Here is a 55974-nt window from a genome sequence, read left to right as displayed (position 1 = left end):
GCGTCGTCAGCGGCGGTTCCGGTGGCACGGGGGCCGGCGGCAGCGGCGGGCAGACCGGCGGCAGCGGCGGGCAGACCGGTGGCGCTGCGGGCACCGGCGGCGTTGCGGGCTCGGCTGGCAGCGGCGGCGCGACCGGCGGGACGGGTGGCACGACGACCGGCGGGACGGGTGGCACGACGACCGGCGGGACGGGTGGCACGACGACCGGCGGCAGTGGTGGCACGACCACGGGCGGTGCGGGCGGCACCACCGGCGGCACGGGTGGCACGACGACGGGCGGCACCGGCGGCACGGCGACGGGTGGCACCGGCGGCACTACCGGAGACACCACTCCGCCGACGGTGACGTCGACCACCCCGGCTCCGAACACCAAGAGCGTCACCAAGAACTCGACCATCGTCGTGACCTTCAGCGAACCGATGCAGGTCGCCTCGATCACCGCGTCGACCTCCGGCACCAGCTGCAGCGGGGCCATTCAGGTGTCCGCCGACGATTTCTCCTCGTGTGTTGCGATGAGCGGTAACCCGGTGGCGAGCGGCGGCAACAGCGCGTTCACCCTCACGCCTGCCAGCAATCTGCTCAGCCTCGGCAACTACAAGGTGCGCGTGACGACGGCCGCCAAGGACGCATCGGGCAACGCCCTCGCAGCCGTGTATTCGACCCCGACGGCGTTCACGGTGCGCTACTTCCACACCATCACCATCGACGGCAACAATGACTTCCTGGCGGGCGAGACCTTCGCGACGTCGTCGGCGGGTTACACGGCCTACGTCGCGTGGGACGACAACTACGTCTACATCGGCATGAAGGGCGCCGACGTTCAGGCCGCGAGCGCGACGAAGTGGTTCTTTGCGTACTTCTCCGGCTCACCCGGCAGCACTGCGGGAGTGACCTACAACACCCAGCAACCGACCCTGCCGTTCAGCTCACGCTGGCACGCCCGCTGGAGGACCAACAACACCTTCACCGACGCACAGGCCTGGAGCGGCTCGGCATGGGCCGCCGCCAGCTGGAACTTCACGGGCGACGTCTATCAGACCGGCACCTTCATCGAGATGCGGATCCCGCAGCTGGACATCGGCTCGCCGAGCATCTTGTCGCTGCACCTCGGCATGCTCAACGAGCAGGGAGGTAGCGAGGCAACCTACGCGGCGGTGCCCTCGACCTCGTTCAGCGACGGCTACGATCCGAACTACGCGAAGTACCTGGAGCTCGACTTCTCGGCGTCGGTCATGCCCAACGCTTCACCGGTCAAACCCTGAGCGGTGGCGGTGGCCGTCGCGGTCGACCGCCTGCCGGACGCCCGGGTTCAGCGTGGGATCAACCACACCAACGTCGCGCCGAAACCACCGCGACCGGGCGGCGCATTGCCGAAGCGCTCGACGAGGGGGTGCTTGCTCAGAACCTCGCGTACCCGCGCGCGCTGAAACCCCGTGCCCTTGCCGTGAATCAGCCGCACTTCGACGAAACCCTTTTCTTGGGCGGCCTCCAGGTACGAGACCACGACGTCCGGGATGTCCCGCGGCTGAAAACCATGCAGGTCGATGCTGTCTTCGATCTCGAGGACGGCGACCTGCTCCTCGTCGGCTGCGCGCTGTTCCGACATCACCCGCTGCCCGCGGCTACTTCTTCGCCCGGGTGCGCCGTGCAGCCACCTTCTTCTCGGCGGGTTCGTCCGCGCGAGCCTTGACCGGTGGTTTTGGCGCGTCCGCTCCGTCGACGTTGGCTACACGCTCTTGCGCCTCCGCCAGGCTCCGCTTGAGCGCCTCGAAGAGATCGATGATCTGCGCACGCGGGGCCTCGGGGGCGACGGTGATCTCCTGCCCTGCCACCTTCTTTTCGACCGCAGCCTTGACCCGATCTTCGTACGTGTCCTTGTACTTTTCAGGGGCAAAACCCGCGCTCGTGAGCTGTTCGATCAGCTTCTCAGCGAGCTCGTGTTCGATCTCGCTGAAGGTGAAACGCGCGCCCGTATCGATCTCGCCGAAGTCCCGCACCTCGTTCTGATAGTAGAGCTGGTGCAGCACGAGGCCGTCCTTGGCGTAAGGGCGGATCAGGACGAGCTGCTCTTTGCCCCGCGCGGCCCAGCGCCCGACGGCAACGACGCCCTTCTTCCGCATACACTCGCCGAGCAGCTGATAGGGTTTGTCACCGCCCTTGTCGGGACCCAGGTAGTAACTCTTCTCGACCTGCACGAAGTCCACGCTGGCGAGCGGCACGAACTCCGTGATCTCGAGGGACGCGCTGCGCTCCGACTCGAGCGCCTTGATCTCCTCGTCGCTGAAGCGCACGTATTGCCCGCGGGAGTACTCGTAGCCCTTCACCGTGCTCTCGCGATCCACGACCTCGTTGTCGACCGGGCACAGGTACTGCTGCTTCAGGCGACTGCCGCACTTTTCGTGCAGCATGTTGAAGCGGACCTGCTCGCTCGAAGCGGAGGTGTAGAGCTTGACCGGGATGGCGACCAAACCGAACGAAATGGTGCCTGACGAAATGGCTCGGGCGGGCATGGGAACCAGCATGGTATCGGGCTGATCCTGCCGTAAGGAAACATCTTGCAAAGTCCGGCCTCGGGGTGAACAGAGGTGCAGCAGGCTCTCGACCGGTTATGCTGGGCGCCGTGCGCTCGAAGCCGATCCGGAACTATCGCGACAAGCGCGACCCGGTCGGGACGCCGGAGCCGTTCGCTCCCTCGCAACCGGCACCCGCCGCGACCCTGCTGGGCCGCTTCGTCGTGCACCGACACTCCGCGACGCGTGAACACTACGATCTGCGGCTGGAAATCGGCGGTGCGCTGAAGAGTTTTGCGGTGCCGAAGGGCCCCAGCCTCGATCCCGACGAGAAACGTCTGGCGGTCAACACCGAGGATCACCCGCTCGAATACCTCGACTTCGAGGACGTGATCCCCGACGGAAACTACGGCGCCGGCCCCATGATCGTCTGGGATCGGGGGCGCGTGCGTTACCTCGAGGGGAGCGCGGAGGAGGGTATCTTGCGCGGCAAGATCGACTTCGAGCTCTCGGGGTTCAAGCTCGGTGGTCGCTTTGCCTTGGTCCACACCGGCGCTCGGCGCGGTCCGACGGAGCAGAACCAGTGGCTCTTGATCAAGAAGGCCGACGCTCGCGCCGATGCCAGCGTCGACGTGCTCGCGGCGGATCCGCGCAGCGTCATCTCCGGCCTCACTGTGGAGGAGCTCAGCCGGCTGTCGGAGCTCAAGGCGGAGCTCAGCGAGACCGCCGCCCAGCTCGGCGCCCCCGTGGCGGACCTCGATGCGCGCACCCTCACCCCCATGGCCTGCGCGCTCGAAGGCGCCTCGCTCGACGACCCCCAGCGTTTGTACGAGCTGAAGCTCGATGGTGCCCGCATCGTGGCGGCACGCCACGGCGGCGGTGTGGTGTTGCGCTACCGCAACGGCCGGATCTGCACCCAGACGTTCCCGGAAATCGCCCGAGCCGTGGCCAAGCTCCCCGCCGATCGCTGTGTGCTCGACGGAGAAATCGTCGCGTTCGACGAGCAAGGCCGGCCCCGCTTCCAACGCTTGCAGCCGCGGCTCGTCACGGTGCGCCCAGAGGAGCTCGCTCGCGTCGCCGCCGAAGTGCCCGTCGCCTATCTGGTGTTCGACGTGCTCGCGCTCGGCGACCGCTCACTCACGCGGCTGCCGCTGCTCTCCAGAAAAGCCATCCTGGCCCAGCTGGTGCGCGGAAAGGGACTGGTGCGGGCCCTCGATCACCTGCAAGGACACGGCCGCGTGCTCTACGATTTCTGCCGGGCCGAGGGCCTCGAGGGTGTGGTCAGCAAACGCGCCGATTCGCCTTATAGAGAAGGGCCGAGCCGCTCCACCGATTGGGTCAAGCTCAAGTGTGAGCGGGACGACGAGTTCGTCGTCGTTGGTTGGGATGAAGGCCGGGGCGCGCGCAAGGCGCTCGGCGCCCTCCGCCTGGCCAGCTACGAAGGGGACGAGCTGGTGCTCCGCGGCAAGGTGGGGAGTGGGCTGGATCGGGCCGTGCTGAACGCGCTCGATGCTCGGCTGCGCGCTGCCGAGATCCCCGAGTGTGCTGCGCGTGGGGAGCTCGCTCCCGGTCGCGGCCCCGTGCACCACGTGAGGCCCGAGGTCGTGGTCAGCGTGCGCTTCATCGGTTGGACCGATGACGGTCACCTGCGCGAACCCGTGTTCCGCGGCCTGCGCGACGACCTCCCGCCGGCCGCGTGCTCCGCTGCGCCGCCGGGGGGTGAGCGCCTCGACCCGGCCAGCTTGCCCGAAGCCGTGGCGACCTCCGCCCGCGTGGCGCTCACCAATCGCGACAAGGTGTTCTGGCCCGACCAGGGTTACACGAAGGGTCACTTGCTCGACTACTACGCCAGCGTGGCGCCTGCGCTCTTGCCGTTCTTGGCGGAGCGGCCGGTCATCTTGGTGCGGTACCCGGACGGGATAAACGGCAAGAACTTCTACCAGTGGCGGCCACCGGAGGCCGCACCGGACTGGCTCCGCGCGCTCGAGCTGCGTGACGACGAGGACCGAGAAGCGCGCGGCGACAAGAGTGTGTTCCTCGTCGATTCGCTGGACGCGCTGCTCTACATCGTGAACCTCGGCTGCATTCCCCTGCACGTGCTGGCGAGCCGCGCCGGGGACCTCGACTGCGGAGATTTTTTCACCATCGATTTCGACATCGGCGACGGCAGCTTTCGCGATGCCATCGTGCTCATGCTCGCCCTCGAGCAGCTGCTCAGCGAGGCGGGCCTGCGCGGATTTCCGAAGACGAGCGGCCAGACGGGGCTCCACGTGCTGGTCCCAGTGGGGCCCCATGTGCCATTCGCCGTGACCAAGGGACTGGCTGAGCTGTTCGGCAGGCTGCTCGAGGCCGCTCATCCGAAGCTCGCGACCACCGAGCGACGGGTGGACAAGCGCGGGCCGCGGGTCTTCATCGACATCGGACAGACCGGTCGCTCCCGCGCCATCGTGGCGCCCTATTCGGTGCGCGCGGTGCCCGGGGCTACCGTGTCCACGCCGTTGTCCTGGGAAGAGGTGAACCTCGCGCTCGACCCGCGCCGCTTCGACATCGTCACGGTGCCTGCCCGGCTCGCCGAGCGCGGGGACCCCCTCGCGGAGCTCTCGAGTGAACGCCCGGACGTGGGACTCGCGCTCGAACGGCTGGGGCAGCGGCTCGGGCAGAGTTGAAGCGCGCGTTTCGGCCGCCGCATTGAGCGCCGCAAGCTCCGGACGGATCGAGCTTTTTTCACCGCCGGGCGAATCCATCGAGCAGCCGCCCGGCTCGTACCGCCCGTCGGAGACCAACGCGTGCTTCTTGTCAGCGTCTTTCTAGCAATATTCGTGGGCATTGCCCTCGGGCTCCTGGGCGGCGGCGGCTCGATCCTCACGCTGCCCATCCTGCGCTACGTGCTCGACATCGAAGCCCACCAAGCGGTGGCAATGTCGCTGCTGGTGGTCGGCACCACGAGTCTCGCGGCTCTGATCCCCCACGCGCGCAGCGGCCGGATCCGCTGGCGCATTGCGTTCTTCTTTGGTGTGGCCGGCATGGCCGGCGCGTTTCTGGCTGGGCGCGTGGCCAAGTTCGTGCCCTCCGGGCCGCTGCTCGCGCTGTTTGCGCTGGTGATGCTCACGACGGCGGTGGCGATGCTGCGCGGTCCGAACCGGGTGCGCGCGGTGACCGTAGCGAGTCGGCCCGTGGCCAAGATCTTGGCAGAGGGTTTCGCCGTCGGCGTCGTGACCGGCCTCGTGGGGGCGGGCGGAGGATTTCTGGTGGTGCCAGCCCTGGTGCTGCTCGGCGGTCTCGCCATGGATGAAGCGGTCGGTACGTCGCTGGTCGTCATCAGCATGAAGTCGTTCGCGGGCTTGGCTGGATTTTTGGGCCACACGACGATTGACTGGACCGTGGCGGCCTGGGTCACCGCGGCGGCGGTGGTTGGTAGCGTCGTCGGCGGCGCTCTCGTTGGGCGCGTTCGGCCCTCGCTCCTGCGCGAGAGCTTCGGCTGGCTCGTGGTCGCCATGGCGCTCTTCATCGCGACTCGCGAGGTGCCACGAATGCTCGGCTCCGAGTTGTCCGCGCTCGCTGCGCTCGCCCTCGCGCTCCTGGGTTCGTCGATGGCGCTCCTGGTCACCAAGATTCTTCAACGTGGCGGCGCGCGTCAGCGCGAGCGCTCGAGCACGGTTTGAGCTTTGAAGGACCCGTCAGTCGGGTTCGAGCTCGAACCCCGCGCCCGCGCTCTCGAGCATGGGTAGAGCCCGCGCGTGCGCCGGTCGTGGCGCCTTCTGCACTTTGGGTCGAATATCGCTCGGGCGGGCGTGCCAGGCGCGGACGAGCTCGGAGTCCATCAGATGGGTCGGGCTGACGTTACCCAGCGCGTTCAGCATGACCGCGCGCAGGTGCGGGTTCTCGCGCTCCAGCTCGGTGAGAAGCGCCCCCATCTTCTCCCGCTTGAGGCCCGGCTGTGAGCCACACAAATTGCACGGGAGGATGGGAAAACGCCGCTCGGCGGCGTGTTCGATGATGTCCGCCTCGGTGCACTCGACCAGCGGCCGCACCACCTCGAAGCGGCCGTCGTCCGTGCGGTACTTGGGTGGCAGCGTCTGCAACTTCCCCGCGTAGAAGAGGTTCAGAAGAAACGTCTCGAGGGCGTCTTCGCGATGATGACCGAGGGCGATCTTGTTGCAGCCCAGGCGCTCCGCAGCCGAATACAGGATGCCGCGTCGCAGGCGCGAGCACAGCGAACAGTAAGTGTCGGTCGGCCCGAGTTTGTCCGTGACGATGGAGTAGGTGTCTTCACGCAAGATCTCGAACGGGAGCCCTGTGGATTCGAGGAACGCCACCAGTGTTCGTCCGTCGTACCCGGGTTGGACCTGGTCGAGGTGCACCGCCACGAGCTCGAGCTGGGGCGCTCCTCGACGCCACGTGTCGAGCAGGTCGAGCAGGGTGAGGCTGTCCTTCCCGCCACTCACGGCGACCAAGACCTTGTCGCCGTCCGCGAACAGCTCATGGTGGCGGATCGTGCGCCTCATCTGACGCTCGAGGCGGGCCGTGTGGGGACTCTTCACAATAGGCATCTTTCGACCTCATCGACACTTCCGGCCTGCATGGCGCATTCGAACTGACTACGCGAGACCTTGTTTGGGCAGCGGGCAAACTCCGGTGAGCCCGCCGCTCGCCCGAACGCACTCAGTTTGAGTCGATCGACCTCGTCGTCCGTGACACCGCGGTGCTCCTGTCGCACGAGCAGCTCGGTGTAGTGCCCAAGGAGCTGCTTGCACTCATCGGGATTCAGTGGTTTTCCGCAAGCGACGAGCGGACAAACGAGCGCCCAAGCCAGCGCGTGGAAAGCCAGGTCCTGGGTCTTCAATGGATCAATCGGCGAACGTACCGCTCCGTGTACTCGAGCCTCAGTCGAAGCACTCTTCGACGACCTGCTTGCTGCTCTTTGCGCTGCGGACGCAGGCCATCGCTCTTTCGGTCAAGCGGCGCCCGACGCACTCCTTGAGCATCGAGTCTCGCACGCTCTTTTTCGTGGCGACGACCTCTTCCTCGACGCTCACCTTGTCGGCTCCGTTCTTCTTTTCGAGCTCGAGGCGGGCCACGCGCTCGACGATCTCTTCGCACTCCGCCTCGCTGGCCGGGTGCCCACAGCCCGTGACGAGAACGCACGCCAGGAGGCAAGCCAGACAGGCGGGGGGCAGTCGGGTCGGCATCGGGCTTTTTGCTTATCGCGACCTGGCCTCTTTTCAAAGCCGGGTCAGAAATCTGGACGAGTGTGCAGGTCTTGCTAGGCTTGAGCCAGATGTCACGAACGCGCGTGGCCGCGGAACAAGCCGTGAGCCCGGAGCTTTTGCTCCGCAAGGCCACGCTCGCGCGGACTTCGGGGCTCCGCGCCAAGTATGCCCGCCGCGCGCTCGATCACGGAGGTCGGATCAACCGCACCACCCGCGCGATGCTCTTCCGGCAGCTGTATCTGTCCCAGATGGAAGCTCGGCGCTTCGACGAGGCGCTGGAGGTGGCGCAGCAGATCATCGCGCTCGACGTGATGCCCGACGTCGCGCGTCAGGATGCGGCTCGGGCGTGTCTCGGACTTGGCGATTTGGACGGGGCGGTTGCCCACCTGAGACTGGCCAGTCGAGTCAGCCCGCCGTCACGCCGGGCGTTTCACCTTTGGACCCTGGGCAGCGTGCTGTTCTTGTCTGGCCGCTATCGAGACGCCATGGGGGCGCTGTCCCGCGCATTGCGTTGGGGGACGACGGATCGGCCGCTGTACCAGGCGCAATTTGCGCTCGCGCGCCTGGCAGCGGGTGAGCCCAGCGCGCCCGAGGAAGTGAAGCTGCTCCGGGATCGGCTCGCCGATGCACCGTGTGGGCAGGGTTACGGTCAGTTCGTCCTGGGAGAGCTGGCGTTCCACGATCAGGACTACGAGGCCGCCCGGCAGTATCTGCGGGGTTTCGTCCGACGGTCGACCGGGGGCAGGGTGGCCCTGGCCGTCGCCCTGACCGGGGAGATCAGCCGCGCGCGCCGGCTTCTGGCCCGGATCCCCAGGAAAAAATCCCAATCTTCTGGCTGAGCACGCCCGAGCGATCGGCGGGCTCCACAGTCAGCGATCCGCGCACTACACTACGCAGACTTCCGACGATGCCGCGCCTTCGCTGGACTCCTTTCTCCCTGACGCTCCTCGCAATGCTGGCCTGGTCGCTCGCGGCCCAGGCCGCTGACAACGCGTGTGTCGTGGCTGGCGCACAGGCTGCCGGTGGAGGTGACGCGTTCACGCGCGCGCTGGCCAAGGGCCCCGGATATGCCGCGCTCGCCGCGCTCGTGGGCGGGCTGTTGGTGAGCTTGACCCCATGTGTGTATCCGATGGTGGCGGTGACGGTCAGTGTGTTTGGTGCGCGGGAGGCCAAGAGCCGCGCTCAGGGCGTGGCGCTGTCCTTGGCATTCGTGCTCGGGATCGTCGCGATGTTCGTGCCGCTGGGCGTGGTGGCCGGTCTCACCGGCGGCATCTTCGGCGCCGTGCTCCAGAGCAAGTGGGTAATTGTCGGCATCAGCGCGCTGTTCTTGGCGATGGCGGCCAGCATGTTCGGTGCCTTCGAGTTCACGTTGCCCTCGGCGCTCACCAACAAACTGGCGACCGTTGGAGGAATTGGGCTCAAAGGTGCGTTCGTTCTCGGCATCGCGTGTGGCGTGATCGCTGCGCCGTGCACCGGCCCGGTGCTCACCGGCATCCTCACCTGGATCGCCAAGACCCAGAGCGCTGCCCTCGGCGCCGGTGCGATGGCGGCATTTGCCCTCGGGCTCGGCGCGCCGTTCTTTCTGGTTGGAGCATTTGCCGTGCAATTGCCCAAGAGCGGCCGCTGGATGGTGCACGTCAAGTCGCTGCTCGGCATCGTGCTGATGGTGGTCGCGTTTTGGTTCCTGGCGACAGTGTTCCCGGCAATCGGGAAGCTCGTGCTGCCGACCACGACGTTCCTGGTCGTCGCGGCGGTGGCAGTGCTGCTCGGCATCGTGCTCGGGGCCGTGCACCGTTCGTTCGAGGAACCCGGCGCGGGCGTCAAGGCGCGAAAGGCCATCGGCATTGCACTGGCAAGCGTCGGTGCGTTTGCGTTCGTTGCTGGCGCGGCAAAGCCGTCTCGCACGTTGGCGTGGGAGAAGATCAGCGTGGCGGAAGCCAAGTCGAAGGCGCTCACCGAGAATCGCCCGCTGCTCCTGGATTTCACCGCGGCGTGGTGTGGTGCGTGCAAGGAGCTCGACAAACACACCTTCAGCGAAGCGAGTGTAGCGGCCGAGGCAGGGCGCTTCGTTGCCGTGAAGGTCGATGCCACCGACGACGAGGATCCACGAGTCGCCGCGACGCTCAAGGAACACAAGGTCGTCGGCCTGCCGACGGTCCTAGTCTACGACTCTCGAGGCGGTGAGGCGGTGCGCTGCACGGACTTCGTGTCTGCGCAGCCGTTCCTCGATGCCATCAAGTCGGTGAACTAGCCTCCCTCTCGCAGCAGTGTTTCCGCTGCGCGGAAGCGCACAAAGTCGAGACTGGACGCCCGGCGCGCGAGGCCGGGCGCGGTCAATTCGCGCTCAGGGCTCGAAGTCGCCGGGCGGCTTGGGCGGGGGGTTGTCCGCCGGGGGTTTGTCCGCCGGGGGTTTGTCCGCCTTCTTGTCGCCCTTCTTGTCGCCCTTCTTGTCGCCCTTCTTGTCGCCCTTCTTGTCGGGCTCGGGCTCGGGCGGCGGCGGCTCCTCGGGCGGCGGCGGCGGCTGGTCGAATTGGCCAGTGTCGGTCTGCGCGGCGTCGGCCACCTTCTTGGCGACCGTCTTGGCGGCCTCTCCGACCTCGTCAGCCCGCGCCTGCATCAGCGGGATGAGCTTCTTTGCGTCGTCGAGGTTCTTCCGCACCTCGGACTTCTTCTTCGGGCCCCCGATGCGGAAGGCGTTGTCGACGTTCGCCTCGAGCGCGAGGATCTGTCCGCTCAGCTGCTCCAGCAGCTTCTTCGCCTTCTTCATCCGCACGTGGAGCTTCGCCGCGCTCTTGGCGGCGCTCTCCATCGCGTTGACCAGGCCCTTGTCGTCGCCCTCGAGCTCCTTGCCCTTGACGGACATGGTCGCGCTCGCGTCGTCGTCGCCGTCGAGCCCCTTGACCTCTAGCTTGAGGCCCGTGCCGGCCGTCGCGAGCGCTTCGGTGCGCTTGCCGAGCTTCTTGCCGAGCAAAGTTGCCGAGATGCTCTCGTCGAACTTGGCTTTCTGGGCGAGGTCCGCGCGGATTTGTTTCTCCGTCGCCGGTGCCTTCGCGAGGTCGACCTGAAGGTCGTAGATGTTGGAGAAGACCTCGTCGAAGGTCGCGTCTCCGCTCTGATACTTCTGCCCCTGAGACACGGCCGACGGGCCCGGGCTGCCGAGTATCGAGCAGGCGTTCTGGCTCAGCACGACGGTGGTTGCCGCGGCTGGGACAACGATGGTGCTCAAGCCGAGGGTGAAGGTGCGGGTAAAGCTTCGGACTTTTGTGATCACGGACATGAAAGCGTTGCTCCCCAGAGCTCGTGGGTATTGCCCCTTCGGACCAAGAATAACGAGAGGGCCTTTTCTCCCTGGACCATTACTACGCCTTGGCCTGCGTTGGCTTCCTCTGCAGACAGGTTGATCGGATCTCCTACCGGAACCAAGTCAAAACCCAGGGTTTGAATCCTGACCTGCCGGCGCCCTGCGGCCCCTTCGGTCCACTGGAGCAACCAGCGGTCGTTGGGGAGGCCCTCGATGGCGGGGGAAATTGCGTCCGCGCCCAGGCCGCCGGGGGGGGTGGCGAAGCTCTGGGCACTCGTGGGGGTGGAGCCCGGTGGGGCGGTGCCGACCTGCAGCGTCCAGTACGAGTCGTCGGTCGGGCGCCCGGCGAAGGCCACGATCACCCCACGGTCGCTGGCTGCGATGGCCGGCGTGCCGACCTGAGGTTTCGAGCCCACCTCGGTGAGAGCCGATTTCTTGTCGCCCATTTCGTCGATCAGCCCGACGAGCACGGCTCCACCCTGGCCGCCGCGTCGGACCGTGACCGCGTACCCGCCGCTGACGAGCGCTGCGACACGGGGATCCGTGACCTTGTCACTCGGGCTGGGCCAAATCGTGGTGGGGTCGCCGGCGCCTTGGCGTTTGGCTAGTCCCTGGTCGGTCCAGCCGAGGATCAACCTGGAGCGCGAGTCCAGCGAACGGGGTGAGCGAAATCCGCTCTCCTCTTCGTCGATCGTGAAGGTCAGGTTGCCGCCTCGTGCCAGCGGGACGACTGCGGCGATGTCGTGCGCGGTCTTCTGCCGGAACGGACGCTCGACTGCCAAGCTGGAGGGGTCGATCGTGATGCCCTCCGCTTCGCGCCCCGATGACGCATAACCCACCGCGAACTTGGAACCACTCGAGAGCGCGGCGGTCACCGGTGCGATCGAGGGCATGATGGCGGGGGCAAGCCGGGCGGCGGGTTTGTCGAGCTTGCAGGGGACGATTCGCGTCTTGTCGCCGCCTCCGGCTGGTGCGGAGCTGGTAGCGGACGCCCTGGGAGCGGCGACGTCCTTGGAGCCCCGCAGGACCACGAACAGCACGGCGATGCCGACGACGGCGAGGAGCCCTGCGAGCCCCAGCACCGCGACCCAAACCAGGGGGCTCTTTGCTGGCGCTCGGTACACCGCGGTGGCGGGCGGCCCGGGCGAGTAGGCGCTCTCCTTCATCCGCGCGGGCGCTCTTGCGCCAGCGCGCACCTCCGCGTCGAGATCTTCGCTCCAGGACGGCAGCGGCTTGCTCTCGGGCGAGGCCAGCGGCGCCAACGCAGCCTGCGGGTTGGTTGGTGCTTCTACCGACACGGGCGCCGGCTCCTCGCTGGGCGGCATCATCTGGATCTGCGGGCTCGGTGGCGCCTGCATGATTGCTTCGGGGAGCGCCTGTTCGTTGAACGCCGGCGGCGGTGTGGGCACGCCGCGTGGGGGTGGCGGTACGGCTCCCGGCGGCCTCAGAGTGGCGGTCGCGGTGCCAAGCGCACTTTCGACCAGAGTAGGCTGCGCAGGGCGTGGCGCCGGCGGCGGCGGCGGCGGCGTAGGTGCCACGTTCATGCGTCCCGTTGGCGGCGCGGTCGGGACGCGCGCTCCAGCCTTGGGGCGTTTGCCCAGGAGCTTCGCCGCTGCTTCTCGCGTCTGGTACGCCTGGTACCGATCGACGGGTGGCGGTGGAGGATCGTTTCGCAACGGATCGTTGCCGGGAGCCACAGCGGCCTCGAGCTTGTCCTTCGGGAGAGTGTTGGCGAGCTCCGCGACCTGGCAGGCCGGAAGCCACTGGGTCCAGTGCGCCCGCCAGACGAGCGTGTAGTGGGGCAGCGTGCCGGTCGAGAGGGAGGATAACAACTCCCACTCGTCGACGATGCTCACCACGCCGTCGGCGTCGGCCCAGTGCCAGCTCTCGGCCTCGTCCTCGCTCACTGGCAGCGGTTTCCCATTTTCCGAGTGCGCCAGCAATTCCGTAGCGCCACCTCGCTGCTTCGAACGCCAATTTCATCGCTGGGCGCCCGGATCTGCGCTCGGTGCCTGCCGCAGAGTCAGCTTGGGTTCGCGGACTCCGACCTCGTGCCAACTGCGGCAATGCACGCCACGGCGACGACCTCGGCCCCGGCCGCGCGCAGCACGTGGATGCACTCTCGCGCGGTCGATCCAGTCGTCAGCACGTCATCGACCAGCACAACCGCTCGGGCACGCAAGAGGATCCGAGGATTGGCGGCGAACGCGCCGAGAAGGTTCTGGCGGCGTTCGGGGCCGGAGAGGCGCGCTTGCTGAGCCGTTTCCCGGGTGCGATGCAGCGCGCGCGCCGTCGAAGCCCGGTTACATCGCCCGGCGAGCACACGCGCGAGCAATACCGCCTGATCGTAGCCCCGCTCCGCGAGTCGCGAGCGATGCAGCGGGATGGGCACGAAGAGCGTGTCGGGGTCGCGGGCACTGGCGTTCAAGCTGTCGCTTGCAAGCAAGCCGCCGAGCGCCCCGGCAAAGTCCGGCCTGTCTTCGTACTTGTAGCGCCCGATTGCCCGATCGAGTGGCGCTTGGTAGGCGGCGCCCGCGAGCACCGGTACCGCTTCGATCTCGCGCTCGGCCGCGGGTTGGAGCTGCGCCCGGCAGCCGGCGCACACTCCGCGCCACCGGGGCGCCTCGCAGATCGGGCACTCACGCGGGGCGAGCACGTCGAGGAACGAGGCGACCGCGAGCTTCATGCGCTGCACGCGCGGCCCATCGGCGACTCCCGCGCCCGAGTTGCCGGTTGGGGCTAGACTCGACCCGAGCAGTCTTGCGATCAGACCGCGATCGTCATGGGCGGCGAAATCGCTGAGCGAAAGCGCACGAGTCGAGGCTAGAGGGCGCTCAAAAAGCGCCGGTGATCCCGAGCCACGCGCCGCGCATCGGACCGGCCGGCGTCGGCGGTGCCGAACGGAGGTCGTCGATCCGAGTGCGGCCGGCGAGGGTCATGGCCAGCCCGCCGCCGAAACACAGCGCACCCGCGGCGTACATCGGGACGAGCACCGCCGTCTTGTCCAGCTTGCTCGGCGCCCTGCCACCCGAAATGAGGATTGCCGTCGCACCCGCCACCCCAAGATCCCGACCGCCATCAGCAGTGTGCCGGTCGTGCCGAGGCCTTCAGAGCCCGTCTTGACCTTGAGTCGCCGGGGATCGCCGCGCATTTCGAGGAGCATGGCCTCGTTGCCGATGTCCACTCCTTCGACCTCGATGCGAAAAGTGCCCGGAGGGAGCTCGAAAGCCAGCGGAGTCTTGCCGAGCTTGATGAACGCACTGTCGGCCGGCGCCTCGACCGCGGTCGGGGACATGCGCGCAACGAACACGTTCACGGCCAGACCCTCCGACGTGACCTCGACGGTTGCTCCCGGGCCGAAGGGCGCAGCGCGGGTCGGCGTTGCCGCAGCCGTCACGGGAACACCGGGACCCTGAGCGAACGACGGCAGCGCAACGCTGAACGACAGGCCGAAGCTGAGCAGCGCCCTCAGCCGAGGCCGAGCAGCTTGTTCATCGAGAGCTCGTCCGCCGGAGTGAAAGGGTACTGGTCGAACGCGCTGCTCGTTACCCACTTGAACGAGTGTACGTTGAGCTCCTTGGGTTCGCCAGACGCGATGCGGCACTCGTAGAGGTAGAGGTCCACCGTGTAGTGCTCGTAGGGGTGGCTCACGAAGCTGATGAGCTGACCAGGCTGCACGTCGACTCCCAGTCGGTGCTTGACCTCGCGTCGCAGCGCGTCGGCGTCGGTCTCGCCGTCCTCGACACGGCCGCCCGGAAACTCCCAGAGCAACGGCAGCACGGCGCTCGGCCTGCGCTGCGTGATCAGATAGTTGCCGTCCCGCTCGATTACCGCCGCCACGACACGGATCGTGCGCGGCGCGGACATCGGCCGCTCATTCTGCTCAGAAGTCGACACGGAAGAGTTGCTGCCCCATCAGCAAGACGTCGCCACGCTGAACCTGCTGTTCTTGGCCAAGACGCACGAAGGTACCGTTAGAGCTGCCCACGTCGGTGAGGTACATCTTGCCGTCGGCGCCGCGCGCGACGCGGCAGTGCAGGCCCGAGACGTAGCCGTCTTCGGAGAACAGGATGTCTCCGCGCTCGCGACCCAGGTGTACGCCGCGCTCGGGGATCGGGAAGGCGTTGCCCGACGTGTCGCGTCCGATGACCAACGACAGCCGCCCAATGTAGCCTTTTGCGGGGCTTCCGAAGCGTTCCACACCGTCCGGCGAGGAGGTCGCGGGTTTCAGCTCTTCGAGCCGCACGATCTCCTGTCCGATTCGGAAGATGTCGTTGTACTCGAGGGCCCACGGCTCGTTCGGCTTCACCTTGAGGTACACGCCGTTCAAGCTGTTTTCGTCCTTCACGAAGAGCTGATTGTTGCGCCGCGTGAAGGTCGCGTGCCGCGGTGAGAGGTAGCTGTCACCGGCGAAGATGGAGCCGGTGTCGCGTCCGACGGAAACGGTCGGAGCGTCGGGGAGGTTGTACGTACCGGCCTCCGTGCCGTCCGCTCGGAGCGCGGTGAAAATCACACTGGGCCCAGCGCCGCCTCCGGCCGCCGCGGGCGCGACGGGCGCAGGTGCGGGGACGGAGCCGCTGAGTGCACCCACGTTGTAACCACAGGATGCGCAGAAGCGGTTGTTCGGCGGGTTCTTGTGGCCGCACTGCGGGCAGGTGACGATGGGGCCTGCCGCGGCGGCAGTCGGCGCGGGTGCGGGCGAAGCGCTGGGGCTGGGGACCGATTGCGGCCGTGGAATTGCCGCTGGCGCAGGGGCCGGAGCGGGCGCGGGCGCCGGAGCGGGCGCGGGCGCCGGCGTGGCAACCCGCGGCGGTTGCGCCGCGACGCCGTGCGGCGGTGTCTGCGGAGAGAACGGCTTCGGCGCAACACCGCGCGGAAGCTCCGCACCACAACCGAGGCAGAACTTGTAGTGGTCCTGATTTTCCTTGCTGCACTTCGGACAGGTGATCACTGAGAGCTCCCCGGGGCGCTCGCGACGCAATCTTCTGCGCCGCGTTTTTCCTGGTAACTGCGCGATTATCCACGCCCATCGATGGGGGTCAAGGACCGTGCTCCCGGGAGCGCTGTCGGGGCTTCACCCCGTGGAAATTGGGCGATCAGGGGGTCAAATGGGCCAGGGCCTCCCGCAGCAAGTCTGCCAGCGGCTCCCGCCCGACCCGCTCGGCGAGCGCTCGGATGGCGCGCTCTGCTTCTCCTGGTCGGTACCCCATGTTGGTCAGTGCGGTCTGGAGGCGCCGCGCGTCCTCGTTCGAGGTTGCGGGGCGCGCGGGGTCCCCGGCCTTTGCCAGGCCGAGCTTCGGGAGTTTCTCGCGAAGCTCGAGCACCAGCCGTTCGGCCGTCTTCTTGCCAATCCCTGGGACGCGCGTGAGCCGCGCCACGTCTTCGGCCTCGACCGCCGACGAGAGCTCGTCGACCGGCAGTGCGCTGAGCACCCCCAGGGCGGTCTTGGGTCCAACGTTCGGGACGCCAATCAGGAGTCGGAAGACACGGCGCTCGTCCTCGCTCGCGAAGCCATAAAGATCGAAGGCGTCCTCGCGCACGTGACTGTGGATCCAGAGCACCACCTGATCGGGCCCTTTGCCCTGGGCACGTCCCCGGGCACCGATCGGCGTGCTGACCTCGTAACCGACGCCCCCAACGTCGACCAAGAGCTCACCGCTCGCGTCATCGAGCACGACAGTCCCGGCTAACCGACCGATCATCTTCTTCCGTCAATTGTTCTGCGCGCCCTGAGCGATCCAGCGCCGCACGAGGTCGCGATCTTCCTCGCACAACACGCCTCCCGACTGTGGCATGCGGTCGCCACACTTGGCTCCGGACTTTGATTTTGGCTGGGGTGTGCAGGTGAGGCCTGCCGTATTCTGACAGCCATCCATCTTGAGCATCAGAAAGCTGTGCTCGGGGTCGGACGGCTCGACCAGCTTGATTTCCGGCGCGGTCTGAGACGCCACGCCGGAGATCCCGTCGATGATCTTCTGGAACAGGCCGGCGTCCACCACGGTGGTCGTGTCACTGAGCTTGGGACCGAGATAGAGCTTGGCTGCGCTCTTGGTCGCCGATCCGTGGCACACACTGGACAGCCCGCAAGAGCGCCGGAAGACCGGCATCACCTCGGTCTCGAAGCTCACGCTGGGCGTGGTCAGATCGATGCTGGCGTAGTCGATGGGACACGTCGGGCTCTTGCACTTTGGCTCCGTGGCGTCGTCGTCGCCACACGACGCGGCCGCAACCAGGATGACCGGCGCAACCACCGACCACACACTCCGAACCCAACGCATCCCACTCACTCGCGCGAAACCTAGACCAAGGTGTGGGGCCGGGCCACCCGGACCTATGCGGACGCGGTGAGCCGTGCTACGGACGCGCCGTGCGTTGGACCGTTGTTTGCTGCCTGGTGCCGCTTTTTGTCGCGCTTTGCCCAGCGTGTGGCGGTTCGTCCAGCGAGACTCCGTTTCCCCTGGAGCCCGATCTCTCGCACCTCGACGCCGGGCCGCCCGACACCGTTCGTTACATCGTCTACCAGGGCAAGGGCGCCAAGCCGACAGCTCCGGAAGAGTCCGAGCCCACCGAAGATTCGGGAGAGGCACCCCGGCCGGCGCCGCCTGCTCACTGACTCCGAGCCGCGGGCGATTCCGCCCCGGCTTCGGTCGGCGAAAATCAGAAGCTGCCGCTCAATGCGAGACCGGTGAAACCCCGGCCGACGACCGGAGAGACCTGGGGCAACGGGCGCTTTGTCGCTGCCAGCGCTGTCGTCGGCGCACTTCCGGAAGGCTTCGACAAGAAGTACCAAACGAGACCGCCTGCAGTGACGGCGATGCCTCCGACCGTGACGACGCCCCAGAGGTTCTGACGTTTGCGCGCGTCGTTGCCTTCTTCCGCCAGGGACTGAGGGCATTTGCGACCCGGTCCACACTTGTCCTCCACGTCGCTGACATCGCCAGCGGCCTTGAGGTAAAGCAAGCCACCCACGATCGTGATGACACCACCCGCGCCCGCGACGATGAGCGGAGTCAGAGACTTCTTCCCTCCACCATCCGTCTCCGGCGCTGACCCCACGGGTCCGTCGGTTTTGGGTTCGGTGGGTCCGCCGCCCGCCGCGGGCCCGGGCGTTGCCGCCTCCTTGGCGAGCTTGTCGTTCAGCCCCTCGATCCGGCGCGCGATCTGATCGCGCTGCGGTGAGCTGGGTTGGCGCGCGAGGTAGGCCTCCAGCGAGACGACGGCGTGTCGCTTCTGGTTGTTGAGCTCGTACGCGCGCGCCAGATTCAGGAGCAGCGCGTGCGCGGTACAGTCCCGCCGATAGGCGTCCTCCCAGTACGAGATGGCGCGGTTGTAGTCGCCCTCCTCGAAGGAACCCTGACCGGCTTGGAACGCACCCTTGGCCCCGGCGACGTCACCCTCGGTCGGGGTCTTCTCGCACGGCGGAATCGGGGTCGGCTCGGACTCGGCGCCGGCGGCGACTGGGGCCAGCAATGAAATGGCGGCGGCGAGCAGGAGTGGACGGGACGCGTGCATGGGGGAGCAGGCCTACGAATTGACCTGTCGGATAGCATAGTGGCACCTAGGGCAAGACCTCAATCTTCGTGAGCAACGGCAGACGCCCGTCAGCTTTCTCCGCGGCCTTCCCACGACCCGGCTTGTGCCGCGCCCGCATTCGGGGTCAAGTTTGCGCCCGTGGGAAGGGTGAAACTGAGACTCTTGGGCTGGGGAAGCGGCGTCCTGACGGTGCTGGCACTGCTCGTGCCTGCCCCGGAGGGTGCCCGGGCGCAGGCTGGGAAGGCGCTCTCGGCGCGCAAGCTGGACCTGATCCGCGAGCGTCTGGAGAAGGGGCAAGCGCTGTTCGTTGCCAAGGACTACGCGGGTGCCGCCAAGGTGTTCGAGGCAGGGTACTCCGAGCAGCCTTATGCGGCGTTTCTGTTCAACGCCGGCGTCTGTTACCAGAAGCTGGGGGACGTCGATCACGCGCTGGAGAAGTTTCGCGGCTACCTGAGCATCGACCCCAACGCTCCGGACGCCGACAAGGTGAAGGCGCGCATTGCTCAGCTAGAAGCGGCGAAGGGGATCCCGCCGACGCCGCCTCCTGACACGGATGGCGGGCTCGAGGACGGAGGCGAAGAAGGCGGCGCCGACGCGGCGGTCACCCCGCCCGTCGTACCTGGACCGCTCGACTCCGACACGGCGGACTCGATGAAGTCGTTGGCGCTGATCGAGACCGAGCCAGCTGGAGCTCCCATCAAGCTCTACACTCGGACTCGGGATTCGGCGCCGCCTTATCGACTTGGCGGCCAGAACCCGGACTGGCGCGAAGTGACCAAGGCTCAGTCGCCCGCCAACCTCACCCTCGAGGTCGGCACGTACCACGTCGTGGTCGAGCCCTATCTCGACTTCAAATCCTGCGACGCAGAGGTCGAGGTCAAGCGAGCAAAGTTCTTCCACTTCCGCGCGAACCTCTCGCAGGGCGAGTTCATGAGCTTCTTGCGGGTATCGGCCAACGTGATCGGGGCCTATGCCTTCATCGACGACGATCGCCGTGCCCGCTCACCGTGGGGCACGACACCTCACGGCGAGCTGGTCGCGAGCGGGGACCACATGCTGCTGGTGGAGGCGCCGGGCTTCGAGCCGTTTCACAAGCCGATTCGCTTGGGCCGCGGCGAGCAAAAGGAGCTGGAGGTCACGCTGGCGCGGGTCAGCTACGGCTACCTGCGCATCGATGGCAACGCGCCGGAGCTGAAGATACAGGTCGATGAAAAAGCCGCCGGCGTCTGGCGCGCCGGAGAGGTGCCTCTCGCGGTGAAGGCCGACGCCGGGCAGCACAAGATCACGATCAACGCCAGCGGCTACAAGACCTACGAAGAGGTCGTCACCGTGCCCCACGGCCAGATCCTGCCGCTGCGCGCCGACATGATCCAGAAGTACCCGCGCGGTGCGGCCTGGACGCAGTCCATCATCGGCGCGGTATTCCTGGGCGCCGGTGTGTACCTGGGTCTGCAGTCGAACTCCCTGCACAACGAGCTGGAGGCGGACCGCAAGAACGGTGTGCTCGAGCAGGACGACGAACGCATCACGCGCGGGCGCATCTTTGCCATCGGCGCGGACGCAGGGTTCGTCATCGGCGGCGTGCTGGCTGGGTTTGCCACCTACAACTTCATCAAGGATCCGCTGCCTAACTCCAAGGCGGTTCAGGGCAAGCTCCTCGAGTTCAACGACCCGCGCAAACAGCGACCCACTGCCTCTCTGCGCAATCCGGTTCGGGTGGCGCTGCCGGCGCCGAAACCTCGGCGACCGGAACCCAAGTTCTCGTTCGGCGTTGCACCCGGCCCGCAGGGGCTGAGTCTCGGAGGGCGGTTCTGATGGCACGCATCACCTCATCGCTGGTCGCGGGTGTGCTCGGCTTTGGCGTCGTGGCCTGTTCGTGGACCCGCTTCGACGACGTGCAGGAGGACGCGCCGGTCCTCTTGCTGAACAAACCCGACAACGTCGGATATGGCTTCGGCTCGACCGTGGCGGCGGGCGAAGTCGACGGATTCTACCGGGTGTTCGTCGGCGCATCGCCTGGCCGCACTGGAGGGGCGGAGTTCGAGCTGGGTCCCAAGCAAGGTGCGAGCACGGACGCTGCGCGCAGCGGCCATTGTGAAGTCGGTTGTACCCTGGCCAAGACCGCTGCCTCGATGCAACGCGCTGATCTGGACGGGCTGCCACGCACACTCTGCGTCGCCGAAGGCCTCGGAACCGCCGACGGCTCCAAGGCGCTCGGCGTACAGATCCAGTGCGACGCGGGTGACAGCGCTTTTCTCAGCGCGAACGCCCTGCCCGCCGGGGTGGTCGTGGACGAACCCGGCAAACAACTCTCACTCGTTGCCGAGGATGGCGACTTTCCGATCTTGATGGCCGGCGCGACGGGCCTGAACGGCGCCCCCGGCAAGGCGTGGTTCTATGCGTCGAGCTCACAGACACCCGTCGAGCTCGACGCCGGCGTCAGCGTCGGAGAGACCTACGGCGCCGCGCTGGTGGTGGTGAAGGTGAAGGGCGCAGCCTGGCTGGCGGTCGGCGAGCCCGGAGCCGGAAGGGTGTTCTTGTTCGACGACCAAGGCACACTCGCCGGTTGCCTCTTTCCCCCCGGAGCGAACACCCAGTTCGGGCGCACGCTCGCCGCAGGGCGCATCGACGGCGACTCGGATGAAGAGCTGATCGTCGCGGATGGCCAGAAAGCCCATGTCCTTTCGGGCGCGGTGCTCGCAGCCAACTCGAAATCCGCGTGCGCCGACCTGCCCGCGGGCGCCGAGATCGTCGCGCTCGCTTGTCGCACCACCGCCGATCTCGACGGCTGCGGCGGCAGTGACTTTGGCGCCGCGCTCGCCGTGGCCGACCTGGACCACGACGGGGACGGCGAGGTCCTGGTTGGTGCGCCCGGCATGGACGTGCGGGATGATGCGTCGGACGGCGGCGCCGTCTTTGTGTTCGATGTCGAGCCAGAGCATCCGGACTGGGTGGCCGAGACTCGCTTCATCTCCAGCGCGGAGGCCGGCGACAAACTGGGCACGGCCATCGGCGTCGTCCACCAACCGGACCGGGACGTGTTCGTGGCCGGCGCCCCCGGCAACGGCAAGGCAGCCCTGTTTTTCTGCTCGAAGCTGCGCAAATCGAACAAAGGTGCGCACTGCGACTGAAACCAGGCTGAGGTCACTTCGATGATGTTGCCCGAGCGCAAACAAGTCCTGGTCGTCGACGACGAGCCGAACCTGCGCCGCGTGCTGACCGCGCAGCTGGAGCGCGACGGCTACGACGTGCACACAGCCGAAGATGGGGAGCAAGCACTGGCACACCTGGCCGAGCACCACATCGACCTGGTGATCACCGATCTTCGCATGCCAAAGATGGATGGCATGGAGCTTCTGCGTCGCGCGGTCGCGCTCGACAGCGAGTTGCCCGTCGTGATGATCACGGCCCACGGCACCGTTGACAACGCCGTCGAGGCGCTGAAGACGGGCGCCTTCGACTACATCACCAAGCCGTTCGATCAGTCCGAAGTCAGGGCCATCGTCCGCAAGGCGCTGCGCACGCGCGATCTGTCCTCGACGGAGGCTTCGCACAGTCCGGAGGCAAGGCCGCCGGCCGACGCCCGCTACGGGATCATCGGCCAGAGTACGGCAATTCAGGAGCTCTACGCGGTGCTCGAGCGCGTGGCCGACACACCGACGACGGTGCTCGTCAGCGGCGAGAGCGGGACCGGCAAGGAGCTGGTCGCGCGGGCGTTGCACGAGAACTCGTCGAGGCGCGACAAACCCTTCATCAAGGTGAACTGCGCGGCGATCCCGCGTGACCTGATGGAGAGTGAGCTGTTCGGGTACGAGCGGGGCGCGTTCACCGGCGCCGTGGGCAGCAAGCCCGGGCGCTTCGAGCTGGCCAGCGGTGGCACGCTGTTCCTCGACGAGATCGGGACCATCCCCGTCGAAATGCAGGTCAAGCTGCTGAGAGCGTTGCAGGAGCACGAGTTCGAGCGCGTCGGCGGGATCAAGACCATCCGGGTGGACGTGCGGCTCGTCGCCGCCACCAACAGCGATCTGAAGAAGGACATCGCCGCCGGAACCTTCCGCGAGGACCTCTATTATCGCTTGAACGTGGTTGCGATTCGGCTGCCGGCGCTCCGCGAGCGACGTGGGGACATTCCGCTGCTCGTCTCGCACTTCGTCGAGAAGTTCAACTCTCGCCTGAAGAAGTCGGTGAAGGGCCTGGAGCCCGAGGCGGAGCAAATGCTGGTCGGGCATGGCTGGGCCGGCAACATTCGCGAGCTCGAGAACATGGTCGAACGCGCCGTGCTGTTCTGCGACCGCGCGCGAATTTCCATCGCGGACCTGCCACCGGAGGTTCAGCGCGGTGAGCCGGTGCGCGGCCCCAGCTCATCCGAACCTCCCGCGACGACCGAGGGCATGTCGGACGGGTTGAAGGAGCAGGTCAAGGCGGCCATGAGCCGGCTCGAGCGCGAGCTGATCCTGAAGGCGCTCGATCAGACGACCGGCAACGTGACCCACGCGGCTCGCCTCTTGAAGATTTCGCGCAAGGGCCTGCAGCTCAAGATGAAGGAGCTTGGGCTGCGCGAAAAGGACGAGCGCGGCGAGCCATGAATGGCGCGTTCGCTCCGAGCGAACGCAGCCTCGCCGGCAGGCCAAGCAAGAGCCGGTGCGTCCTGATTGCGGTGATCTTGCTGGGCTCCGTCGGCCTTGCCGGTTGCAAGTCGAAGGCTCCGGGCGGCGCGGCCGACGCCGCGAGCGCGCCGAGCGGCTCCCTCGGGCCCCCGGTCGCCCCGCCGGCCCCGATGCGCGGCATGCTCTGGATCCCGGGTGGAGCGCTCATCGCAGGGACCGCACCGGACGCCTACCCGCGCCTCGCCGACCAGGAAATGCTCGGAGAACAGCTGATCTTGCACGGTTTCTACATCGACGTGTTTCCGTTCCCGAACGAAGAGGGTGCGATCCCGCTCACCGCGGCGAGTCAGCCGGACGCAGCTGCGCACTGCGAAGAGAAGGGCAAACGACTCTGCAGTGAGCTGGAGTGGGAGCGCGCGTGCAAGGGACCAACCAATACCACTTACGAGTACGGGAACGTCTACCGCGCGGAGCGCTGTGGGACGGGGGCTTCGTCCGCGATGCGGCCGACGGGTTTTTTGGCCGGCTGTCGCAGTGAGTTCGGCGTCCGCGACATGCACGGCGGGGTGTGGGAGTGGACGGACAGTCCCTGGGGTCGTGGCTCGGACCGCGCGTTGATCGCGCTCCGCGGTGGGAACGCCGCGCAAGGTGAGCTGGTCGGGCGTTGTGCGAATGCCATTGGACGCTCTGCCGACACGAAGGCTGCGAACATCGGCTTCCGCTGCTGTGCCGGTCCACGGAACGACGACGAGGTCGCGCTCGAGGTCGCGCGTGGTGAGAAGCTGGACGCCCGAGCGTCCATGAACAAGGAGCTCGCGAGTGCGGCTCTCGCGTTGCTCCCCGAAGAAGCCAAGACCGACCTCGGCGGCCAGAAGGGCTTCCACTTCGAGCGCGAGTGGGTCTGGCGCCCGATCGGCAACGAAGAGATCCACGTGCTCAGCGGCTGTTCGGGCCTGGCGGTGAAACCGGCTTGTGGCATCCTGCTCGTGCGGGCGACGCTGACCGCGCCTCAGGTGCTCGCCTGGGTGTCGAGTGGGTATTGGGCCCCCATGCTCTACATGGACAACGATCCCAGGGATCTCTGGCTGTTCGGTGGGGACGAGCTGGGGCAGTTCCGGCGCCAGGTCGGGTACGTGTGGGGACACGTGAGCGTCGGGCCGAAGGAGCGCAAGGTGCCGCGACCGAAGAAGAAGAAGAAGAAGCCATGAGCGCCGGCGTGGTGCACTTCATTGGGATCGTTGGCAGCGCCCTCGCGGCGCTGTTGCTCGTGCTGGCAAGATTCGGCAAACCCACGCTCTGGCGCGCCCTCGGGGCGGGCGTTAGCCTCATGGTACCCGCCTTCGGTGCGTCGGCGGGGCTGCACCGCTGCGACGCGGGCGCCCCGTTGAGCCAGTGGTTGGTCCCGGGCCTGGCAGTGTTCCTCGTGGTCCTGTTCGTCGAGCCTCGACCGCTACGCTTCGCCGCCGCGGGCTCATTCACGCTCCTGTGTGTCGGGCTCTCGTTTCACTACGCAGAGGCAGTGCACGGTTCGAGCTGGATTGGCAATCCCGACTCCTTCACGCTGGAGGGTGAGCGCGCCGAGGTCAGGTGGCACACACCGGTCACGGGATTGTACGGGCGCGTCGCCGACCCGAGCCGACGCCGCCTGCCTGCTGACGCCGCGCCGTGATCACGCCCATCAGGGCTCCGAGCACAGGCCCTCGATGCGCGCCGTCAGCACTTTGTCCCGGCGCACGAAGTTCCCCATCTCCCGGCGCACGCGCGCTGCGGCGATCGGATCGGGTTTGTCCAGCGCTTGGGCCAGAGTGCGCAACGACCTGGCCGTCTCTTGGCACGACTGAGCGTACTCCTTGAGTGTTCGGCCGAGGGCGTCGTCCGTCTTCGCGAAGCCGTCGATGTCCCGAGCCAGGCGCTCATAGCGCTCTGCCAGATCCGAATAGGTGGCAGAGGTCGCGGCGCCGGCGTCGTGCGTCGCGGAGATCTGGTCGAGCGCGCCGTTCACGTGTCTGGCCAGGCGCCGACACTCCCCGACCCGACGAAAATAACCGCACCCGCCGAGCAGCGTCAGCGCAAGGAGCGCAACGGCAGGGCCGCGAGCGAGCATTTCGTCGAAGTACTCGCAACAACCGCGGCTGTCATCCTCGGACTGTTTGTTATGCTCAGCGCTCATGCTCAGATCGCGGTCGCTGGCTTGGATTTTTGCCCTGGGCGTGGCGTCCGTGGCGCTCGGATGTGACGAGCGTTCACCGCCTTCGGAGCCGCCGACGCGCCCCGGTCTGCCGGAGCGGCCGGCGGCGCCTGCGGGCGACGCGGCGCCCGGCGAGGCAACGGCCGCGGGCGACGTCGATGCGGGAGCGGAGGCGAAGCGACTCGTGGCGGAGCTCAGACGCTCCAAGCTCGAAGTGGCACCCCGGCGCGTGCCGACGCAGAAGCTCGCCTTCGGCAAGGACCGACTCGCTCAGCTCACGGAGACCGAGCTCGTGCTGCGCGGGCTCGACGATCTGAAAGTGCTCACGCGCCTCCCGGTCCGGGACCCCCGTCGGGCCGCAACGCTCTCGGATGGCAGTGTGCTGGTTGCCGGAGTCAGCGACCTCTGGCGTGTGCCGAGAGATCCGAAGAAGGCCGAGCACTATTCGCGCCTCCCGCTTTTCCCCGACTCACTCTTGCTCGGCGACCGGCGGGCCAAGAACAAACTCTGGGTCCACCACGGCATCGACCCCACGCTCTATCCGTACGAGCTCAGCGCCGACGGACGGCTCGAGACGCTCGACTTCATCGAGCTGGAACGCGCGGACCAGAAGGCGTTCGCGCTGCTCAAGGACGGGTCTTACGTGTACACCGCCGGGCCGAAGCTCGAGCGCTTCTTTCCGGGCGGCAAGCGCTGGTCGTTGGACCTACCGTCGGGCAGTGACGTGTGGCGGATCCTGACGACGCGGCGCCTGGACGAGATCTGGTTGGCGCAGACCGACGGGAGGCTGATGCTGACCCAGCTGAGCACGACCCGGCTGGTCGTGAAGAAGACCTTGGAGCTGCCGGGGACCTTCGATCTGGCCACCAACGACACGGAAATCGCGCTGCTCCGCCTCGAGACCCGAGCGCAGGTCGACGGCGCGGCCGCCGACTCGGGTTTGGCTCCGCGCACGTGGCGGCTCTTGGTGCTGGACGGGAGCGGCAAGGAGCGCATGAGCAGCGAGCTGCCGCTCGACCCCGCCACCGCCGAGGACGACTGGGTACGCGAGATCACCAAGAACCGCGGCGTCGTGCTGTCTCCATCGGGTTCGCTGGTTGCCGTGGGTGGACCGACCTGGCTCGCGGTGTGGAGCTACAGCACGCAAAAACAGCTGCTCGCGCCCTGACCCGCATTGGATTTTCGACACATCTCGGCTTTGGCTCATTCGGGTGAGCGCAGCCAGTTGCTCAACTGAAGTGTGGGCACGGCGTCGGCGGACTCGCGCAGCCGCAGGCGCGCGCGCGCATTTTGCCAGAGCCAGGTGCCTCCGCCGGCTTCGCTCTCTTTGCCATACAGGCCACGCAGCGTGGCCAGCAGCCTCGCGCGGACCTTTGCGCTGGCGTCTCTGGAAGCGGGCAGCTCCACGACACACTCGATGCGCGACAGTGTTGCGGCGATTGCGAACTCGAGGCTGCAGCTGGCCCGTTCATCGAACACCGAGGTGCGTGTGCGATACGTCGGTGTCTCACCCGAGGACTCGCCGGATGGAACCAGGTTCGGAAGTGCGCCGCGCACATCGGAGAGTCTGCTCCCGAGCTTGGCGCCCGCGATCCCCAAGGGAACGTTCGTTGGGTCCGGCGCTCGCGCCCGTTGCAGCAGCAGCCCGAGCAGCATCAGCGTCGCGATCAGCCCCGCGCCGAGCGCCAGCTTTCTCGATGCGCGTGGCTCCGCGCGGCTCTCGCTCACCGAAACCTCGCGGGTCAACTCTCCGCCTGCGCGAAGAAATCGCGGACGTGTGGCCGGGTCATCACGATCAATTCCAGGACGGGCAAGACAAGGGCAAACAGACCCCCGAACAGGCCGCCCACCACGCCGCCGATGGCGCCGCCGCGCTCCGCGGCCGTGCCGCCCTGCCCGAGCTGCCAGAGAGCGGGATACAGGAACAGGACGGAGACGAGCTGTCCGAGCACCATCAGCGCGACCGAGATGCCTGCGTGCCAGAGCGTGAGGCTCCGACCCCAGCGGCGCCCGCGCACCACTCCGACGCCTGCGGCAATCAGCAAGATCGCAGCGAGGGTACCAAGCGCCAGCGACGCGTACATCCAGGCCCCGAGGAAGCCTTCCCAGAGCAGCTCTTGTACGCGGAGCGAACCCGGATCGCGGGCGACGAAGCGAGTGATCAGCGTGAGTGGCGCGGCTGACAGACCGAACACTCCCAGAGCACACTGTGCGATCCCGAGCAGGCGGAGGCCGGAGCTCGGGGCCTCACGCGGCAGCGGCACCGGCGGCGGCGTGGGCGGCGGATGAAAACGCTCCGAATCCACTCAGGCAGGATAACCAAATAGTGCGCGTCGGGGGACGGCTCGGAAGCGATGGGGCGTGGGCTTGCCGCCGGAGCTTTGCATTCGCTCGTCGGATGCTAGGGTCGAGACCCAGGCAGGACGCCGCGTGCGAGCCGCTGCTTCCAGCGGCCGTCGTGGTGCCCAGGGGGGAAGGACCATGAACCTCCGCAACCGAGCAATCCTCTGGCTCCTCGTGATTGGGGCGCCCCTTCTCGGCCTGATGTTCTGGCGGGTTGGCTCCGCGCGCGACAACGCCCTCGAATACTGGCAGGCGCGCACCGAGCAGGTGGTCAAGGTCAAGGGGGCCGCGGTAGGCCTGTGGTGGCGTGAGCGTCACGGTGACGCCGAGCTCCTGGCTCGCGGCGTGGCCTTGAAGGAGTTCGTCCGGGCGCCCGCGGAGTCGGCAGCGCGGGCGGCGCTGGTGGAAAGCTTGGAGCGCACTCGCTCGGTCTTTGCCTACGAGTGGGCCGCGGTTTTCGGCGCAGCGGGTCAGCTTCACGCCGCGACGGCGGGCGCCACACCGCCGTCGGATGTCGTGCGCGCCGTCGTGCAACGTGCCCTCGCGACCGGGACGACCCTCCCGGGCATCGACGGCACCTCGCCGCGGAATCTTGCGATCGTGGTGGCTCATCCGGTCGGCGCGGGGGCTGAGCGCTTCGCTGTGGTCCTGAGCACACGACCGCAGCAGACGCTCTTCAAGCTCGTCACTCAGGAGACCGCCGGTACTCGCACCGGAGAGACAGTGATCGGGGTGCAGGAGGGCGACCAGATCCTGTGTTTCACGGAGCTCAAGCGGGCCGACCCGGATTGGTTTCACCGATTTCCGGTCCAAGGCTCCGGCGACACTCCGATGCAGAATGCACTCATGGGCCGCGGCGGATTCGCCGAAGGACTGGACTACTCCGGCACGCGTGTGCTCTCCGCGACCTCCTTCAACCACGAGACAGGCTGGGGTATCGTGCGCAAGGTCGATCGCGCCGAGGCCTTCGCCCCGGTCGAGCAGCGCCTGAAGACCGAGGGTGGGCTCGCGGCGGCACTCTGGCTGGGGCTCTCGCTCGCGCTGGTGGCGGTCGGCGAGCGAAAGCGAACCGCTGGGCTTCGCGTCGAGCTCGAGCGGCACCGGCTCGAAGCGAAGGCGCGGCAGCTCCAATCGAACGCGGAAGCGTCCGACCGCCGGGCAGCTCGCCTCGCTCACTTGCTCGATCAAGCCGGCGAGCAAGTAGACGTGTTCGAAGCCGAGACCCTCGCGCACGTGCTCAGCAACAAGGCGACCCAGGAGAAGCTCGGTTACGGGGAAGAGGAGCTGTCTCGCCGCACTCTGACTGACCTTGCACCGGGACTGGACGCCGCTGAACTGCGTCACCGCATCACCCAGCTCATGACGGGTAGCGCCGAGTCCCAGACGCTGAACACCGAATATCAGCGTCGTGACGGGTCGCGTTTCCCGGTCTGTCTGCGGCTCTCCACCATCTCGGGGGAGGACCCGCCGGTCTTCCTCGCCGTTGCCACCGACGTCAGCCGGGAGCGTGAGCTCGAGACCCAGCTCCAGCACGCGCAGAAGCTCGAGGCCGTGGCGCGCTTGGCCGGCGGCGTGGCCCACGACTTCAACAACGTGCTCACCGTCATCTCCGTCTCGGCCGAGCTCGCACTCGCCGAGCTGCCGGAGGGCGCACCACTTCGGGATGACCTCTTGCAGATCCGCGGGGCTTCGGAGCGGGCTGCGAGGTTGACCTCACAGCTATTGGCCTTCAGCCGGCGGCAGATGATCCGCCCCGTCGTCTGCCAGCTGAACGCGATCGTCAGCGAGATGAGCGAGTTTCTCGCGCGCTTGATCGGCGAGCACATCGAGCTCGAGGTCGATCTCGAGCCGGATCTCGCGGCAGTCTTGGTCGATCCGAGTCAGGTCGAACAGGTGCTCGCCAACCTGGTCGTCAACGCCCGGGACGCCATGCCGTCCGGGGGCCGCCTGACGCTCGAGACGGCCAACGTCGAGCTGGGCGACGAGTACGTCCGCTCCCATCACGAGGTCATCGCCGGTCCTTACGTGCGCATCACGGTCACCGACAGCGGCGAAGGCATGACGGAAGAGACGCGCACCCGGCTGTTCGAGCCATTCTTCACCACCAAGGAGAAGGGCAGAGGCACGGGCCTCGGTCTGGCCACGGTGTACGGCATCGTCCGCCAGAGCGGCGGACACATCTGGGTCTACAGCGAGCTGGGCCACGGCACGACCTTCAAGATCTACCTCCCGCGGGCACCGGACGACGCGGTTTCGCCCGCCATCGTGGAACACTCTCCCGAGACCGAAAGGGCCAGGGCTGGAGAGACGATCCTCTTGGTCGAGGACGAGGACGACGTGCGCAAGCTCGCCGCCCGGATCCTGGCTGAACGTGGCTACGAGGTCTTGACAGCCAAAGACGGCCAGGACGCGCTGAGCGTCGCCCGGGGCCATGCGGGGCCCATTCATCTGCTCTTGACGGATGTCGTCATGCCTCGTTTGAGCGGGAAGGCGCTGGCGGAACGCCTGCAGACCAGTCGACCGGCAGTGCGCGTGCTGTTCATGTCGGGGTTCACGAACAACGCGATCGTTCACAACAACGTGCTGGACCCTGGCACGCAGTTTCTGGCCAAGCCATTCACCGCACACGCACTGGCGCGGTCAGTGCGCGCGGTCATCGACGCCGAAGCTCCGGCTTGACCCGAGCTCACTGGAGTAGACGCTGATTCAGGTAGGCGACCACCGCAGCGCTCTCGTTGACCACGCGCGCGCTGATGGCCGGTCGCGCCTGAAACCAGCCGAAGGCTCGCAGCACTCGGGTGGTGTCGTCGATGGCGCTGACCACCTCGAGCGGTTGCGTCGACGTGTAGCGCGACGCGCTGAAGCGGTTCCCGAGCGCCGTGTTCCGTTCCATCCAGAAGCGCGCAGGCTGCGCGGCGTGGCAGCTCACGCAGTCCACGCTGGCAGGTGAATGAAGCTCCGGGTTCTCGATGCGCAACGCCGCTTCGTAGCTCGGCCAGAGTGAGTCGTCGTCGAGCTGTTTGGCGCTCACTGAGTCGAAGACAGGGCCCAGATCCTCGGGTGTGGGCAAGTTCGCGGGCTCCAGCCTGGCCGCAAATCCGAGCGCGCCCGCCGCGACGTCGTTCACGAAGGACTGCTCGGTGACCTTCGGATCCAGGATGGCCACCGGTATCACGGCGCCGTGGACGAGGTCGTAGCCAGCGAAGGTCCACGAATCGGCGGCAGTCCCCCGCCGCATGAAGGTCACGCGAGTGAGGCGGTCGGCGCCGATGACCGCGGACAGCGCGCCCTTCAAGCCGACTGAATAGGCCCCCGAGAGGCCCTCCGCGAGCAGTGTGGGGTGCGGCCCCAACGGTTGATCGGCTGCGAGTGGCAGCGAACCGCGCTGCGCGGCGAGCAGGTCGGCGATCAAGCTCACGAAGTCACCGACCGGCAGATCGTAAAATAGATGTATGGCGGTGTCCTCTGTGACGACCTGCCCCGGGCTCTCGTCGACGGGTTGCAGCACGAGTCGCACCTGGAAGCGGCAAGCCGGGGACGGCGCAAGCGTGAGCGAGGGGAAACACGGGTCGACCCGCGCGGCGACGACGCGCAGGCGGTCGTAGTCGGAGTCTTGCTCGCAGCCCGGCGTCAGACACGGCGCTTGACTGAACACGGACACCGGCAAGAGCGCGCCGAACCTGCCGACGGTGTTCGCGCTCCACAGCTCGTCCAGGTGACCGGGGGCAGGCAACGGAAACAGCATCGAGACGTCGTTCATGCCCAGCTCACCCACCGGGGCTCGTCCCTCTTCATCCCGCGGGCTCGTGCTCGAGCAACCCGCGAGGGCGACGGCCAGGGCGACGAGGACTCGGAGCTGAAGGCAGTATCTTTGTCCCAATTCGCGCTTCGTTGCGCGGTGATTCGCGCGCATTCGAAACACGATCGGTGCGCGTCGCGGCGTGAATTCGCGTGCACGGAGCAGGGTATCCGGCAGTTCGCGCGCTCGTCTCGCTTGCCTGGTGTTGCGGCGACAAAGCTCTCGCGCGTCGCGCGGCATGCTGGTTGCTGACGATTCGCGTGGAGGTGCAGATGAGAACAAGTTCGTGTTGGTTGGTGGTGGCCTTGATATCGAGTCTGGGCAGTGCGGCACAGGCCGATCCCATCTTTGGCACCAACGACCCGACCGCCGATGGCGACACCGGACCTCGGCGGGACCCGCGCGCACGCCGCGCCGACAGTGAGGCGTGGCGGCCTGGTTTTGGGGCGCGCATCGGCGGTTATGGTTTCCGTGATCCGGACGGCGGAGTGGCCTGGGATGCGTGTCGCATGAACGGGTTCGGAGTCTTCGGTACGCTGGATGTGAACAAGTATCTGTACGGTGAGCTCTCCGCGGACTTCTACGCTGCCACTCCCGCGGTCGTGAGCCAGGGCCTGGATCGCACGAGCACCCATGCCCTCACAGGCGTGGGTCTGCGCATGCTCCCGGACCTCTTCATCACACCGTTCGTCGTCGTGGGCGGTGGTGCCGAGTACACGCGCGTGCAGATGCCTGCCGGCAAGGTCGATGCGGTCTACCCGATGGGCTACATCGGGCTCGGTGGCGATCTCAACGTGACTCGGGAGCTGAAGCTCGGCGCGACGGTGCGTATGCTGGCAACGACCCGGCCGACCTTCGCCAGCACCCGCGACGGCGGCAGCTTGTACGGGGCGTCCTCCGAAGCGGCGCTGACGGGCCAGGGGTCCACCGAGGCCGAGATGCAGTTCGACATCGCCAGTCAGGCGCAGTTCTTCGTGCGCTACGCGCTGTGAGCCAGTGCTCACGGGGCGCTTCCCCGGCGTCCTCGCGGGCGTTTCGCGACCGGTGCGGCCGGACTCACATGGTGTTCTGCGCTCGCTGGCGTATCGTCCCGGCGCCGAGTGGCGCTAGCGCTTCCGGTCATTCCTCGGCACGGAGGCCGAGAGTTGGCTGGAGCTGCTCGTCAGAAGCGACCGGAGAAGTCACATGAGCATGTTGAGCGAGTTCAAAGAGTTTGCAGTCAAGGGCAACGTCGTAGACTTGGCGGTAGGTGTCATCATTGGAGCGTCGTTCGGCAAGATCGTCACGTCGTTCGTTGCCGATGTGGTGATGCCCCCGATCGGGCTCGCGATCGGAGGCGTCAACTTCACTGCGCTTCAGCTCACCTTGCGCGACGCCGTCGGGGACAAACCGGCGGTGGCGCTCAAGTACGGCAGCTTCCTGCAGACGGTCTTCGATTTCCTCATCGTCGCGTTCGTAATTTTCATGGCCATCCGAGCGATGAACAAGCTGAAGCGCAAGGAGGAAGCGGCTCCCGCGCCCGAGGCGCCCAGCAAAGAAGTGGAGCTCCTCACCGAGATTCGTGACGCTCTGAACAAGGGGGCTTGACCTGACGTTCGGCGCTCCAGCCCGCCGAGCCAAAGCCGACGACTGACGGGCAGGTGCGAGCGTCAGTCGTCGTCGTCGAGCTCGTGAAGTCGCGCGTCGACGTCCACGACCAGTCGGTCGAACGCTTCGCTGCTCAAGATCCCCTCTCTACGCCCGCGCATGAGCTCGTCCTTCTCCACCAGGAGCAGGTGCCGCCGGGCGGCCTCGACCTCTTCGGCGTGCACCGTGCTGTGCTCGAGCCGAAGCTCTTGCACACGCTCCGCCGCCAATGCCACGCGTTTCTCGTACTCCTCCGCCAACGGGTCCAATACCTCCGTGGAGGACGACCCGGCGCCGCGCATCTGCTCGATGCCCGTCAGCGCGGCCTTCGCAGCTAGCAGGGCCCCTCGTCGCGTCTCGTACTCGTGGCGGTCGGCGCGGGTGCCTGCGACACCGAGGCGGGTGAGGATCTGGGACATCGAGATCCCCTGCACGAGGATCGACAGGAGCACGACGCCGAAGGTCATGTTCACGAGCAGCTCGCGGTGCGGGAACGTCAGCGGCAGTGCCAGCACCAGCACCATGGAGAGCGCGCCGCGCAGGCCGCCCCAGGTCAGGACCATGGCCCAGCGCGCCGGGATGCGCTCCTTGGTCCGGGACAAGAGCGCCGTCACGAGGCCGATCACGATGGCTCGCCCCAGCGTGACGGCGAGCCAGGCCGCGACGATGGCCTTCCACGACGCCAGCAGCGAGTCGATGTGCACTTCGAGTCCGACCAGCAGGAACACGATGGAGTTCAGCGCAAACGCGACGTACTCCCAGAAACTCTCCACCGCGATGCGGGTCGTCGGGCTCATGCCGGTGCGCGCCGCGTAGTTGCCGCACAGCATGCCCGCGACGACCGTCGCGATCACACCCGAGACGTGGAAGTGCTCGGCGAGCATGAAGGAGCCGTAGGCCGCGAGGGTGGTCAGCGTGATCTCGATCATCGGGTCATCGACGCGCTGAATGACCTTCGAAATCCCGTAGCCGATACCGGCGCCCACGAAGATGCCGAGGCCCACCACCTTCACGAACTGGAAGACCGCTCCCGACGGACTGAATGGCTCACCCAGGGCGAACGACAGCACCAGCGCAAAGACCACCACCGCCGTGCCGTCGTTGAGCAGACTCTCGCCTTCGACCAGCACATTGAGGCGCCGGGGGACGCCCATCGTCTTGAACAGCGCGACGACCGCGATCGGATCCGTCGCGGCGATCAGCGAGGCAAACACCAACCCGTCGATGAAGGAGAACCCTTCGACGAAGTGCAGGGCGCTGGCGACCGGCGTCAGGATCCCGGCTGTGAGGGCGATGGCCACCAGGAGCCCCGGGATGGCCAGCGAGTGAATCGCCAGCTTGTTGCGCCAGAAGTCGGAGAACTCCAGGTGAAATGCGGCCTCGAACAGCAGGCCCGGAAGAAAGATGGCGTAGAGCAGGCCCTTCGTCAGATGTGGGGCCGCGAGCGTGCTGGTGTGGCCGAGCAAGAGTCCGGCCGTGACCAGCGCGACCGTGTACGGAACACGGAGTCGGCGGGCCATCAGCGCGACGGCGGCCGCGACGCCGAACAGGGCAACGAAGGCGATTTCGGAGTGCATGAGTCGGGGCGGGCGCGGGAGCCTACCACCCGGTTGCACGTGTCTCTAGTCTTCGCTCGGTCGGGTGAACACGCTAACTTGAGCGCGGAGGCTTCGCGTCGGTCATGACCTATCAGCTCTACTATTGGCCATCGATCCAGGGGCGCGGGGAGTTCGTGCGCCTGAGCCTCGAGGAGGCTGGGGCTCCGTACGAAGACGTCGCGCGTCGGCCGGCCGACGAGGGGGGCGGTGTCCCGGCCCTGATCGCGCTCTTGCGCAGTGAAACGGAGGCGGCGCTGCCGTTCGCGCCGCCGGTGTTGCGCCACGGTCCGTTGTTGATCGCACAGACCGCGAACATCCTTCTCTACCTCGGGCCACGGCATCAACTCAGTCCCAGCGACGAGGCAGGTCGGCTGTTCGTCAATCAGCTGCAGCTGACGCTCGCGGACGTCGTGGGCGAGGTGCACGATACCCATCACCCCATCGGGTCCGGTCTCTATTACGAAGATCAGAAGCCCGAGGCCGCCCGCAGAACGCAGAGTTTTCTGCGTGAGAGGCTGCCGAAGCTGCTGGGCTACTTCGAACGAGTGCTCATGCGCGGCACCCAGCGCGGCGGACAGTGGCTGGTGGGAGGCGAGCTGTCGTACGTCGACCTGTCGCTGTTTCAGCTCGTCTGCGGGCTCGAGTACGCGTTTCCGAAGGCGATGAGCCGCATCGGGCCGACCGTTCCAGGTTTGATTGCCCTGCGGGACCGGGTCGCTGCGCGCCCGCGTATCGCCGCCTACCTGGCGTCGCCGCGTCGCCTTCCGTTCAACGAGGACGGGCTCTTTCGTCGTTACCCCGAGCTCGACTTCGACTGAGGTACGCGGCGCTCGTCGTCACACGGTTCCAGCGCTCGGTGCGGTCGGCACGAAGCGCCGCAAGCGGAGGCTGTTCGTGACGACGAACACACTCGAGATGCTCATGGCGGCTGCCGCGAGCATGGGGCTCAAGAGCAGGTGGAAGAGCGGGTAGAGCGCGCCCGCGGCGAGCGGAATGAGGGCGACGTTGTAGGCGTAAGCCCAGAAGAAGTTCAGACGGATTGTGGACAGTGTGCGGCGGGATAGCCGAATCGCGCTGGCGATGCCGCGGAGATCGCCGCTCATCAGGATCACGTCGCCGGCTTCGACCGCGATGTCGGTGCCCGTCCCGATCGCAATGCCCACGTCGGCTCGCGCGAGCGCAGGCGCATCGTTGATGCCGTCGCCGACAAAAGCCACTCGCCGACCCGCGGCCTGAAGCCGGGCGATCTCTGCGGCCTTTTCCCCGGGCAGCACCTCCGCCAGCACTCGCTCGATGCCGACCTCTTTGGCGATGGCGTCTGCGGTGCGACCGTTGTCGCCGCTCAACATGGCGACGCCAAGGCCGAGCGCGTGGAGCTCTCGAACGGCTGCACGGCTGCCCTCCTTGAGCGGATCGGCGATGGCGAGTGTGGCCACGAGCTTGCCGTCGAACGCGGCGAAGATCGGCGAACGCCCCTCGACGGCGAAGCGCGCGGCGTCGGCTCGGCCCAGCTCGGTGTCGATGCCGAGCTTCGACATCAGGCGTTCGGCGCCGACCGCGACACGGCGTCCCGCGACGATCGCTTCGACGCCGAATCCAGGATCCGCCTGCACCGAGTCGGCTCGTCCGAAGCTGATGCCCCGGGTCCGGGCGGCTTCTACGACTGCACGGGCAAGCGGGTGTTCACTCCGGTCCTCGGCGGCCGCGACGAGCTGGAGCAATTCCGTCTCCGTCACCCCGTACGGCGCGATGTGGGTCAGCTCGGGGTGGCCCTTGGTCAAGGTACCCGTCTTGTCGAGCACGATGGTGTCGAGTCGGGCCATCGTCTCCAGCGCGGCGCCCTCTCGAAACAGCATGCCGAGCTCCGCCGCCTTGCCCGTGCCGACCATGATGGCGGTGGGTGTGGCGAGCCCCATCGCACACGGGCAGGCGATGACCAGCACGCTGACTGCTGCGACGAACGCATGGCTCAGCGCCGGACTTGGCCCGAAGAACCACCAGATCGAGAACGTGAGCGCTGCGGCCACGATCACCAGCGGCACGAAGATCCGCGCGATGCGGTCCGCCAGGCGTTGGATGGGGGGTTTGCCACCTTGCGCCTGCTCGACCAGTCGAATGATCTGCGACAGCACGGTGTCCTGGCCGACCCGCGTCGCGCGGAACACGAACGCACCGCGGTGGTTGACGGTCCCGGCGACGACCTCACCGCCGACGGACTTCTCGACGGGCAGGGGTTCGCCGGTGATCATGCTCTCGTCCACCCAGCTCGAACCTTCGGTGAGCACACCGTCGGTGGGGATGCGCTCTCCCGGCCGGACCTCGATCAGGTCGTCCGGGACGACAGCGTCGATCGCGAGCTCGACGGACGACTCTCCCCGCAGCACACGCGCCGTCTTCGGCGCGAGGCCGAACAGCTTCTTCAGCGCGTCGCTCGTTCGCCCCTTGGCACGGGCCTCCAACAACTTGCCCAGCAGCACCAGCGTGATGATGACCGAGGAGGCCTCGAAGTAGAGATGCGCGGTGCCTTCGGGGAAGATCCGGGGAGTGAGCAGCGCGAGCAGCGAGTAGCCGAAGGCGGCGCTCGACCCCAGCATGACCAGGGTGTTCATGCCCGGGCTCAGGTGGCGGAGCTCCGCGAAGGCCTGGCGGTAAAAACGCGCGCCGACGAACAGCTGCACCGGCGCCGCCAGGGCCAGCTGAACGAAACCCCAGCCGCGATGGGGAAGGACCTGGTGCATGGCGTGCATGACCGACGGCGAGAGCATCGGCAGCATGGCCACGAACATCAGCGGCACGCTGAGCGCTGCGCCCAGCATGACGTCGCGGCGGAGGTCGGCTTGTTCTCTTGCCTGGGCGCGCTCGAGCGAATCTTTCTCCGTATCGAGATCGATGGCCACGTAGCCCGCGTCGACGATGGCCGCCTTCAGTCGCTGCGGACTCACGGCGCCAGGCAGGTAGTCGATGCTGGCCTTTTCGGTGCCCAGATTGACGCTCGCCGCCTTCACTCCCGGCTGTTTTTTCAGCGTGCGCTCGACGCGAGCGACGCAGCTGGCGCAGGTCATTCCTCCTACGCCGAGATCCAAATGTGCGGTCGCGGGTGCGCCGGAGCTCGGGTCGGTGTCAGCACCGACGTCGGCCAGAGAGCTCGCAGTTCTTGCTGGGACCATGTTGCCGTTTGCCAAAGCCGTCAGCGGTACTTCAGCACCTCCATCAGTTCGTCGACGATCTCGCCTGCATCGCCGCGCGCGGCTGCCGTGACCACGTGGTCACGCAGATGGCTGGCGAGCACCATCCCACCGACTTTGTCGAGCGCGCCGTGGATGGCCTTGATCTGTTTGAGCGCGTCGACGCAGTAGACCGATTCGTCCTCGAGCATGCGCATCACACCTTCGACATGCCCACGGATCGACAGCAGCCGACGTCGCGCTTCATCTCGCGTCGCGCCATCGAGCTTGAGGCCGTGGGCGCAGTGCTTCACGCCACGGCCTCGGCGGAGTAGCCCTCTTCGACGATGGCGGAGATCAGGGCTCCGATCTCCGGGGCCCCCTCGACGATGGCTTCCTCTCGGGTGCGGTCGACGCTGCTGACCGCGGTCACTCCGGGGACCTGTCCCAGCGCCTTCTTTACGGCCATTTCGCAGTGTCCGCAGGTCATTCCGGTGACCTTCAGCTTGATCATGGGCTGCTCCTTTACCCCTCCCCTCGGGGGGGGCGGGGGTCAGGCCAAGATGGGCCCGCCCTTGCGCCGCGTCAAGCTCGGGAGGTTGGTTCAGCGCCGTGGCAGCCGGCGAAGCTTGCGCCTCAGCCCGAAGGCCGCGAACGACAGCCCGCTCATTGCCAGATAGAGGTCTCGGTGCTGGCCACCACCCGGTCCAGGCCCGTCGATCGGGAGCAACAGCGCGGTCACTTCTCGTGGCACCGACGTCGGCGCGTTGCCGGAGAACGAAACGTCCTCGGTCAGCATCGACGGCGCAACCACGGTCGCCATGCGCGACAACACCTGCGTCGTTTCGGTGATGGCCGAGAGCTTCGGCCCGAGCCCCTGCCGCCAGCCCGAGCCGGTGCCAAAGACACCCTCGATGACGAACGCCTTGCTCCCCATCTCGGCGATCTTCGTGAACAGCGTCTGGGTGTAGTCGTCGTAGAGTGCGGACGCCGAGAAGTCCGCGAGAGTCAGGGTCAGGAAATTTCCCGCAGGTGCCGAACCGGTTGGGGATACGACCTCCGGTGCCGCGACAAAGACCTGGATCCCGAGCTGAGCGGCGGCGCCGACTCGCGAGATCCGCAGCGGGTAACCGCGCTGATCACCGGGGACCGAAAAGCTCACGCCGACGCTGCTCGGGCCAGGTTCTGCCTGGGCGCTGCGCTTGAACGCCACGAAGTACTTTCCGGGGCCCACGTAGGCATCGACGCTGGCCTGATCTGCGGTGGGGATCACGAAGCCGTTGTCGCTCAGCCACTCGGTCAGAGCCGCCGTCGAATCGGCGCTCAGTGCTGCCGCGGTGACCGGACCGATGTCGACGATCTGCACGACCCCAACGCCGCCCCCGAGGTTCTTGCCACCGCCGGCCAGGTCGTCCGTCGGGGTCGACCCGCACCCACAGCTGCCGCTGTCGGTCGAACCCGAATCCGAGCCGTTCACTCGCGGCCGAGTTGCCTGGTCGAGGCCATCGATCTCCGCCACGTCGACCGGCGACGGATCGAGTGTCGGCAGCCCCGCGACCGGCGTCAGGGCGCCGAAAGGAGCGCTCGCTTCCGGGACGCCGAGCTGCACGACGACGTTGCTCGTGCCGTCGGAGCGGAGCGAAATCAGGACCCGCTGCTGGCTCTGCGCGACCACTGATTTGTCGTTCGAGACCAGGGCGCCGCAAGCGTGCGCAGACCGCTCGGTGGTGGCGTTGAAGACGAGGCTGCAGACCAGAACCGTGAAGGCTGACGACTTGGATCCCATGCTAGTTCTCCGGCGAGGATACGTCCGCGCGGTGTAGGTGGTTCTGCGCACTCGGGGTGACCGGCGTCAAAGCGTAGCATTCGACGCCCGCCCAGCGCCTCCTTCCCGCGGGGGACTGGCCCTTGTTCCTGCAGATTCCGTGATAGCCTTCGAGGTTCATGCGCCGAGCGTTTGGACTTGCCGCGGCCGCCCTGGTCATCGGCGCCTGTTCGCTGCTGGGACCAACGGACGCCGAGCTCGTCGGGGGAGCGGCGGGCGACGCTTCGGTGACCGGTGGCAGCGGCGGCGCGGCCGGCACCACCGGTGGCACCAGCGCAGGCGGCGCGAGTGGCAGCGGCGGTACAAGTGGCAGCGGTGGCACGAGCGGCAGCGGTGGCGCGAGTGGCAGCGGCGGTGCGAGTGGGGGCGGCGGTGCGAGTGGTAGCGGCGGCGCAACAGGCGGCAGCGGTGGCGTCGGCGGAGCGACGGGCGGCAGCGGCGGGACAGGCGGAGCGACGGGTGGCAGCGGTGGGACGGGCGGAGCGTCACCCGTTCCGACACAGTGGCTCGCGCTCTGGCTGCGCGCAGACGCCGGCGTCACGGTCACGAACGGCGTCGTGAGCAGCTGGGCGGATCAATCCGGAAACGCCTACGACGCAACCCAGGCCTTCGTGTCGATGCGACCGATCCTGAAACAAAACGCGCTGAATGGCCTGCCCGCCGTCGAGTTCGACGGTTCGGATGACCACTTCGTGCTGCCGCAGAAGTCCATCGACTTCTCCGCGGGGCTCAGCTTCTTCGCGGTGGTGACCAGCGACAGTATTGGAACGGCCCCGCCGGTGGTCCAGCTCTCGAACGGTCAAGAGGTCGACGACATCTCATTTCACCGGGACTACGACTTCTTCGCTTACGAAGTCGTGGATGATTATGGGCCGACCCCGGCGACCACCTTTCCACTCGCCACGTTGACCGTGATCAGCGTGATTCACCATACGACCGGGCTCGCGACCGTCTCGCTCCAGGGCCAGGCCGCCGGCAATTTCCCGATGAAGCTGCCCGAGACCAAACAGCGCGCGCAGAACTTCGTGGCCAAGGGTTTGTACGGCGGCGAGAGCACCCACGACGGTTTGATCGCCGAGGTTCTGCTCTACCAGCGCGAGCTCTCGTCGCCGGAGATCCAGCAAGTCACTCAGTATCTGAAGACCAAGTGGGGGTGTTGCCAGTGACCGACACCCCGGTCCGGAACGCTCCGCGCGCCGTCGGGCGATACCTGCTGTTCGACGAGATCGCGTCGGGCGGCATGGCCACGGTGCATCTCGGGCGGCTGCTCGGGCCCGCGGGGTTCTCCCGCACCGTGGCCATCAAACGCCTGCACCCGCAGTACGCCAAGGATCCCGAGTTCGTGACCATGTTCCTCGACGAGGCGCGACTCGCGGCCAGAATTCGCCACCCGAACGTGGTCTCGACGATGGATGTCGTGGCCGAGTCGGGTGAGCTGTTCTTGGTCATGGAGTACGTGCAGGGTGAGTCCCTGGCTCGCCTGATGGCCGCGTCGTCGCGGGGCGAGCAGCGCATTCCGGCCGCGATGGTCGTCGCCATTGGTAGCCAAGCTCTGCTCGGGCTGCACGCGGCGCACGAAGCCAAGAACGAGCGCGGCGATCCGCTCGACATCGTGCACCGAGACGTGTCGCCCCAGAACATCCTGGTGGGGGTCGATGGTGTGGCACACGTCGTCGACTTCGGTGTTGCGAAGGCGGCGGCGCGCATCCACACCACGCAGGACGGCGCACTGAAGGGCAAGATCGCCTACATGGCGCCGGAGCAGCTGCGGCAGAAGGCGGTCGACCGGCGCACCGACGTGTTTTCGGCCAGCATCGTGATCTGGGAGGCGCTGGCCAATCGGCGGCTCTTTGCGGCCGGTGACGTGGCCGCGTCCGTCACCAAGATCCTGAACGACGACGTCCCGCCACCAAGCCGGTTCTCGCCGGGGTTGCCCGCGGAGCTCGACCGCGTCGTCCTGAAAGGCCTCGAGCGTGACCCCGCCCAGCGATACACGACAGCGCGCGAGATGGCCCGCGAGCTTCAGGCCGCGCTCACGCCTGCCGGCGCACTCGAGATCGGAGAGTGGGTGGAGGCGGTTGCCGGCAAAGCGCTGGGTGAACGCCGTGACGCGTTGGCGGACGTCGAGAGCAAGTCGACGACCATCCCGGGGGTTGACGAAGCAGTGGCCGCCGCACTCGGCGAGCGGAAGCCGATTGGAGTCGAGGGCACGGGCAGCACCGAGCTCTCCGCCGCGCTGCCCAGCGTCCTGCCCGTTCAGCAAAAGCGCCGGTTCTGGCTCGGGGCCGCCGCCGCGTTGTTGCTCCTGGGAGGCCTCGGGGTTTGGTTTGCGCGCGGCGCGCGCGAACCGTCCGCGGGAGCGCCAGCGGCAGTTGCTGCTCCGCTCGCGAGCCACACCGAGCCCGCGGGAGCGCGGGTCGTCGAGCTGCAGCCCAGTGCCTTGCCGGAGCCAAAGGTCGAGCCTGCACCCGCCGCCGAAGCTGCCGATGCCGCGGTCGTGCCGCCCTCCGCGTCGGCGTCAGCAAGCGCGAAATCCAAGCCAGCACCCCTGGCGCGACCGACTGCCGGCGGCGCCCAGAAGCCCCCCGCCAAGCTGGGTTGTAATCCGCCCTACACGCTGAACTCGGATGGTTCGAAGCGCTTCAAGCCGGAGTGTTTCTGATGCGATGCGGCGTCGACGTTCCGCGTGGGCTGGTCCTGATGCTCGCTGCCTTGTTGCCGCTTCTCGTGGGCGCCCCTGCACGCGCCGACAGCAAAGCCGAGTGCATCGCCGCCAACGATCGCGCCAATACCCTGCGCCAGCAAGGGAAACTGCGCGCCGCCAAGGCGCAGTACCTGACCTGCGCTGACTCCAAGTGTCCCAAGGTGGTGCGCACGGAATGCCTCGAGCGTGTTGGGAACATAGACGCGGGCATCCCGACGGTCGTGATCGCCGTCGTCGACGCGGGCGGACACGACGTCGTGAAAGGGCGCATCATCCTGGACGGCGAGAAGATTGCCGACGCAGTCGATGGCCGGGCCGAACCCGTCGATCCCGGCGAGCACCGCTTACGCTTCGAGGGTGAAGACGGGCAGAGCAGCGAGCTCTCCTTCGTTGCCCGCCAAGGTGAGAAGAATCGCACCATCAAGCTGACGCTGGAGGCGCCCAAACCCGCGGCCGAGGAGCCCGTCGCCGCACCGGTGAACGCCGAGCCCGTTGCACCAAAGCCAGTGGAGAAGGGCTCGTCGAAGACCCTGGGATGGGTGTTCGGGGGGCTGGGCGTGGTGGCCCTCGGCTCGTTTTCGTATTTTGCGCTGAAGGGCAAATCCCAGGAGAACGACCTCGAGTCCCGCTGCGCGCCACGCTGCGAGCAGTCGGAAGCGGACTCGTTGCATCAGAAGTATTTGATCGCCGACATCTCGCTCGGTGTCTCGCTGCTCTCCTTGGGCGCGGCGACCTACTTCTTCGTGTCCAGCGGAAAGTCGGAGCGACCGCCCTCGTCCGCAGAGGTCCAACTCTCGGCTGGCCCCACGCGGGACGGATTCGCGCTCGGTGCGCGCGGCCAATTTTGAGCTGGGCGGGCCAGATTGCGAACGAGGAGTGTGGCTCAGTGGCGATTCACGCGCTGCCGAGCTCTTTCATCCACGGCACGGCAAAGTAACGATCCCAGCTGTCTGGGAGCACCGTCACCACCGGGCCGTCGACCTCGCCGCGGGCCGCGACGCGCAGCGCGGCCACGACGTTGGTCCCTGCCGAGCCGCCGACCAGGAGCCCCTCCTCGCGCACCAGGAGTTTGACCATCGCAAAACTCTCCGCGTCGCTCACGCGTTCCCAATGTGCAAGAGCGGCACCAAGGGAGTGCCACCAATGTGGTTCAGAATGTTCTCGCCGCTCGCCAACGATCACCCTTATATCCCGTGACGGGATCGGCGAACGCTATGATCCCGGGAGTTCGGATGCGAATCGGGCAACCAGAGCAGCAACTCTCTCGGAAAGGCCCGCTGGTAGAGGCCAGCGTGGCTCGCCGCTTACTCCTTGGCGCGCAGGGGCTGCTCGATGATCCGGGGCGGCCCGCAAAGAAGAAGACGGTGCTCGAGCTGGTCCAGAAGCTCGGTTACGTGCAGGTCGACTCGATCAGCGCGGTGGGTGAGCGCGCGCATCACCTCACGCTCCACAGTCGCATGGACGGTTACCGGCCCGCGCTGCTGACTGCGCTGATCGAGCAGGACCGCAAGCTGTTCGAACACTGGACTCACGACGCCTCGGTCATTCCGGTCGAGTGGTATCCGCACTGGAAGGTGCGCTTTGCCCGCTTTCGCTGCCAAGATCGGGTCAAGAGCTGGTGTGTCCGTCGTCTCGGCGCGGACCCCGCGCGTGTGCTCCGGCGCGTGCGCGCCAGGCTACGGGCAGAGGGGCCGCTCATGGCGCGCGACTTCGAGGCCGACGGAGTGGAGGAAGACGACGGCAGCGGTTGGTGGAACTGGCACCCCGAGAAGGCCGCGCTCGAGTACCTGTGGCGGAGCGGGGAGGTCAGCATCGTCGCGCGCCGCGGGTTTCAGCGGGTGTACCAGCTGACACGGCAGGTGCTGCTGGAGGCGAGCCGGTTGCCCGCATCCAGCGCGAGTGCGCACCTGGAGTTCGCGTGCCGCCAGGCGATGGAGCGACTGGTGATCGCGAACCCGGCGGAGATCGCGCGGTATTTCGCCGCCGCACCCCTGGCGGACGTGCGTCGCTGGTGCAACCGCGAGCTCGAGAGAGGCGCGCTCTTGCCGGTGCAGGTTCGGTGCGCAGAGACTGAGGTCCTGCGCCCGGCCCTCGCGCTCCCCGACTTTCGGGAGCGCGAGCGTGCGCTGCCCGTCGCCGCGGATCGCGCGCGCCTGCTGAGCCCCTTCGATCCCGTGGTGCGGGACCGCGCGCGGGCCCTGCGCCTGTTTGGTTTCGACTTTCGGTTCGAGGCTTTTGTCCCCGAGCGCCAGCGGAAGTTTGGCTACTACGTGATGCCGCTGCTCGACGGTGAGCACATCGTTGGTCGCCTCGAGCCGAAGTATCACCGGGAGGCCAGCGTGCTGGAGGTGAAGAACTGCTGGTGGCAGGCCGACGTACGCGGGCGTCGCTCTGAAAAACGCCGGGCGCTCTCCGCCGTAGAACGGCTTGCGGCGTTGGTCGGAGCCGAGCGCATCGATGCGCCAGCGCTCGACTGACGGCGCCGTTTGTCCCGCCCAAGCCCGTTTCACCCGAGGAGCCGGGCCATCAAGCTCTCGAGCTCGGCAGCAACGAATGGCTTCTTCACCACGGGGCAGGTCGGGGCGCGCTCACGCACCGCGCCGAGCAGGCTGTCGGTGCCGGTGACGAAGACCACACGTTTTGCCAGGTCGGGCCAGCGGCTGCAGATGGATTCGTACAGCTCCACGCCGTTCATTTCTGGCATCACCAGGTCGGTCACCACGAGGTCGGGGCGCTGAGAGAGGATCGCCCGCAAGGCTTCCTCTCCGTTCTCGGCGAAGCGCAGCTTCTTGCCGCGAAACACCCGGGCGTAGGCCCGGCGAATGGCTGCGTCGTCGTCCACGATCAGTACGTCCGCGTGACTGGGCAGCATGCGCACGGCCGACATGCTGCCGGTCGGAACGGCCACCCGAGCTGCGGGGAGCACGACTCGAAAGGTCGAGCCGACGTCCGCTTCGCTCTCGATCAGAATTTCGCCCCCGCATTCGTTGACGATCTCTTGTACGAGGCCGAGCCCCAGGCCCGTGCCCCCTTCGCGAAACGTCACGTAGGGCTCGAAGATGCGCTGCTTGCGCTCGTGCGAGATGCCGATCCCCGTGTCACTCACCTCGAGCACCACGCGGTCACCCTCGCGGCGGGTGCTGACGGTGACGGTGTTGGGCCGCTGTTTCGTCGGGTCGCTCGCCTCGGCGGCGTTTGCCACCAGGTTCATCACCACCTGCGCCAAGCGGCCGGTGCTGCCTCGCACGTCCACATGTTCGCTGGCCAGATCCAGCGCGAGCTTGGCGCGCAGCCGGGGTTCCACGCGGGCCACGCGGCAGGCCGTCCGGACCACGTCGTTGAAGTCGAAGACCTCCTCGGCGTCCGTGCGGTAACGCGCGACGCTGCTCAGGTCACCGCTGATCTGTTTGATCAGCTTGAGCCCGGTCGTGCACTCGTCGAGGATCGACAGGAGCTCGAAGCCCGCCTGAGCGGCGTTGTGAGCCACTTCGGGATCCAGCTCGGCCCAGCTACGTCCCGTGGAGACCGCTTGTAGTGCGCCGACCAGATCCGGCGCCGCGTCGCGCAGGAGCGCGAGATTCGTCTGCACGTAAGTCAGAGGGTTGTTGATCTCATGCGCCAGCGCGGCGGCGAAGTGCCCGATTGAAGCCAGGCGTTCACTGAGTACCCGCCGGCTCTCGCTCGTCTTCAGCTGCGCGAGTGCGGTCACGAGCTCGGCGTTGCTGCGCTCGATCTCCGAGATGTGCGTTCGCCGGTCCAGGCGCAGGAACAAGCGATTGGCGGCGCCGGCCACGGCGAGCCGTAGCTCGCCGACCGCGAAGGGCTTGCTGAGACAGCGAAAGATCCCGAGGTCGAGGGCGCGCCCCAAGGACTCGACGTCGGCGTGAGCCGTCACGACGACGACCTCGAAGTCGTGGTGGATTTCTCGGAGTCGCTCCGCGAGCGCCAATCCGTCCATGCCCGGCAGTCGCACGTCCACCACGAAAAGCGACGGCTCGATGTGCGCCAGCGTGTGTTCGAGCGCAGCTTCGGCGGACGCGAAGCCGGTGATTTGGTAGCCCGACGCCGTCAGCGTCGCCTGGACCAAGCGTGAGATCTGCGGGTCGTCCTCGACCACGAACACGGGAAACCGATCCGGTGAGGGAGGGTTCTTGGAGTCGGGGTTCAGCGACGGCGCAGACATTGTCGAGCCAAACGTGGCCGGTCGTGTGCGGCGCATTCGAGCCCCGGGCACGCCTGATCCACGAGGCTACCACGCCCGGAGTGCCGCCAGGCCAGGCCGATTCTGCGCTCGCGCGAGCGTCCGAAAGCCTCGCGGGTGGCTCAGCGATGCCAGTGGGCAGCCGTTCGGCGTTATACTCGGGTCCGGGAGGTCCTCGGATGAAACGTCGGCTCATTGGTGCGCTGGTGATTGGGGTGTCGGCGTCGTGTGTCGTTGCGTGTGGCGGTGACGACTCTGGAAGCTCTGGAACGGGGGGCGCTGCCAGCGGAGGCAAGTCCGGCTCGGGCGGCGGTGGGACCAGCAGCGGCGGGACCAGCAATGGCGGGACGGGCGGAGGTCCGAGTGGTGGCTCGGCTGGCGTCGCGAGCGGTGGTTCGGCTGGCGTCGCGAGCGGCGGGTCGGCTGGCGTCGCGAGCGGCGGAGGCGGTGGCCCGACGGGTGGAGCCGGCGGCGCTACCGGTCAGAGCCCGACGCTCGGTGGCTGCGCAATGTTCCCCGAGAACGACGAGTGGAACATGGACGTGTCGGGGGCGGCCGTGGACGCAGGCTGGACTCAGAAGCTGATGACGTTCGTCGGGTCCGGGCTGAAGCTGCATCCGGACTTCGGCGGAGCGCAGTATGGGATCCCGATCAACATCGTGCCCGCCAGTCAGCCGCCCTTGGAGGTGGTGTTCGACGACTATCCGGACGAGAGTGATCCGGGGCCCTACCCGTTTCCGAGCGCAGCGAAGGCAAAGATCGAGGGGGGTACACCGTCCTCGTGCAGCGGCGACTGCCACCTGCTCACGCTGCTTCAGGGCACATGCAAGCTCTACGAAGGCTACGTCTGTCAGTACACGAACAAGTGGCACTGCGCGAACGGTGCAGTCTGGGATCTGACCAAACCCTCGTACGGCCAGCGCCCGAAGACCTGGACCAGCGCCGACGCGGCGGGGCTCTCGATCACCGCGGGCCTCCTGCGTTACGACGAGGTCATGGCGCACTCGGTGCGACACGCCATTCGTTTCACCACCGCGTGCACCATCAACAAGTTCGTGAAGCCGGCGACCCACAAGGCCGTTCCTCAGAGCTGCAGTCCCACCGATCCGAACGCTCCGCCGATGGGCCTGCGGGTGCGGATGAAAGCGAGCTTCAACGACTCGGCGCTCTCGGCCGAGGCCAAGGCGGTGACCGCGGGTTTCAAGAAGTACGGCATGATCATCGCCGACAACGGCTCGAATTTCTATTTCCAAGGGGAACAGAACGCCGCCTGGCCCGACTCCTTCGTCACTGAGCTGAAGTCGCTTCCGGCTAGCGCATTCGAGGTCGTGGCAGTGCCACCCCTCGAGTGACCGAGCGCTGGCTCACCCGAACCGAGCGGCGACCGCTTCGCTGCGCCGTTCAGCAGCTGAAGGCCTGGAACTCGAAGATCTTGGGGTTCGACGTCTGTCCGCAGGTGGGAGCGGCGTAGAGACCGTAGACCCGGATGCGCGTGGTCGAGACCGGAGCCGTGAAGGTGTAGCTCCAGTCATCGGTCTTGCCCGTCACCGTGCCGTCCGTGATCCACGCCGAACCGTTCCACCACTGCAGGGTTCCGCCGGCCGCGGTACGTCCGACCGCAGAGCTGCAGCTCGTGGCGGTGCATGCCGTGGTGTCGATCTGAATGCGCGCGACGGTCACCGCGCTCGGCCAGTCGAGCTCGAGCCAGGCGGTGCCCGGCGTACTGGTGGCGCTCACCCAGTGCCAGCCCTGGGTCGTGCATTGGGACTCGTCGTAGCCATCGTTCATGTTGTCGGGGCCGTTGGTCGTCGATCCGCCGCCGCTGCTGGTCGCCGTGGCGGTCAGAGCGATGTTCTGGGTCGGGTTGCAGCTGTTGACACAGGCGCCGGCCACGCAGCTCTGAGAGCTGGTGCAGACCTTGGCGCAGGTCCCGCAGTGGGCCTTGTCGGTCTGCAGGTTCACGCACTGATTGCTGCAGTTCGTGAGCCCACCGCCGCAGAGCAAGGTGCACGCGCTGTTCTGACAGACCTGGCCCGCGCTGCAGACCGTCGTGCAGGCACCGCAGTGGGCGGCGTCAGTCTTCAGATTGACACACTGGTTGTTGCACTTGGTCAGCCCCGTGCCGCAGACCAGGGTGCAAACGCCGTTGGCGCAGGTCTGCCCTGCGGTACACGCTGTGCCACATTTGCCACAATTGAGCGGATCGCTGGCGAGCGGCACACACTGGCCGCCGCAGTCCGTCGTGCCCCCAGCGCAGACCAGCTGGCAAGCGCCGTTGTTGCAAGCGTTGCCGCTCGGGCACGGTTTGCCGCACGCCCCGCAGTGCACGACGCTGGACGAGAGATCGACGCACTGAGTGCCACACTTGGTCAGCCCACCGGCGCAGACCAAGGTGCACTGGCCGTTCTGGCAGCTCTGGCCAGCGCTGCACCCGGTACCGCAGCTGCCGCAGTTGTTCGGGTCGATCTGCGTATCGACGCACTTGCCGGAGCAGTTCTTCGTGCCACCTCCGCACTGAAGTGCGCAGCTGCCGCTGGTGCACACCTCCCCGGTCGCGCAGGCCTTGGCGCAGGTACCGCAGTGTTGGGCGTCAATCGAGAGGTCGACACACTTGCCATCGCAGTTCGTGGTCCCGCCGAGGCACGAAAGAGCGCACTGACCCAGCGAGCACACCTCCCCGTTGTTCGTGGCGCAGAGTGTGCCGCAGGTGCCGCAGTTGGAAGGATCGACGCTCGTGTCGACGCACTTTCCGTTGCACTCACTCAGGCCCCCTCCGCAGGTGGCTTTGCACTTGCTGTCCGAGCAGACCTCTCCGGCAAAACAGATGTTCCCGCAGGTGCCGCAGTTGGCCAGATCGCTCGAGGTGTCGACACACGCGCCGTCGCAGGCCGTCGTGCCGGCGGCGCACGTCGTGCCGCACTTGGCGAGGGCGCAGACCTCTCCGGCCGCGCACGTCTTGGCGCAAGCACCACAGTTCTTCGGGTCGTTGTCGGTGTCGGTGCAAGTGCCGCCACACGGCAACTGGCTGCCGAAGCAGCTCGTCGAACACTGGCCACCCTGGCAGACTTGCCCCGGGCTGCACGCCTTGCCGCAGGCGCCGCAGTTCGAGCCGTCGACGGAGGTGTTGGTGCAGACGTTGCCGCAAGCCACGGTGCCGGCCCCGCAGGTGATCTGTCCTCCGTCCGGAGCCGGCTGAGATGTCCCTCCCGCGTCGGTTCCGGCGCAGCTTCCGATCACCGCGAGTGCAGCACCCAGGGCCGCTAGTCGAGTCAATGTCGAGAGCACGCGCAGCCGGCGCTCCCACCTGGAAGGGCCCCGTTTGGCGCGCGCCGAGCCCGTGAACATTTCGAGCTTCTGCATGGAGTTGGGAGTGTCGCATGGTCGGGGTTCGGACGCGACCGCGTGTGTCGGCTCCAGTGTCGGAGAACGTGGGAGAGCTACCGAAAGTTGAATGGGTGCGCCTGCTGCGGCAGGCTTCGCGCGAAGCGCCATCGCACTCTTGGTCCTTGCCATCGCTTGTAGCTCTTCGACCGACAACGAGGGCCTTCCGTCGGGAACCGGCGGAAGCGGGAACTTCGGCAGCGGCGGAACAGGAGGCGCAAAGTCCGGAGGCGGCGGCGCGCCGGGCGGCGGAGGTGATGCTGGAATCGGCGCCACCGCCGGAGCAGCAGGGGCTGCAGGCAGCTCGGGCGGCACGACGTCGGGCGGCGGAAGCGGAGGCTCAGCGGGCGGATGCACGAAGGGCATCGACTGCTCTGGCTGTCTCGATGCGTGCGACCAGTGTCTGTGCCAGAGCAATCCCAACCTCTGCAAACCCCCCATCTGCAACCCCTGACGCCGCGCCGGCCGCTCGAGGCCGGCAACCGCTCGCGACCCGCTCCTATGGCCCGCCCACCGGCACCGTAGCAATCTCCCCGCTCGACTTCTTCACCACCAGCTCCAGTCCCGCCTGCGTTCGCACACGAAGCGCCGGGTGAAGCGCGCCGTACGACGAGGTCCGATCCGGCGAAGTGAGAGTGCCCTTCAGGTACGGAAGCACGCCCTGGTGCGTCGCGACGTTCGTGAAGCTCAGGCTGGTTTCGTTCCAGTGCGCGAGCTCGGTCCGCCACTTGACGAAGTAGTACCCGGGCACGTCCGGTTCAGCCGGGTCGCGGCTCGGTGAGAGCAAGCATTCGTCCACTCCGTCGCCGTCTAGATCGGCGATGTCCCACAGAAACACGTCTTTCAACGAGATCGCGTCCTTGGTGCTGCCGGGCTGGGTCACGTGCAGCCACCAGTGCCCACCCGCGTACACGTTGAACGCCAGGCGCGACGCCTTGCCTGCCACGCGCACAAAAGGCTGCGTCGCGTAGACGACTCGGCCCTCGTACTTGTTGCCGTCGGAGTTGTCGTGGGCATACGAGAAGAAACGATCGTCGACCGAACCGGCGTCGAGATTCACGAGGCTGACGTGGCGCTCGATGGCGCCCCAAGCGTCGCTCGCGAGCGTCCCGGTGCCCATGTCGTCGAACAGGGAAAATGCCCCGGTTCCGGCCACGAGGAGCAACAGCCCGGGGTCGCCCGGGTCGCGCGCAACGAGGCCGTAGTTGCGCCCGGCAATGTCCGTGCGCCCGCCCGTCAAGTACGGCAGATCCAGCGTGAGCTGGGACGAAGACAGCGGCGCAGCGCTGTATCGGACGAACCTCGAGCTGGTGAAGAACGCCAGCGAGTCGGGCGACCCGGCGAGCACGAGTCCGTTCGCGACGTGCGAGTTGGCGATGAAGCTGGTACCGGTCGGATACGTGTTCGGTTTGTCCGCCGCGTAGCTCGAGTCGTAGGTCGCCGTCGACGGATACACGAAGCTACCGAGGGTCGAGAAGCCCGTGCCATCGAAGGTCAGGAACGTGCCATCGGTTGCGTAGTAGGGCGCGACCGCCAGGGTTGCCCCGGATCCGAACAGCACGCCGAGGGTCGTCCACTGTGGCGTCGGGTACGTGCTCGACGGAAAGGTCCAACACTTCGCCGGGAGCGGCGTCGTCAGCGAAATCAGCTTGCCGGATTTTCCTCGGACCGCATCGAGCCAGGTATCGAGCGCGGGCTGCCCGCCGCACTTCTGTCCCGAGTCCTTGGAGCGTGCGAGCCCGACGTCGGGCCAGCCATCCGAATCGAAATCGAAGCCGCCAAAGAGGGCTCCGGCTGCGTCGCCCAAGGTCCACAGCGTCGCGCCGTCTTCGTCGATGGCGGTGAGGCTGGTGCCATCGGCGACGAAACCGATGGCGCGCGTCGCGCTCAGCGCATCGGTTACGGGGTACAAGGGCACGACGCTGCCGTCACTTCGGAGCAGCGCGTTGCCGGGCGGGGGCTTCGAGGCCGAGTCGGCCGCCGCGTCGGCGTCGCTCCCCGCATCGGCGCCGGAATCGCTCCCGGCGAAGCCCCCGAACCCGTCACCCGAGCTCACATCTTGGAGCGTTGCGTCGGCTGCCGCATCGGCGGGGAAGTTCGCATCCTGCGCGCCGTCGGAACACCCAACGACCAGCATTGCAGCCGCGACTGCCCCTCTCATGGGCCGAGTCTGACACGAACCCGGCCTCGTCTGCGCAGCTCAGCTGAAACCGACGACGTGTACGACGCTGGTCGTGCCCGAGCCGCCGATGTTCAGGGTCGCCACCCGACGCGCGCCCTTGACCTGGTAGTCACCGGCGCGGTCAGTCACCTGCAGCCAGGCGTCGAGGAGTTGTCGGGTGCCCGTTGCGCCAACCGGATGGCCGGCGCCGATCAGACCGCCACTCGGGTTGATCGGACACCTGCCACCGAGCTCGATCACACCTTCTTCGACCGCCTTCCAGCTCTCTCCCGGTCGGGTCAGGCCGAAGTGGTCGATGGCCATGTACTCACTGGTGGTGAAACAGTCATGGGTCTCGATGGCGTCGATCTGCTCGACCCCCGAGAGCCCCGCGCGCTCGTAGGCGTCGAGGATTGCCCGGCGAGTGTGCGGCAACACGTAGAGATCCTTGGCACTCTCTTCGACCTTGGCCGTGAACTCGATGGGGGCCGTGTGATGTCCCCAGCCAAGGATGAACGGGATGTCCTTCAACGAGACTCCGACGCGCGCGGCCCAGCGCGTGGCGAACTCCTCGGAAGCCAACACGACCGCCGCCGCGCCGTCGCTCACCTGCGAGCAGTCCGAGATCTTGATCCGGCCGCCGACGTGGGCGTTGAACGGTCCGGTGCTGCAGGCGTGCTCGTAGGTCATGAACCAGTTGCGCGTCTGAGCGTTCGGGTTGCTCTTGGCGTTTTCGTAGTTGATGGCCGCGATGCGGGCGAGGTGCTCGTCTTTCAGCCCGTACCGTCGATCGTACTCGTCGCCGAGCTTGCCGAAGAGCTTCGGAAACGGGAACTCCACGCCCTTGGCCTCACGGTCGTACCAGGCCGCGGTGCCGAGAAAATCGCCGCCGCGCTTGCTGTCCACGGTCTTCATCTGCTCGACGCCGAGCACCAGAGCGGCGTCGTAGCGCCCCGCCTCGATGTCAGCGGCGGCCGCGAGCGCGGCCAGGGAGCCCGAAGCGCACGCTGCTTCGTGCCGAGACGTGGGGATGCCGCGGAGCGCGGGGTGCGCTTCCAGGACGAACGCGCCCAGGTGCCCCTGCATGCAGTAGAGCTCCGCGGCGAAGTTGCCGACGTGCGCCACGTCGATCTCGTCGGGCTCGATGCGGGTCTCTTCCAGCGTGCCGAGCACGACCTCGCGCATCATTGCGACGATGTGTTTCGCCTCCTTGCTCCAGTTGCGCGAAAAATCGGTCTGATAGCCGCCCAGGACGAATACCTTGCGAGAGCTCTTCTTCACAGCCATGGTCCTCATCCTCTCACTTGCCGATGAAAAAGCGCCCGACCCGGGATAGTGGTTGGTCATACAGGCGCGCGCCGTCGGGCAGATCACGTACCACCGCAGGCACCTCGAGGCCCAAGGCGTCCATGGCCGCGAGCGTCGGCCCCTTGCCCCAGAGATCAACCAGCGCGCTCGCCGGTGCCCAGTTGAAGCCCTGGGACATGATGCGGTCCACGTCCGCCGGTGCCTGCACGACCTCGTCCTTGCCCACTCGATTGAGGGCGTAGCTCACGTACCCTACGATCACCCGTTGAGTGAGCTCGGCCTCCGGTCCCTTTGCGGAGAGCAGCAGCTGGACGGCTTCTCGATAACGACCCACTGCGTGCAGCGCCTTCATCTCTTCCACGAAGGCGACCTTCTCCGGCCGCGGCGCCGCACCCTCGGAGTAGCTGCGCTTGGCCGGGTCGAGCACGCTCACGGCCTTCGCGCCATTGGCGTCGGTGATGCGTCGATAGAAACCGCCCTCGGCCGGCGTCTTGTTGCCCAGGTGCCCGTCGTCCATGAGCGCGCGCATGTAAGCGGGCATCTGGAAATGCGCGTGGCATTCGTCCTTGGTATTGGCAAAGACGTTGTCGACGATGGCCTGGTGAACGTCCCAACCAACCAGATCGATGGTTGCGAGGGGAGCCATGGCCCGACCGGTGTGGCGCCCGATCAAGTAGTCGATGGTGCCGACCCCGTGCACCTCGGCCAAGAGCGCACACTCGTTGAGGACCTTGAAACCGACGCGGTTGCCGGCGAACGCCGGCATGTCGCGGCACTCGACGACGGCGCGACCCAGCCGTCGTTTGGCCAAGAGACACATCGCCTGAAACACCTCACGGTCGGTCTTCGCGCCGGGGATCATCTCGGTACCGACGATGACGTGCGGCGGGTTGAAGAGATGCATGCCCATGAAGTGGCGCTGCAGGTCGTCACTCAACCCCGCGCACATCTCGGCGATGGAGAGGCCGCTAGAGACCGTGGCGACGACCGAGCCGGCAGTGCGCGCTTTGTCCACGCGCTCCAGGAACGGGCGTTTCACGCTCATCTCTTCGGAGACCGCCTCGAAGATGAGGTCGGCTTCCGCCACCGCGCGCTCGAGATCTCTTTCGTAGCTACCGGAGCGCACGCTCTTCGCCAGCACGTCCGTCCGCAACGCTTCCTTGACCTTGCCGAGGCCCTGGTGAGCCTTGTCCACGGTTCGCGCCAACATGGTCACCTCGAAGCCGCGAGCCGCGAAGAGTCCGCTGGCTCCGGCGCCCATGGTGCCGTTCGCCCCGAGCACGACGACCTTTCGAATCTCCTTCATGGCGGGGTCTCCTCAGCAGCTTGCGTGCCAGATTTGGGAGCATGGTGACAGCTACAAACGCCGAGTTTGGACGGTTTGACTGCGCACGACTCGCGATCTGCCGGCTTCGTGGGTGCAAACCCTGCGCAGTGTCCAAGACGGGGACGGTCCGTCCCCCCGGACACCGAGCCGCCGATCCCGAGTAATCTCCCACCGTGCGAACGCGAGCGGGTCTTGCCCTGTCGCTCGGCTTGGCATTGTCCTTCGGATGCCAGCGCCCGACCGATCGCCTGCGCGGCGAGCGCATTCCTTCGGGGTCGGGCTGGCAGTGCTGGATGGGACGCTGTGATCGCGTCTGCCGCGGCATGCCCGGGCCGCCCGACGACCATGGTTTTGCTCCGGAGCCGAGCTGCAACCGCCTGCCGCGGGCGTTCTGCACTACGTTTTCGCTGGGCGTCGACGCGCACTGGGAGTGTTTCGAGACCCGCGAGTCGTGTCAGGGGAACCAACGCCACTATGAAGCCGAGGCGAAGCGGGGCGGGGACTACTCAGCGGTGGCGCCCTGCACGGAGATCCCGTGAGGCCTCGGCTGCGACGGCATCTGGCACACAGCGCGAGTGAAGGCGTGGCCAGCGGTTCGCAAACCCAGCTCAACCGTCGCAGCTTGGTATGCGGCGCTGCCTCGCTGCTCCTGCCCGCGTGCTCGCCGCGCACGTCACCCGCACCGGCACGCGCGCCGGACCCCGAAACAAGCTCGCAGGCACTCCAGCGAATCGAGGCGCTCATCGGCGGAAGGCTCGGCCTCTTTGCGCTGGACACCGCCACTGGCCAGACCCTGGAGCATCGACCCGACGAACGCTTTGCGATGTGCTCGACCTTCAAGTGGGTATTGGTCGCGGCTGTCCTCACTCGCGTCGAGCGCGGTGAGCTCACCCTCGCTCAGCAGGTTGCCTACGCAGAATCGGATCTGCTCGAGTACGCCCCCGTCACCCGCGCCAACGTCGGCGCCGGGCAACTCGGCGTCGAGGCCCTCGCCGAAGCGGCGATCACCGTGAGCGACAACACAGCCGCGAACTTGCTGCTCTCGCTGGTCGGAGGGCCGTCGGGGCTCACGGAGTTCATTCGGGCGCAGGGTGACTCCGTGACTCGACTCGACCGCGACGAGCCGATGCTCAACACGAACCTGCCAGGCGACTCGCGAGACACGACCTCTCCGCGCGCCATGCTGAC

The 55974-nt window shown here is 67.1% G+C and carries 52 protein-coding genes and 1 pseudogene (2 of these 53 running past the window's edge); 24 read left to right on the top strand and 29 right to left on the bottom strand.

Annotated features, from left to right (window positions below):
- Positions 1-1262: the 3' portion of an Ig-like domain-containing protein gene (locus IPI67_30930; GenBank protein MBK7584589.1), read on the top strand. Its footprint begins 112 nt before the window's first position; the window shows 1262 of its 1374 coding nt (coding positions 113-1374); its start codon lies beyond the left edge, outside the window; it ends in the stop codon at positions 1260-1262.
- 47 nt (positions 1263-1309) lie between these two features.
- Here IPI67_30930 and IPI67_30925 read toward each other — a convergent pair whose 3' ends face one another.
- The gene (locus IPI67_30925; GenBank protein MBK7584588.1) at positions 1310-1606 is read right to left on the bottom strand and encodes a Smr/MutS family protein; all 297 of its coding nucleotides are present in this window, start codon (positions 1604-1606) and stop codon (positions 1310-1312) included.
- 16 nt (positions 1607-1622) lie between these two features.
- Positions 1623-2510, bottom strand: coding sequence for a Ku protein (locus tag IPI67_30920; GenBank protein ID MBK7584587.1), 888 nt, complete (start codon positions 2508-2510; stop codon positions 1623-1625).
- 110 nt (positions 2511-2620) lie between these two features.
- Between IPI67_30920 and ligD the strand changes: the two genes are divergently transcribed.
- Both ligD and IPI67_30910 read left to right on the top strand, forming a co-directional pair.
- Positions 2621-5176 carry a DNA ligase D gene (ligD, locus tag IPI67_30915; GenBank protein ID MBK7584586.1) on the top strand — a complete coding sequence of 852 codons (2556 nt, stop codon included), beginning with the start codon at positions 2621-2623 and terminating at the stop codon, positions 5174-5176.
- A gap of 120 nt (positions 5177-5296) precedes the next feature.
- Positions 5297-6172, top strand: a complete 876-nt coding sequence (locus IPI67_30910; GenBank protein MBK7584585.1) for a sulfite exporter TauE/SafE family protein — start codon at positions 5297-5299, stop codon at positions 6170-6172.
- 15 nt (positions 6173-6187) lie between these two features.
- On the opposite strand, the gene ttcA is transcribed toward IPI67_30910, so the two are convergent.
- Genes ttcA through IPI67_30895 form a run of 3 tightly spaced genes read right to left on the bottom strand, consistent with a single transcriptional unit; the run spans position 6188 to position 7699 of the window.
- Positions 6188-7060 carry a tRNA 2-thiocytidine(32) synthetase TtcA gene (ttcA, locus tag IPI67_30905; protein MBK7584584.1) on the bottom strand — a complete coding sequence of 291 codons (873 nt, stop codon included), beginning with the start codon at positions 7058-7060 and terminating at the stop codon, positions 6188-6190.
- Positions 7048-7353 (bottom strand): hypothetical protein, encoded by a 306-nt coding sequence (locus IPI67_30900; protein MBK7584583.1) that lies wholly within the window; start codon positions 7351-7353, stop codon positions 7048-7050. Before IPI67_30900 ends, ttcA begins: the two co-directional genes overlap by 13 nt.
- Positions 7354-7393: 40 nt before the next feature.
- On the bottom strand, positions 7394-7699 hold the full coding sequence (locus tag IPI67_30895; GenBank protein MBK7584582.1) for a hypothetical protein: 306 nt from the start codon (positions 7697-7699) through the stop codon (positions 7394-7396).
- A 239-nt stretch (positions 7700-7938) separates the two neighbouring features.
- Here IPI67_30895 and IPI67_30890 point away from each other — a divergent pair, with 239 nt between their 5' ends.
- Positions 7939-8559, top strand: a complete 621-nt coding sequence (locus tag IPI67_30890) for a tetratricopeptide repeat protein (protein MBK7584581.1) — start codon at positions 7939-7941, stop codon at positions 8557-8559.
- Positions 8560-8627: 68 nt separating this feature from the next.
- Positions 8628-9971, top strand: a complete 1344-nt coding sequence (locus IPI67_30885) for a thioredoxin family protein (protein ID MBK7584580.1) — start codon at positions 8628-8630, stop codon at positions 9969-9971.
- A gap of 93 nt (positions 9972-10064) precedes the next feature.
- Here IPI67_30885 and IPI67_30880 read toward each other — a convergent pair whose 3' ends face one another.
- From IPI67_30880 to IPI67_30845, 8 genes are all read right to left on the bottom strand, one after another.
- The gene (locus IPI67_30880) at positions 10065-10997 is read right to left on the bottom strand and encodes a hypothetical protein (protein ID MBK7584579.1); all 933 of its coding nucleotides are present in this window, start codon (positions 10995-10997) and stop codon (positions 10065-10067) included.
- The gene (locus tag IPI67_30875) at positions 10988-12928 is read right to left on the bottom strand and encodes a hypothetical protein (GenBank protein ID MBK7584578.1); all 1941 of its coding nucleotides are present in this window, start codon (positions 12926-12928) and stop codon (positions 10988-10990) included. The genes IPI67_30880 and IPI67_30875 overlap by 10 nt, the downstream gene beginning before the upstream one ends.
- 116 nt (positions 12929-13044) lie before the next feature.
- The gene (locus IPI67_30870; protein ID MBK7584577.1) at positions 13045-13707 is read right to left on the bottom strand and encodes a ComF family protein; all 663 of its coding nucleotides are present in this window, start codon (positions 13705-13707) and stop codon (positions 13045-13047) included.
- A gap of 249 nt (positions 13708-13956) precedes the next feature.
- Positions 13957-14418 carry a hypothetical protein gene (locus IPI67_30865; protein ID MBK7584576.1) on the bottom strand — a complete coding sequence of 154 codons (462 nt, stop codon included), beginning with the start codon at positions 14416-14418 and terminating at the stop codon, positions 13957-13959.
- A gap of 71 nt (positions 14419-14489) precedes the next feature.
- Positions 14490-14888: a (deoxy)nucleoside triphosphate pyrophosphohydrolase gene (locus IPI67_30860; GenBank protein ID MBK7584575.1), complete on the bottom strand. Its 399-nt coding sequence runs from the start codon at positions 14886-14888 to the stop codon at positions 14490-14492.
- Between the two features lie 16 nt (positions 14889-14904).
- Complete coding sequence (locus IPI67_30855; GenBank protein MBK7584574.1) at positions 14905-15972, bottom strand: FHA domain-containing protein; 1068 nt, start codon at positions 15970-15972, stop codon at positions 14905-14907.
- A gap of 145 nt (positions 15973-16117) precedes the next feature.
- On the bottom strand, positions 16118-16723 hold the full coding sequence (gene ruvA / locus IPI67_30850; GenBank protein ID MBK7584573.1) for a Holliday junction branch migration protein RuvA: 606 nt from the start codon (positions 16721-16723) through the stop codon (positions 16118-16120).
- Positions 16724-16732: 9 nt separating this feature from the next.
- Positions 16733-17299: a hypothetical protein gene (locus IPI67_30845; GenBank protein ID MBK7584572.1), complete on the bottom strand. Its 567-nt coding sequence runs from the start codon at positions 17297-17299 to the stop codon at positions 16733-16735.
- Between the two features lie 89 nt (positions 17300-17388).
- Between IPI67_30845 and IPI67_30840 the strand changes: the two genes are divergently transcribed.
- The gene (locus tag IPI67_30840; GenBank protein ID MBK7584571.1) at positions 17389-17634 is read left to right on the top strand and encodes a hypothetical protein; all 246 of its coding nucleotides are present in this window, start codon (positions 17389-17391) and stop codon (positions 17632-17634) included.
- A gap of 44 nt (positions 17635-17678) precedes the next feature.
- Here the strand turns inward: IPI67_30840 and IPI67_30835 are convergent, their stop codons facing one another.
- Positions 17679-18533, bottom strand: a complete 855-nt coding sequence (locus tag IPI67_30835) for a hypothetical protein (GenBank protein ID MBK7584570.1) — start codon at positions 18531-18533, stop codon at positions 17679-17681.
- 168 nt (positions 18534-18701) lie between these two features.
- Between IPI67_30835 and IPI67_30830 the strand changes: the two genes are divergently transcribed.
- From IPI67_30830 to IPI67_30810, 5 genes are read left to right on the top strand one after another with little or no spacing between them, the layout of a single operon-like run.
- A complete protein-coding gene (locus IPI67_30830; GenBank protein MBK7584569.1) occupies positions 18702-20369 on the top strand; it encodes a PEGA domain-containing protein in 1668 nt (555 codons plus the stop codon).
- Positions 20369-21685, top strand: a complete 1317-nt coding sequence (locus IPI67_30825; GenBank protein MBK7584568.1) for an FG-GAP repeat protein — start codon at positions 20369-20371, stop codon at positions 21683-21685. Before IPI67_30830 ends, IPI67_30825 begins: the two co-directional genes overlap by 1 nt.
- A 21-nt stretch (positions 21686-21706) precedes the next feature.
- Positions 21707-23140: a sigma-54-dependent Fis family transcriptional regulator gene (locus tag IPI67_30820; GenBank protein MBK7584567.1), complete on the top strand. Its 1434-nt coding sequence runs from the start codon at positions 21707-21709 to the stop codon at positions 23138-23140.
- The gene (locus tag IPI67_30815; protein ID MBK7584566.1) at positions 23137-24369 is read left to right on the top strand and encodes a formylglycine-generating enzyme family protein; all 1233 of its coding nucleotides are present in this window, start codon (positions 23137-23139) and stop codon (positions 24367-24369) included. The genes IPI67_30820 and IPI67_30815 overlap by 4 nt, the downstream gene beginning before the upstream one ends.
- The gene (locus tag IPI67_30810; protein ID MBK7584565.1) at positions 24366-24830 is read left to right on the top strand and encodes a hypothetical protein; all 465 of its coding nucleotides are present in this window, start codon (positions 24366-24368) and stop codon (positions 24828-24830) included. The genes IPI67_30815 and IPI67_30810 overlap by 4 nt, the downstream gene beginning before the upstream one ends.
- Before the next feature lie 9 nt (positions 24831-24839).
- Here the strand turns inward: IPI67_30810 and IPI67_30805 are convergent, their stop codons facing one another.
- A complete protein-coding gene (locus tag IPI67_30805) occupies positions 24840-25331 on the bottom strand; it encodes a hypothetical protein (protein MBK7584564.1) in 492 nt (163 codons plus the stop codon).
- On the opposite strand from IPI67_30805, the gene IPI67_30800 reads away from it, so the two are divergent.
- On the top strand, positions 25330-26517 hold the full coding sequence (locus IPI67_30800; protein MBK7584563.1) for a hypothetical protein: 1188 nt from the start codon (positions 25330-25332) through the stop codon (positions 26515-26517). The two genes, IPI67_30805 and IPI67_30800, sit on opposite strands and share 2 nt — an antisense overlap.
- 35 nt (positions 26518-26552) lie before the next feature.
- On the opposite strand, the gene IPI67_30795 is transcribed toward IPI67_30800, so the two are convergent.
- A complete protein-coding gene (locus IPI67_30795; protein ID MBK7584562.1) occupies positions 26553-27077 on the bottom strand; it encodes a hypothetical protein in 525 nt (174 codons plus the stop codon).
- 14 nt (positions 27078-27091) lie between these two features.
- Complete coding sequence (locus IPI67_30790; GenBank protein ID MBK7584561.1) at positions 27092-27655, bottom strand: hypothetical protein; 564 nt, start codon at positions 27653-27655, stop codon at positions 27092-27094.
- 175 nt (positions 27656-27830) lie between these two features.
- Between IPI67_30790 and IPI67_30785 the strand changes: the two genes are divergently transcribed.
- Entirely contained in the window at positions 27831-30371 is a 2541-nt protein-coding gene (locus IPI67_30785) for a response regulator (protein ID MBK7584560.1), read from the top strand.
- A 7-nt stretch (positions 30372-30378) separates the two neighbouring features.
- On the opposite strand, the gene IPI67_30780 is transcribed toward IPI67_30785, so the two are convergent.
- A complete protein-coding gene (locus tag IPI67_30780; GenBank protein ID MBK7584559.1) occupies positions 30379-31572 on the bottom strand; it encodes a hypothetical protein in 1194 nt (397 codons plus the stop codon).
- Between the two features lie 191 nt (positions 31573-31763).
- Between IPI67_30780 and IPI67_30775 the strand changes: the two genes are divergently transcribed.
- Positions 31764-32483 (top strand): hypothetical protein, encoded by a 720-nt coding sequence (locus tag IPI67_30775; GenBank protein ID MBK7584558.1) that lies wholly within the window; start codon positions 31764-31766, stop codon positions 32481-32483.
- Positions 32484-32682: 199 nt separating this feature from the next.
- Positions 32683-33078 (top strand): large-conductance mechanosensitive channel protein MscL, encoded by a 396-nt coding sequence (mscL, locus tag IPI67_30770; GenBank protein MBK7584557.1) that lies wholly within the window; start codon positions 32683-32685, stop codon positions 33076-33078.
- 62 nt (positions 33079-33140) lie between these two features.
- On the opposite strand, the gene IPI67_30765 is transcribed toward mscL, so the two are convergent.
- A complete protein-coding gene (locus IPI67_30765; protein MBK7584556.1) occupies positions 33141-34694 on the bottom strand; it encodes a Na+/H+ antiporter in 1554 nt (517 codons plus the stop codon).
- 104 nt (positions 34695-34798) lie between these two features.
- Here IPI67_30765 and IPI67_30760 point away from each other — a divergent pair, with 104 nt between their 5' ends.
- Positions 34799-35533 (top strand): glutathione S-transferase, encoded by a 735-nt coding sequence (locus IPI67_30760; protein MBK7584555.1) that lies wholly within the window; start codon positions 34799-34801, stop codon positions 35531-35533.
- 18 nt (positions 35534-35551) lie between these two features.
- Here the strand turns inward: IPI67_30760 and IPI67_30755 are convergent, their stop codons facing one another.
- The 4 genes from IPI67_30755 to IPI67_30740 all read right to left on the bottom strand — a co-directional run bounded on the left by IPI67_30755 (position 35552) and on the right by IPI67_30740 (position 39665).
- A complete protein-coding gene (locus IPI67_30755) occupies positions 35552-37882 on the bottom strand; it encodes a copper-translocating P-type ATPase (protein ID MBK7584554.1) in 2331 nt (776 codons plus the stop codon).
- Between the two features lie 20 nt (positions 37883-37902).
- Positions 37903-38193 (bottom strand): metal-sensitive transcriptional regulator, encoded by a 291-nt coding sequence (locus tag IPI67_30750; GenBank protein ID MBK7584553.1) that lies wholly within the window; start codon positions 38191-38193, stop codon positions 37903-37905.
- Entirely contained in the window at positions 38190-38393 is a 204-nt protein-coding gene (locus IPI67_30745; protein ID MBK7584552.1) for a heavy-metal-associated domain-containing protein, read from the bottom strand. The genes IPI67_30750 and IPI67_30745 overlap by 4 nt, the downstream gene beginning before the upstream one ends.
- Positions 38394-38483: 90 nt before the next feature.
- Positions 38484-39665, bottom strand: coding sequence for a DUF2330 domain-containing protein (locus tag IPI67_30740; GenBank protein ID MBK7584551.1), 1182 nt, complete (start codon positions 39663-39665; stop codon positions 38484-38486).
- Positions 39666-39823: 158 nt separating this feature from the next.
- Between IPI67_30740 and IPI67_30735 the strand changes: the two genes are divergently transcribed.
- The 3 genes from IPI67_30735 (at position 39824) to IPI67_30725 (ending at position 43256) form a co-directional block, all read left to right on the top strand.
- Positions 39824-40870 carry a hypothetical protein gene (locus tag IPI67_30735; GenBank protein ID MBK7584550.1) on the top strand — a complete coding sequence of 349 codons (1047 nt, stop codon included), beginning with the start codon at positions 39824-39826 and terminating at the stop codon, positions 40868-40870.
- Between the two features lie 74 nt (positions 40871-40944).
- Complete coding sequence (locus IPI67_30730) at positions 40945-42366, top strand: serine/threonine protein kinase (GenBank protein MBK7584549.1); 1422 nt, start codon at positions 40945-40947, stop codon at positions 42364-42366.
- Positions 42366-43256 (top strand): hypothetical protein, encoded by an 891-nt coding sequence (locus tag IPI67_30725; GenBank protein MBK7584548.1) that lies wholly within the window; start codon positions 42366-42368, stop codon positions 43254-43256. The genes IPI67_30730 and IPI67_30725 overlap by 1 nt, the downstream gene beginning before the upstream one ends.
- 145 nt (positions 43257-43401) lie before the next feature.
- Here IPI67_30725 and IPI67_30720 read toward each other — a convergent pair.
- Positions 43402-43512: pseudogene (locus IPI67_30720) on the bottom strand (cystathionine beta-synthase).
- Positions 43513-43700: 188 nt separating this feature from the next.
- Here IPI67_30720 and IPI67_30715 point away from each other — a divergent pair.
- On the top strand, positions 43701-44885 hold the full coding sequence (locus IPI67_30715; protein ID MBK7584547.1) for a YcaQ family DNA glycosylase: 1185 nt from the start codon (positions 43701-43703) through the stop codon (positions 44883-44885).
- Positions 44886-44914: 29 nt separating this feature from the next.
- On the opposite strand, the gene IPI67_30710 is transcribed toward IPI67_30715, so the two are convergent.
- Positions 44915-46591, bottom strand: a complete 1677-nt coding sequence (locus IPI67_30710) for a response regulator (GenBank protein MBK7584546.1) — start codon at positions 46589-46591, stop codon at positions 44915-44917.
- A gap of 197 nt (positions 46592-46788) precedes the next feature.
- On the opposite strand from IPI67_30710, the gene IPI67_30705 reads away from it, so the two are divergent.
- Positions 46789-47961 (top strand): hypothetical protein, encoded by a 1173-nt coding sequence (locus IPI67_30705; protein MBK7584545.1) that lies wholly within the window; start codon positions 46789-46791, stop codon positions 47959-47961.
- Between the two features lie 49 nt (positions 47962-48010).
- Here IPI67_30705 and IPI67_30700 read toward each other — a convergent pair whose 3' ends face one another.
- Positions 48011-49969, bottom strand: coding sequence for a hypothetical protein (locus IPI67_30700; protein ID MBK7584544.1), 1959 nt, complete (start codon positions 49967-49969; stop codon positions 48011-48013).
- 91 nt (positions 49970-50060) lie between these two features.
- Here IPI67_30700 and IPI67_30695 point away from each other — a divergent pair, with 91 nt between their 5' ends.
- Positions 50061-50444, top strand: a complete 384-nt coding sequence (locus tag IPI67_30695; GenBank protein ID MBK7584543.1) for a hypothetical protein — start codon at positions 50061-50063, stop codon at positions 50442-50444.
- Positions 50445-50489: 45 nt separating this feature from the next.
- Here IPI67_30695 and IPI67_30690 read toward each other — a convergent pair whose 3' ends face one another.
- The 3 genes from IPI67_30690 to IPI67_30680 are packed head-to-tail and all read right to left on the bottom strand — an operon-like array spanning position 50490 to position 54765.
- Entirely contained in the window at positions 50490-52151 is a 1662-nt protein-coding gene (locus tag IPI67_30690) for a hypothetical protein (protein MBK7584542.1), read from the bottom strand.
- A 39-nt stretch (positions 52152-52190) separates the two neighbouring features.
- On the bottom strand, positions 52191-53438 hold the full coding sequence (locus IPI67_30685) for a thiolase domain-containing protein (GenBank protein MBK7584541.1): 1248 nt from the start codon (positions 53436-53438) through the stop codon (positions 52191-52193).
- Positions 53439-53451: 13 nt separating this feature from the next.
- A complete protein-coding gene (locus IPI67_30680; GenBank protein MBK7584540.1) occupies positions 53452-54765 on the bottom strand; it encodes a 3-hydroxyacyl-CoA dehydrogenase family protein in 1314 nt (437 codons plus the stop codon).
- 194 nt (positions 54766-54959) lie between these two features.
- On the opposite strand from IPI67_30680, the gene IPI67_30675 reads away from it, so the two are divergent.
- Positions 54960-55325: a hypothetical protein gene (locus IPI67_30675; GenBank protein ID MBK7584539.1), complete on the top strand. Its 366-nt coding sequence runs from the start codon at positions 54960-54962 to the stop codon at positions 55323-55325.
- Between the two features lie 44 nt (positions 55326-55369).
- Positions 55370-55974: the 5' portion of a class A beta-lactamase gene (gene bla / locus IPI67_30670; GenBank protein ID MBK7584538.1), read on the top strand. The gene runs 313 nt beyond the window's last position; 605 of the gene's 918 nt are visible here — the first part of the coding sequence; its start codon is at positions 55370-55372; the stop codon falls past the right edge of the window.

The sequence above is a fragment of the Myxococcales bacterium genome (genome assembly GCA_016706225.1).
Classification (GTDB): Bacteria; Myxococcota_A; Polyangia; order Polyangiales; family Polyangiaceae; genus JADJKB01.
This window is presented reverse-complemented; position numbering and strand designations above follow the sequence as displayed.

Bases quoted from the DNA above. Each gene is read 5' to 3' on its own strand.
- IPI67_30755 (MBK7584554.1), bottom strand. From the start codon at position 37,882: ATGGTCCCAGCAAGAACTGCGAGCTCTCTGGCCGACGTCGGTGCTGAC.
- IPI67_30700 (MBK7584544.1), bottom strand. From the start codon at position 49,969: ATGCAGAAGCTCGAAATGTTCACGGGCTCGGCGCGCGCCAAACGGGGC.
- IPI67_30705 (MBK7584545.1), top strand. From the start codon at position 46,789: ATGAAACGTCGGCTCATTGGTGCGCTGGTGATTGGGGTGTCGGCGTCG.
- IPI67_30785 (MBK7584560.1), top strand. From the start codon at position 27,831: ATGAACCTCCGCAACCGAGCAATCCTCTGGCTCCTCGTGATTGGGGCG.
- IPI67_30820 (MBK7584567.1), top strand. From the start codon at position 21,707: ATGATGTTGCCCGAGCGCAAACAAGTCCTGGTCGTCGACGACGAGCCG.
- ttcA (MBK7584584.1), bottom strand. From the start codon at position 7,060: ATGCCTATTGTGAAGAGTCCCCACACGGCCCGCCTCGAGCGTCAGATG.
- IPI67_30735 (MBK7584550.1), top strand. From the start codon at position 39,824: ATGCGCCGAGCGTTTGGACTTGCCGCGGCCGCCCTGGTCATCGGCGCC.
- IPI67_30760 (MBK7584555.1), top strand. From the start codon at position 34,799: ATGACCTATCAGCTCTACTATTGGCCATCGATCCAGGGGCGCGGGGAG.
- IPI67_30815 (MBK7584566.1), top strand. From the start codon at position 23,137: ATGAATGGCGCGTTCGCTCCGAGCGAACGCAGCCTCGCCGGCAGGCCA.
- IPI67_30745 (MBK7584552.1), bottom strand. From the start codon at position 38,393: ATGATCAAGCTGAAGGTCACCGGAATGACCTGCGGACACTGCGAAATG.
- IPI67_30870 (MBK7584577.1), bottom strand. From the start codon at position 13,707: ATGAAGCTCGCGGTCGCCTCGTTCCTCGACGTGCTCGCCCCGCGTGAG.
- IPI67_30730 (MBK7584549.1), top strand. From the start codon at position 40,945: ATGGCCACGGTGCATCTCGGGCGGCTGCTCGGGCCCGCGGGGTTCTCC.
- IPI67_30825 (MBK7584568.1), top strand. From the start codon at position 20,369: ATGGCACGCATCACCTCATCGCTGGTCGCGGGTGTGCTCGGCTTTGGC.
- IPI67_30725 (MBK7584548.1), top strand. From the start codon at position 42,366: ATGCGATGCGGCGTCGACGTTCCGCGTGGGCTGGTCCTGATGCTCGCT.
- IPI67_30890 (MBK7584581.1), top strand. From the start codon at position 7,939: ATGCTCTTCCGGCAGCTGTATCTGTCCCAGATGGAAGCTCGGCGCTTC.
- IPI67_30860 (MBK7584575.1), bottom strand. From the start codon at position 14,888: ATGTCCGCGCCGCGCACGATCCGTGTCGTGGCGGCGGTAATCGAGCGG.
- IPI67_30765 (MBK7584556.1), bottom strand. From the start codon at position 34,694: ATGCACTCCGAAATCGCCTTCGTTGCCCTGTTCGGCGTCGCGGCCGCC.
- IPI67_30690 (MBK7584542.1), bottom strand. From the start codon at position 52,151: ATGAGAGGGGCAGTCGCGGCTGCAATGCTGGTCGTTGGGTGTTCCGAC.
- IPI67_30920 (MBK7584587.1), bottom strand. From the start codon at position 2,510: ATGCCCGCCCGAGCCATTTCGTCAGGCACCATTTCGTTCGGTTTGGTC.
- IPI67_30925 (MBK7584588.1), bottom strand. From the start codon at position 1,606: ATGTCGGAACAGCGCGCAGCCGACGAGGAGCAGGTCGCCGTCCTCGAG.
- IPI67_30775 (MBK7584558.1), top strand. From the start codon at position 31,764: ATGAGAACAAGTTCGTGTTGGTTGGTGGTGGCCTTGATATCGAGTCTG.
- IPI67_30800 (MBK7584563.1), top strand. From the start codon at position 25,330: ATGCTCAGATCGCGGTCGCTGGCTTGGATTTTTGCCCTGGGCGTGGCG.
- IPI67_30685 (MBK7584541.1), bottom strand. From the start codon at position 53,438: ATGGCTGTGAAGAAGAGCTCTCGCAAGGTATTCGTCCTGGGCGGCTAT.
- IPI67_30740 (MBK7584551.1), bottom strand. From the start codon at position 39,665: ATGGGATCCAAGTCGTCAGCCTTCACGGTTCTGGTCTGCAGCCTCGTC.
- IPI67_30805 (MBK7584564.1), bottom strand. From the start codon at position 25,331: ATGAGCGCTGAGCATAACAAACAGTCCGAGGATGACAGCCGCGGTTGT.
- IPI67_30885 (MBK7584580.1), top strand. From the start codon at position 8,628: ATGCCGCGCCTTCGCTGGACTCCTTTCTCCCTGACGCTCCTCGCAATG.
- IPI67_30845 (MBK7584572.1), bottom strand. From the start codon at position 17,299: ATGCGTTGGGTTCGGAGTGTGTGGTCGGTGGTTGCGCCGGTCATCCTG.
- IPI67_30835 (MBK7584570.1), bottom strand. From the start codon at position 18,533: ATGCACGCGTCCCGTCCACTCCTGCTCGCCGCCGCCATTTCATTGCTG.
- IPI67_30895 (MBK7584582.1), bottom strand. From the start codon at position 7,699: ATGCCGACCCGACTGCCCCCCGCCTGTCTGGCTTGCCTCCTGGCGTGC.
- IPI67_30695 (MBK7584543.1), top strand. From the start codon at position 50,061: ATGGGTGCGCCTGCTGCGGCAGGCTTCGCGCGAAGCGCCATCGCACTC.
- IPI67_30880 (MBK7584579.1), bottom strand. From the start codon at position 10,997: ATGTCCGTGATCACAAAAGTCCGAAGCTTTACCCGCACCTTCACCCTC.
- IPI67_30810 (MBK7584565.1), top strand. From the start codon at position 24,366: ATGAGCGCCGGCGTGGTGCACTTCATTGGGATCGTTGGCAGCGCCCTC.
- IPI67_30710 (MBK7584546.1), bottom strand. From the start codon at position 46,591: ATGTCTGCGCCGTCGCTGAACCCCGACTCCAAGAACCCTCCCTCACCG.
- ruvA (MBK7584573.1), bottom strand. From the start codon at position 16,723: ATGATCGGTCGGTTAGCCGGGACTGTCGTGCTCGATGACGCGAGCGGT.
- IPI67_30680 (MBK7584540.1), bottom strand. From the start codon at position 54,765: ATGAAGGAGATTCGAAAGGTCGTCGTGCTCGGGGCGAACGGCACCATG.
- mscL (MBK7584557.1), top strand. From the start codon at position 32,683: ATGTTGAGCGAGTTCAAAGAGTTTGCAGTCAAGGGCAACGTCGTAGAC.